We start from the raw sequence: 41335 nt of genomic DNA, 5'->3' as shown, positions 1-41335 counted from the left end.
GGGCGTGGGTGGAGCGGGGTGCGGGCGGCTGGGGCCGGTCGCTCGGACGGGATCGGCGGTTCGGCTCGGGAGCGAGGCGACCGCGGATCGTCGTGCGGTCTCGGGCTGAGAGCAGGTGCGGTGGACGGGTTCCGAGGCGCGCAGGAGGGGCGGCGGCTGGGAAGGTGCGGCGAGCGGACGAGGGGTCCCGCGGCGCGCGTACGATGGGGCGCGTGCCAGCAGTGAATCTGGGTCTTCCCAAGGTCCCCATGACCCTCGCCCCCCGCCGCAAGTCCCGCCAGATCAAGGTGGGCAAGGTGCTCGTGGGCGGTGACGCGCAGGTCAGCGTCCAGTCGATGTGCACCACACCGACGACGAACATCAACGCGACCCTCCAGCAGATCGCCGAGCTCACCGCGTCCGGCTGCGACATCGTCCGCGTCGCGGTGCCGAGCCGCGACGACGCGGAGGCGCTGCCGATCATCGCCAAGAAGAGCCAGATCCCGGTCATCGCCGACATCCACTTCCAGCCGAACTACGTCTACGCCGCGATCGACGCCGGCTGCGCCGCGGTCCGCGTGAACCCCGGCAACATCCGCAAGTTCGACGACCAGGTCGGCAAGATCGCCGCCGCCGCGAAGGCCGCCGGCGTCTCGATCCGCATCGGCGTCAACGCCGGCTCGCTCGAGCCGAGCATCCTGCAGAAGTACGGCAAGCCCACCCCCGAGGCCCTCGTCGAGAGCGCCGTCTGGGAGGCCAGCCTCTTCGAGGAGCACGACTTCCACGATTTCAAGATCTCGGTCAAGCACAACGACCCCGTCGTCATGGTGAAGGCCTACCGCCAGCTCGCCGAGCGCGGCGACTGGCCCCTCCACCTCGGCGTCACCGAGGCCGGCCCCGAGTTCCAGGGGACGATCAAGTCCGCCACCGCCTTCGGCATCCTCCTCGGCGAGGGCATCGGCGACACCATCCGCGTGTCCCTCTCGGCCCCGCCCGCGCAGGAGGTCAAGGTCGGCCTGCAGATCCTCCAGTCGCTGAACCTCCGCGAGCGCAAGCTCGAGATCGTCTCCTGCCCCAGCTGCGGCCGCGCGCAGGTCGACGTCTACACGCTCGCCAACGACGTCACCGCCGGCCTCGAGGGCATGAGCGTCCCGCTGCGCGTCGCCGTCATGGGCTGCGTCGTCAACGGACCCGGCGAGGCCCGCGAGGCCGACCTGGGCGTCGCCTCCGGCAACGGCAAGGGCCAGATCTTCGTCAAGGGCGAGGTCATCAAGACCGTCCCCGAGGCCGAGATCGTCCAGACCCTCATCGAGGAGGCCAACCGCCTGGCCGCCGAGATGCCGGCCGACGACACCTCGACCGGAGCCCCGGTCGTCACCGTCGGCGCGAACTGACGGCGCGGGGCGGATCGACGTGGTCCGCCCCGCACTGCGCCTCGCGCTCGTGGTCGTCGCCGCCGCGCTCCTCGCCTCCGGTGTCGCCGCGCTCCGCAGCGGCCCGTCCTCCGAGGCCGGCGAATGCATCGACAGCCGCAGCCCGCAGGACCCCTTCGGCTGCGACCGCTGGGTGCTGACCGCGGCCGAGGGGGAGACCCCGTACACGGCCTGGGTCGAGGACGCCCGCGTCCGCCTCCGCTCCGAGAGCGTCGGGGGTGCGCCGACCCTGGTCGTCGGCACCGGCTGCCTCGTGGTCAGCGCCGCCTACCGGATCGCCGACGGCGTGCTGATCCCCGGCGACGAGGTGACCGGCTCCGACACCTGCTCCGACACGCCGAGCCCCGAGGCCATCCGGCTCCGGGCGCTCCTCTCCGGCCCGATGACGATCGGCGGCACCCCCGACGACGTGCTGCTGGACGGCACGGGCGGAGCGGTCGTCTTCTCGCGGATCCCCGACTGAGGCTCCCGGCGCCCTCGCGAGCCGGGGGAGCGCAGCGGATAGGATCGTCCCTCGTGGTCACCCGTCTCTCGCATCTGTTCGTCCGCACGCTCCGGGAGGATCCCGCCGACGCCGAGGTCGCGGGCCACCGCCTCCTCGTCCGCGCGGGCTACATCCGCCGTCAGGCGCCCGGCGTCTTCGCCTGGCTGCCGCTGGGACTGCGCGTCAAGCGCCGCATCGAGCGGATCATCCACGAGGAGATGGAGGCCGCCGGCGCCCAGGAGGTGCACTTCCCCGCGCTCCTGCCCCGCGAGCCCTACGAGCTCTCGGGCCGCTGGACCGAGTACGGCGACGGCGTGTTCCGCCTGAAGGACCGCAAGGACGCCGACTACATGCTGGCTCCCACGCACGAGGAGTTCTTCACGCTGCTCGTGAAGGACCTCTACTCCTCCTACAAGGACCTGCCCCTGTCGATCTACCAGATCCAGGACAAGTACCGGGACGAGGCGCGGCCCCGCGCGGGCCTCCTGCGCGGCCGCGAGTTCACGATGAAGGACGCGTACTCCTTCGACTACACCGACGCCGGCCTCGACGCGAGCTACCAGCGCCAGCGCGACGCCTACGAGCGGATCTTCGCCCGTCTGGGCCTGGAGTACGTGATCGTGCAGGCCGACGCCGGAGCGATGGGCGGCTCCCGGAGCGAGGAGTTCCTGCACCCCACCCCCGTCGGCGAGGACACCTTCGTCCGGTCGGCGGGAGGGTACGCGGCGAACGTCGAGGCGTACCGCACGCCCGTTCCCGCGGCGCTGCCCGTCGAGGGCCTGCCCGAGGCGCGCGTCTTCGACTCGCCCGACACCCCGACCATCCAGACCCTCGTCGACCTGGCGAACGCGACGCAGCCCCGCCCCGACGGCCGCGCCTGGACCGCCGCCGACACCCTGAAGAACGTCGTCCTCGCGCTCACCGCGCTCGACGGCACCCGCGAGCTCGTGATCGTCGGCCTGCCCGGCGACCGCGACGTCGACCTCAAGCGCGCCGAGGTGGCCTTCGCCCCGGCCGAGGTCGAGGCCGCCACCGCGGAGGACTTCGCGAAGCACCCCGGACTGGTCAAGGGCTACATCGGACCCTGGTCGGCCGAGGGAGCCGTCCTGGGCGAGGAGTCGGCGACCGGCGTCCGCTACCTGCTCGACCCGCGCGTGGTCGACGGCACCGCCTGGATCACCGGGGCCAACGTCTCCGGGCAGCACGTCCTCGACCTGGTCGCCGGCCGCGACTTCCACGGCGACGCCACCGTCGAGGTCGCGGACGTCCGCACCGGCGACGAGGCGCCCGACGGCTCGGGCCCGATCGAGACCGCCCGCGGCATGGAGATCGGCCACGTCTTCCAGCTCGGCCGCAAGTACGCCGACGTCCTCGGGCTGAAGGTGCTCGACGAGAACGGGAAGCTCGTCACCGTCACGATGGGCTCCTACGGCATCGGCGTGACCCGCATCCTCGCCATCATCGCCGAGGCCACCCACGACGACCGAGGACTGCTCTGGCCCGCGAACGTCGCGCCGTTCGACGTGCACGTCATCGCGACCGGCAAGGACGCGGCGGCTCTCGAGCTCGCCGAGTCGGTCGGCGCCTCCCTCGAGGCCGCCGGCCGCGACGTGCTGATCGACGACCGCCCGAAGGTCTCGCCCGGCGTCAAGTTCGGCGACGCCGAGCTGATCGGGGTGCCCGTGATCGTCATCGCGGGCCGAGGAGCGGCCGACGGGATCGTCGAGCTGTGGGACCGCCGGTCCGGCGAGCGCGAGCAGCTCCCGGTCGCCGAGGCGCTCGCCCGGCTGGGCGCCTAGACCCGACACGCCGAGGGCCCCGCCACCGCTTCCCGTGGCAGGCGGGGCCCTCCGTGCGTCGGCAGGATCCGCGGGTGGAACCCCGGGCCGCGTCGGGTACCCTTGAGGGCTGATCCGGGTGAGAGCCCGGCAGGCGAACGACCGCGGTCACCACCGCGGCATCCAAGTGAATAGAGAGAAAGGCCCGCCCGTGGACATCGACCTGAGCGTTCTGCGACTCATGGAGCGCGAGCGCGAGATCCCCTTCGAGGAACTCGTGCAGATCATCGAGCAGGCGATCCTGACCGCCTACCTCAAGCACATCGGCCAGGCCGACGATGCCGACAAGGCCACCGCCGTCGACGCGCGAGTGCACCTCGACCGCAAGACCGGTCACGTCTCGGTCTTCGTGCCCGAGCTCGACGAGGAGGGCGCCGTCGTGGGCGAGGCCGAGGACTCCCCGCGCGACTTCGGCCGCATCGCCGCCTTCGCCGCGAAGCAGGTCATCAACCAGCGCCTGCGCGACATCGCCGACGAGCACGTGCTCGGCGAGTTCAAGGGCCGCGAGGGCGACATCGTCGCCGGCGTCATCCAGCAGGGCCCCAACCCGCGGATGATCCACGTCGACCTCGGCTCCATCGAGGCGATCCTCTCGCCCGAGGAGCAGGTGCCCGGCGAGGACTACAGCCACGGACGCCGCATCCGCGTCTACGTCACGAGCGTCGGCCGCGGACCCAAGGGCCCGTCGGTCCAGGTGTCCCGCACCCACCCGTCGCTGGTGCGCAAGCTGTTCGCCCTCGAGGTCCCCGAGATCGCGTCCGGCGTGGTGGAGATCGTCTCCCTCGCCCGCGAGGCCGGCCACCGCACCAAGATCGCGGTGCGCGCGACCGAGCCCGGCGTGAACGCCAAGGGCGCCTGCATCGGCGAGCTCGGCCAGCGCGTGCGCGCGGTGACCGCCGAGCTCAACAACGAGAAGATCGACATCGTCGACTACTCCTCCGACCTGCCGACCTTCGTCGCCAGCGCGCTCTCGCCCGCCAAGGTGACCAGCGCGTTCGTGATCGACCAGAGCCTCAAGGCCGTCCGCGCGCTCGTCCCCGACTACCAGCTCTCGCTCGCCATCGGCAAGGAGGGCCAGAACGCCCGCCTCGCCGCCAAGCTGACCGGCGCGAAGATCGACATCCAGCCCGATTCGGTGATGGACGGGGAGTGATGCCCGAGCATCGGCCGTGCGGGGGAGCGGTCCCGGAGGGGAGGGAGTAGAGTGGAAGCCGTCAGAACGTGCGTCGGCTGCCGTCTGCGCGCCCCCCGGGCCTCTCTTCTGAGGCTGGTCCTCCACTCGAACGTCCTCGCGGTAGACCCGCGTGCCGTCCGTCCTGGTCGGGGAGCGTGGCTCCACGACACAGCCGACTGCTACGAGCTCGCGGTCAAGCGCCGCGCGTTCGGAAGAGCGTTCCGGACACGCGAGAGCGTGGACGCGAGCGAGCTGGAGCAGTACATCGCACGATCCGACCGGCTCGGCCCCTCGACCGGAGGGGCCGGAGCAGCGCACGATCACACCATAGAGAACAGGCAGAACGGCCCGTGAACTGATCATGAGCGAAGACTGATGAGCGGCTCGAAATGAGACCCGTCCGTTCGTGACGCCTGCCCCCGTCTTGGGTGCAGGCCCAAGACAGGAGAGAAGTGGCAAAACCACGCGTACACGAGATCGCATCCGAACTGGGTGTCGATAGCAAGGTCGCACTTGCGAAGTTGAAGGAGCTCGGCGAGTTCGTCAAGGGCCCGTCCTCGAGCATCGAACCCCCGGTGGCGCGCAAGCTCCGCCAGGCCCTCCAGGGCCAGGGCGGTTCCTCCGCGGGAGCGTCGGCGACCCCGGCCGCCCCCGCCGCCGGCGCCCGTCCCGGGGCCCCGCGCCCCTCCGGCGCGCGTCCGTCCGCGCCCACGCCCGGACCGGCCAAGCCGCCCGCTCCGGCGCCGGCACCGCCGATGTCGGTCGCCGAGCGCCAGGCCCAGGCTCAGGCCGCCCAGGAGGCCGCGGCCGCTCAGCGCGCTCAGGCAGCCAAGGACGCGCCCGCCGAGGCCGCCGCTCCGGCTCCGACCGAGGCCCCCGCGGCTCCGGCCGCCGCCGAGAAGCCGGCGTCCGGCGCGACCCCCGGCGGACCCAAGCCCGTGACCCCGCGTCCGGCTCCCGCCGCGAACACCCCGCGCCCCGGCGGCGCCTCGGGCGGCTCCAACCGCCCCGGCGGCACTCCGCGCCCGGGCAACAACCCGTTCGCCAGCAACCAGGGCATGGGACAGCGTCCCGCCGCCCCGCGCCCCGGCAACAACCCCTTCGCCAGCTCGCAGGGCATGGGATCGCGTCCGACCCCGGGTAACATCCCCCGCCCCGCTGCTCCGCGCCCCGGCGCGCCCCGACCCGGCGGACCCGGCATGGGCCAGCGCCCCGCCGGCTTCGGCCAGCGTCCCGGCGGACCCGGCGGCGGAGCAGGACGTCCCGGCGGTGCCGGTCGTCCGGCCGGCGGCGGCTTCCAGCGCCCCGGCGGCGCTCCCGGTGCCGGTGGCGGCTTCGCCCCGCGTCCCGGTGGCGGCGGTCGCGGTCGCGGCCCCGGCGGTGGAACCGCAGGAGCCTTCGGTCGCGGTGGCGGCAAGAGCAAGGCCCGGAAGTCCAAGCGCACGAAGCGTCAGGAGTTCGAGCTCAGGGAGGCCCCGTCGCTCGGCGGCGTCAGCGTCCCCCGCGGCGACGGCAGGACGGTCATCCGTCTGCGCCGCGGCGCGTCGATCTCGGACTTCGCCGACAAGATCGAGGCCATGACCGGCGTGCCGGTGCCCCCCGGCAACCTGGTCACCGTCCTCTTCGCCCTCGGCGAGATGGCGACGGCCACCGAGTCGCTCGACGAGGCCACCTTCGAGGTGCTCGGCTCCGAGCTCGGCTTCAAGATCCAGGTCGTCTCGCCCGAGGACGAGGACAAGGAGCTCCTCGAGGGCTTCGGTCTCGACCTCGAGCAGGAGCTCGACGACGAGACGGACGAGGACCTCGAGATCCGTCCGCCGGTCGTCACCGTCATGGGTCACGTCGACCACGGAAAGACGCGCCTGCTCGACGCGATCCGCAACGCCAACGTCGTCGCCGGCGAGGCGGGCGGCATCACGCAGCACATCGGTGCGTACCAGGTCGTCGCGGAGCACGAGGGCATCGAGCGCCCGATCACCTTCATCGACACCCCGGGTCACGAGGCGTTCACCGCCATGCGAGCCCGCGGTGCCCAGGTCACGGACATCGCGATCCTCGTGGTCGCGGCGGACGACGGCATCATGCCGCAGACCATCGAGGCGCTGAACCACGCCCAGGCGGCCAACGTGCCGATCGTGGTCGCGGTGAACAAGGTGGACAAGCCCGACGCCAACCCGGCCAAGGTGCGCCAGCAGCTCACCGAGTTCGGGCTCGTCGCCGAGGAGTACGGCGGAGACGTCATGTTCGTCGACGTGTCGGCTCGCGCGGGCACCGGCATCCAGGACCTCCTGGACGCCGTGCTGCTCACCGCGGACGCCGGTCTCGACCTGCGCGCCAACCCCAACAAGGAGGCGCGCGGAGTCGCGATCGAGGCGAAGCTCGACAAGGGACGCGGTGCGGTCGCGACCGTGCTCATCCAGTCGGGAACGCTGCGCGTCGGAGACGCGATCGTCGCCGGAACGGCCTACGGCCGCGTCCGTGCGATGGCGGACGAGAACGGCAACGCCGTCCTCGAAGCCGTGCCGTCGCGTCCGGTGCAGGTGCAGGGACTCTCGTCCGTGCCCCGCGCCGGCGACACCTTCCTCGTCACCGAGGAGGACCGCACGGCCCGTCAGATCGCCGAGAAGCGCGAAGCCGCTCAGCGCAACGCCCTGCTGGCCAAGGCCCGCAAGCGCATCTCGCTCGAGGACTTCACCCGTGCTCTCGAGGAGGGCAAGGTCGAGTCGCTCAACCTCATCATCAAGGGCGACGTGTCCGGTGCCGTCGAGGCGCTGGAGGAGTCGCTCGTCAAGATCGAGGTCGACGACTCGGTGCAGCTGCGCATCATCCACCGCGGCGTCGGTGCGATCACGGAGTCGGACGTCAACCTCGCGACGATCGACAACGCGATCATCGTGGGCTTCAACGTCCGCCCCGACCCGAAGGCCCGCGAGCGCGCTGCTCGAGAAGGAGTGGACATCCGCTTCTACTCGGTCATCTACAACGCGATCGAAGAGGTCGAGAACTCGCTCACGGGCATGCTCAAGCCCGAGTTCGAGGAGGTCCAGTCCGGTGTAGCCGAGATCCGCGAGGTGTTCCGCTCCTCCAAGTTCGGCAACATCGCGGGTGTCATCGTCCGCTCCGGCACGATCACCCGCAACTCGAAGGCGCGCGTCATCCGTGACGGCGTTGTGGTCGGGGACAACCTGGCCATCGAGTCGCTGCGTCGCTTCAAGGACGACGTCACGGAGGTCCGTACGGACTACGAGGCCGGTATCGGTCTCGGAAAGTACAACGACATCCAGATCGGCGACGAGATCGAGACGATCGAGATGAAGGAGAAGCCGCGAGGCTGATCCGTTCCACTGGAAGGCCCGGGTCCGCCCGGGCCTTCCGGCGTCTCACGGCGCTGTTCGTGCGGGATCGGGAGGGGACTCTCGTCCTCTCGCGCCCTGCGGAAGGAATCGGGGGCCGCCGGTGTCCCGGAGGTGCGGACCCTCCAGCGGGCGCTTCCGCACCCCCGGGTGCGGGAGACCGACCCCGATCAGGCGCTCCTGTCTCGGTGGGTGCGCCCGCTGAACGAGCAGCTCGCGAGCAGCGCGCCTGCGGGCGACGTCCGGCTCCCGATCCAGCACCTGAGCCTTCCCACCCCGGTCCCCGAGGATCCGGGGGGCGGACCCGCACTCCCTCCGATCGCGGGCACGGGTGGGGTGCCTCCTCGCGGCTCCTGGCCGGGCCTGGCGGGCGGGCCGCAGGCCCGCGGGAGGGAGCCGCGAGGAGGCACCCCACCCGCGCCGTCGCAGACGCGCGGTCGAGGGGCATCACGCCCTAGAAGCAAGGCCCCCTCGGACGCGACCGGTCGTCCGGGCGGAGAGTGGTTGAATGGCGAGCTGAACGGTTCGCCGAGAGAGATGTGAGGACCAGCCATGGCAGATCCGGCCCGGGCGAGGAAGCTCGCCGAACGTATCCAGGTGATCGTCGCGAAGCGGCTCGAGCGCGGTCTCCGCGACCCGCGCCTCGGCTTCGTCACCATCACCGATGTCCAGGTGACCGGCGACCTGCAGCGCGCCTCGGTGTTCTACACGGTCTACGGCACCGATGAGGAGCGCGCCGATTCGGCCGCGGCCCTCAAGGCCGCCACCGGCATGCTCCGCACCGAGGTGGGCAGGAACATCACGTCCCGGCTCACGCCGTCGCTCGAGTTCATCCTCGACGCGGTGCCCGAGAACGCGAAGCACATCGAGGATCTGCTCGCCGCCGCGCGCAGCCAGGATTCGCAGGTGCAGTCGCTCGCCGCTCAGGCGGACTACGCCGGCGACGCCGACCCCTATGTGAAGCCCCCCGAGGACGACGAGGACTAGGCGCCGAGCCCGAACACCGCGGAGCCCGTGGCGACGTCGACCGATTCCAGGACGACGACGACACGGGCTCCCGGCGTGAGCGGGGCCGGGAGGTCGACGGTGATCTCCGGGTCGAGCAGCTGCACCGAGGAGCGGGTGCGCGCCGAGGAGACGACGATCCCGCTGAAGGAGGCTCCTTCGCGGCCGCGGAGGACGGCGGCCTCGACGATCGCGGTCGCCGCACGGGAGGCGGCTCCGGCCCGGCGGTCGCTCGCGACGAGGAGCGGCGGGAGCAGGGGCAGCGCCTCGCGCAGCTGCGACGGGATCGTTCCGCCCCGGGACACCGCGAGGCAGACGGCGAGGCCGAACCGGTCGACCAGGCGCCGCAGCGGCGCGGTGACGTGCGCGTACGGCGCGGCGAGGGCCGCCTGCGCGGGATGCTCCGGCGGGGCGCCGTCGAAGGCGGTGTAGCCGGCGCCGCGGAACAGGCTCGCCGCGGCGTACATGATGGCGAGCTGGGCGGGGTCGGCGGTGTCGAGGCGGCGCAGGTAGGCGCCGTAGGCCTCCTCCTCGGGCCACGGGACGCCGAGCGCCGCGGCTCGGGAGCGGAAGGCCGCGACGGTGGCGGGGTCGGCCTCGGGCATGGTCCGGAGGATGCCCACCCCCGCGTCGAGCATCATCGTCGCCGCCGCCATGCCGGTCAGCAGCGAGACCTGGGCGTTCCAGCCCTCGACGACCAGGGGAGCGCGGCGCTCGACCCGGTAGCCGCCGTCGGCGGCGACGATCTCCTCCTCGGGCAGCGTCAGGCTCGCTCCTCCGCGCTCGGCCTCGCGCGCCAGGCGCTCGCGTCCGAACCAGGGGAGGAGGGCGAGGGAGGGGTGCGGATCGCCCGCGTCGACGCTGCGCTGCACGCCCTCGTAGTCGAGCCGGGCCACGCTGCGCACGAGCGCCCGCTCGAGGTGCACCGAGCGCGGCTCCGCCCGCTCGTCGAGGGTCAGCGTCCAGACCAGCGCTCGGCGCGTCTCGTCCGGCAGGAGCGACGCGGTCCCCTCGGAGAGGACCGCGGGGTGCAGCGGGACGCGGCCGTCCGGGAGGTAGTAGGTCTGGCCGCGGCGGCGCGTCTCGGCGTCGAGCGCTCCGCCGGTGCGGACGACCGCGGGCACGTCCGCGATGGCGTAGCGGAGGACGACGCCCTCCGACGTGCGCTCCAGGTGGAGGGCCTGGTCCAGGTCGAGCGAGCCGGGCGGGTCGATCGTCACGAAGGGGAGGTCCGTCCGGTCGACGCGGTCCTCGTCGTCCGCTCCGGCGTCCGCGTGCTCGGCCTCGGCCAGCGCGGCCGGCGGGAACGGGCCGGGCAGGTCGTTCTCGACGCGGACCGCGGCGAGGGCGCGCTGGACGTCCTGGGCGAGGTCGACGTCGAGGGCGCGCTCGACGGCGGCGTCGGGGCGGGGGAGGCGGAGGCGGCGACCGGTCACGGCGCCGACCCTACCCGCCTCCTCCGACGCGGACGGCGGTCGACGGGCCCTCAGGAGCCGGGGAGGAGGTAGCCGTCCTCCGGGCCGCCCGTCGCCAGGCCGTCGGCGAGGAGCCCGGCCAGGGCGCGACCGCGCTGGTCGGCGTCCGGCCAGAGAGACTCCACCTCGGCCGCGGTGACCGGGCCGTGCGCGGCGCGGAGCTCGGCGAGGATGAGGCCGCGGACCTGGCGGTCCGAGCCCTCGAACCGCTTCTGCTTCGCCTTCACGGGCCCGGTGTGCTCGGGGTACCCCTCCGCCCGCCAGCGGCAGAGGTCGCGGATCGGGCACTCGTCGCAGCGCGGAGCGCGGGCGGTGCAGACGATCGCCCCCAGCTCCATCGCGCCCGCGTTGAAGGCCGCCGCCTCGGAGAGCGACTCGGGCAGCAGCGCCGACATCGCAGCGAGGTCGGCCCTCGCGCGGGGCGGGCCGGGCTCCGCCGCTCCGTCGACCGCGCGCGCGCGGACCCGGCGGACGTTGGTGTCGACCACGGGGTGCCGCCTCCCGTAGGCGAACACGGCGATGGCGCGGGCGGTGTAGTCGCCGATGCCGGGCAGCGCGAGGAGGGTCTCGACGTCGTCGGGGACCACGTCGCCGTGCTCCTCGGCGATCGCCACGGCACAGGCGTGCAGGCGCAGGGCCCGCCGCGGATAGCCCAGGGACTGCCAGGCGCGCACCGCCTCGCCGGGAGGGACGGCGGCGAGAGCGGAGGGTGTCGGCCAGCGCTCCAGCCACTCCGCCAGACGCGGGACGACGCGGACCACCGGGGTCTGCTGCAGCATGAACTCGCTGACGAGCGTGCCCCAGGCGGGGAAGCCCTCGCGGCGCCACGGCAGGTCGCGGGCGCTCGTGCGGAACCAGGCGGTGATCGCGTCGGCGAGAGGGTCGGAGGGCATCAGCCCACACTAGGCGGCGGCGCGTATCGTGGGCGGATGACCAGGTGGGCTCCGCAGAAGGCCGATGTGCTCGACGCTCTCGCGGCGGAGGTGCTGCACAACTACGGGCGCGGACGGGTCAAGGTCGGGATCGACGGCGACGACCCCGCGGTGAGCGCGGCGTTCGCGCTCGACCTCGCGGCGGCGCTCCGCCGGGCCGGCAAGGACGCGATCGTCGCGCACCTCGCCGACTTCCGACGTCCCCGCGCCGATCGGGACGACCCCGCCGTGCCCGACGAGCTGCGCTCCTACGCGGCCGGGTACGACTACGAGCTCCTGCGCCGCGTGCTGCTCGATCCGTTCACCCTCGGCGGCAGCACCGGGTTCGTGCTCGCGGGCTTCGACGCGGTGCGCGACGAGGCGCGGCAGGCGCGCTGGCGGACCGCCGGCCGCGACGCGGTGCTGCTTGTCGACGGCGAGTTCGCCCTCCGGCCGGAGCTGCGCGGCGCGTGGAGCACCAGCATCCGCCTCGACACGCAGGAGCCGCCGGTGGACGCGGCGTACCGCGCCACGACGGACCCGCGCCGGCTGGCGGGGATCCTCGTCGACATCCGCGATCCGGAGCAGCCCCGGCGCCTCTTCGCCGACTCCTGCTGAGCCTCGGGACGGAGGCCGCCGCCGCGGGCGGCGTCCGTCCGACAGGGCCGCGGGCTCAGACCAGGGCGGCGCGGCGCACGACCTCCGCCGGCGGCACGAAGGCGCCCGCCCGCTCGACCTCGTGCACCAGGTCGACCAGCAGCTGGTTGACCGGTGCCTCGCGCCCGCCGCGGTGAGCGGTGCGGACCACGGCCCCGGCCAGGTGGTCGATCTCGCTCGGCACTCGGCGGCGGACGCTCTGCAGCGTCGACCCGGGGTTCGGCACCTCGCCCATCCGCGCGGCCATCCGGCGGGGGAGCAGCTCGACCAGGGGCAGGGGAGCGGCGGCCAGGGCGCGGACGGACGTGTTCGAGAGTCCCTGCAGCGAGCCGAAGCGGACGCCCGACGCGAGGCCCGTCCGGGCGGCCTCGCGCATCGACCGGGCGAGGACGCGCCGCAGCCCCGGATCGTCGATCGTCTCCTGGACCGAGAGCCCGGTGATCGCGGGCAGGGCGTTGACCTCGTTGATCAGCAGCTTCGTCCACTGCGCTCCGGTGAAGTCGTCGGTGACGGCGGTGGGGACCGCCTCGCCGAGCACGGCGGCGGCCCGTCGCACGTCGTCGTCGGCCGGGCGGCCGGGGACGCCGAGCGTGGTCGTGGCAGGAGCCGTGACGGTGACGCGGCCGGGTTCGAGGTGGCTCGCGGCGAAGAGGGCGAGAGCACCCACGAGCCGGGCGTCGCGCACCTGCCGGGCCGCCGCGGTGAGTCCGTCCAGTCCGTTCTGGACGACGACGACGAGGGTGCCGTCGACCGTGCGGCGGTTGGTGCGCAGCGCGTCCTCGGCGTCCTGCGCTTTCGTGCAGACGAAGGCGAGATCGGGCACCAGATCGAGGGACTCGCCGCAGCGGACCCAGGCGGTGTGCTCGCCCCACGCCCCGTCGAGCCGGATCCCCGACCGGCGGATCGCGGTGAGGTGGTCGCCTCGGGCGGTGACCTCGACGTCGTGCCCGGCGCGGTCGAGAAGGGCGGCGATGGTGCCGCCGACGGCGCCTGCTCCGAGTACTGCGATCCTCATCCGGACAGCCTAGGACGGGCGGGGGAGGGCTCCGGCTCCACCCCGGGAGTACTCCCGATCCGTCCGTGTATCCTCGCACCCGTGCTCGAGACCCCCGCCCCGGCTCCGAACGGGATCCTCCTGCTGGACAAGCCCGGCGGCATCACCAGCCACGACCTCGTCTCGCGGACCCGCCGTCGCGCGGGGACCCGCAAGGTCGGCCACGCGGGGACGCTCGATCCGATGGCGACCGGGCTGATGATCCTCGGTCTCGGCCCCTCGACGCGCCTGCTCACCTACCTCGTCGGCCTCGACAAGCAGTACGAGGCGACTATCCGGCTGGGCTCCTCCACCACCACCGACGACCAGGAGGGCGAGGTGCTCGCCTCGGCGGAGCCCGCCCTCGTCGCGGCCCTCGCCCCGGAGTCGGTGTCCGACGCGATCGCGGCCCTCACCGGAGCGATCGAGCAGGTCCCGAGCACGGTCAGCGCGATCAAGGTCGACGGCCGCCGCGCCTACGCCCGCGCCCGCGACGGCGAGGAGGTCGTGCTCGCCTCCCGCCCCGTGACCGTCTCGGAGTTCGCCGTCCTGGCGAGCCGCCCGGTCGAGGGGTTCCTCGACCTGGACGTGCGCGTCACCTGCTCCTCCGGCACCTACATCCGCGCGCTCGCCCGCGACCTGGGCGCGTCCCTCGGAGTCGGCGGCCACCTGACCGCGCTGCGGCGCACCGCGGTCGGCCCCTTCTCCGTGGCGCAGGCCGGCGAGATCGACGAGCTCGACGTCCCCGCCGCGCTCCTGCCGCCGACGCTCGTGGCGGGCGAGCTGTTCCCCCTGCTGCGCCTCGACGCCCAGGAGGCGGGCGATCTCGCGAACGGCAAGCGCATCCCGGCCCCGGAGGCGGTGGCGGGAGCGAAGGGCCTCCTCGCCGCGGTCGGCCCGGGGGAGCGGCTGATCGGCCTCGCCGAGCGGCGCGGCACCCAGCTCAAGAGCGTCGTCAACTTCCCGACCGAGGACCTGCGGACGGCCGCCTCGTGATCGAGTGGTTCACGATCCTCCAGGTGGGGATCGCCGTCGCGGCCGGCCTGCTCTGCCTCGTGCTCGGGCTGCTCGCCCGCCGTCCCTCGGACGTCTCGGTCGGCGCGACGGCGATCGTCGAGCTGCTGCTGATCGTCCAGCTGGCGGTCGCGATCGTGTCGCCGCTGGTCGGCAACCGACCGTCGGGGAGCCTGCCGGAGTACTACATCTACCTGATCTCGGCGCTGCTCCTGCCGCTCGCGGCCGGGTTCTGGGCGCTCATCGAGCGGAGCCGCTGGAGCACCGTGATCCTGGGCGTCGCCTGCCTCTCGATCGCGGTCATGGTCTACCGGATGCACCAGATCTGGTTCTTCCAGAGCGCCTGATCGGGCCCGCCACCGGGCCCGGCCCGGCGAGCGCCTAGCATGGACGTGCGATGTCGAAACCAGCCAGCGATGCGTCCGGACGGGCCGCTCACGACCCCTCAGTCCCCTCGGCCCCCGGGAGTGGAGAGCCGACCCGTTCCGCCCGCTCGCGCGGGATCGGCAGCCTCCTGGTCGTGGTCTACGGGATCCTCGCGCTCGCCGCGACGGGGCGCTCCGTCTTCCAGATCATCGACCGGTTCGACGAGGCGCCGCTGGCGTTCTCGCTCTCCGCGCTCTCGGCCGTCGTGTACATCGTCGCGACGGTCGCCCTGATCGTCCCGGGCCGCGCCTGGCAGCGCGTCGCGTGGGTGACGATCACCTTCGAGCTGGTGGGCGTGCTCGTGGTCGGTGCGCTCAGCCTCCTCGCTCCGCGGCTCCTCGGGCTCGCGAGCGCCGACCCGTTCGGGCGCCAGTCGACGGTGTGGGCGGCCTTCGGCGCCGGCTACCTGCTCATCCCGCTCGTCCTGCCCGTGCTCGGCCTCTGGTGGCTCCGCGTGCAGGGGCGGCGCACGCCCCGGGCGGCCGCCTGATGCGCGTCGAGACCCGCCCCGGCGACCTGGCCGGGATCGGACCCTCCGCCGTCACGATCGGCAAGTTCGACGGCGTCCACTCCGGGCACCGGGCCGTCATCGGCCGGCTGCACGAGCGGGCCCGCGAGCAGGGGCTCGCCGCCGTCGTCGTCACCTTCGACCGCAATCCGCTCAGCGTGATCGCGCCGGAGAAGTGCCCGCCCGTCCTGGTCGGCAACGAGCAGAAGCTCGAGCTCCTCGCCGGGACCGGCGTGGACGCGACGCTGCTGCTCACCTTCGACGAGGCGTTCCGGGCGCTCTCGCCCGAGCAGTTCGTCGAGCAGGTGCTGGTGGAGGCGCTCGAGGCCCGCGTGGTCCTCGTCGGCTCCGACTTCCGCTTCGGCGCCCGGGGAGCGGGCGACGTCGACCTGCTGCGCGTGCTCGGCGGGCAGCACGGATTCGAGGTGGAGCTGATCGACGACGTGCGGCCCGAGGACGGGCGCCGCGTCTCCTCCACCTGGATCCGCGAGCTGCTGGCCGAGGGCGACGTGGAGCACGCGACGCGCCTGCTCGGGCACGAGCCCGTCGTCCGCGGCGTGGTCGTGCACGGAGCGAAGCGCGGCCGCGAGCTGGGCTTCCCGACCGCGAACCTCTCGCCGGAGTCGCAGGGCCTGATCCCGGCCGACGGCGTCTACGCGGGCCGGCTCACCACCGACGGCGTCACGCATCCCGCCGCGATCTCGGTCGGCAGCAACCCGACCTTCGTCGGAGTGCCGCCCAAGCAGGTCGAGGCGTACGTGCTCGATCAGACGCTCGACACCCTCGACCTCTACGACCGCGTGGTCGACGTGGCGTTCGTCGGCCGGATCCGCGGCCAGGTCGCCTACGAGGGCGTCGAGCCCCTCATCCGCCAGATGAACCACGACGTGGTGCAGGTCCGCGAGGTCCTCGGCATCGACTGAGCGGGATGCCGGCCGCCGCCTAGCAGGGGCCGCGGGCCCGCACCAGCGGGAGAGGTCCCGGGGCCATCGGCGTACCGTGGCCGCATGAGCGAAACCCCCTCCGACTCGGCGCGCCCCCTCGCGCTCGTCACCGGCGCGACCGGCTACATCGGCGGCCGGCTGACGCCGCGCCTCCTCGAGGCGGGCTTCCGGGTGCGCGTCCTGGTGCGCGACCCGCGCAAGCTGGTCGACGTGCCGTGGGCGGAGGAGGTCGAGGTCGCCCAGGGCGATCTCGGCGATCCGGAGTCGCTGGAGGCCGCGGTCGAGGGCGTCGACGTCCTCTACTACCTCGTCCACTCGATGGGCTCGGGCAACGACCACGCCCACTTCGAGGAGGTCGAGAGCCGCGCCGCGCAGAACGTCGCCACGGCAGCGAGGTCGGCCGGCGTCGGCCGCATCGTCTACCTCGGCGGCCTGCACCCCGAGGGCCAGGAGCTCTCGAAGCACCTCCGCTCGCGCGCTGAGGTGGGCCGGATCCTGATGGAGTCGGGAGTGCCGACGATCGCCCTGCAGGCGGGCGTGATCATCGGCTCCGGGTCGACCTCGTTCGAGATGGTGCGCCACCTCACCGACGTGCTGCCGTACATGCCCGCGCCGCAGTGGGTGCGCAACTTCATCCAGCCGATCGCCGTGCGCGACGTGCTGCACTACCTGATCGGCTCCGCGTCGCTCGAGGACGCCACGCTCAACCGCACCTTCGACATCGGCGGGCCCGACGTGCTCCGCTACGGCCAGATGATGAACGGCTACGCGGTCGAGGCCGGGCTCCCGCAGCGGCCGATCGCGTCCCTGCCGGTGTTCACCCCGTGGCTGGCCTCGCAGTGGGTCAACCTGGTCACGCCGATCCCGCGCTCGCTCGCGGTGCCCATCATCGCCTCGCTGCAGTACGACTGCGTCGTGCACGAGCAGGACATCCGCGCGCTCATCCCCGACCCCGAGGGCGGGCTGACCTCCTACCGCCGCGCCGTCCGGCTCGCGCTGGGAAAGATGCAGGCGGGCGAGATCGAGACGAGCTGGCAGAACGCGGAGGTCGTCGGCGCTCCCAGCGATCCGCTGCCGAGCGACCCGGAGTGGGCCGGCCACACGGTCTACGTGGACCTCAAGGAGCGCCGCACCCAGGCCGACCCGGCCAAGCTCTGGCGCGTCATCGAGGGCATCGGCGGCACCAACGGCTGGTACTCCTTCCCGCTCGCATGGGTGATCCGCGGCTGGATGGACCGCCTCGTCGGGGGAGTGGGCCTGCAGCGCGGGCGCCGCGACTCCGCGCGCCTGCACGCCGGCGACGCCCTCGACTTCTGGCGCGTCGAGGAGATCGAGCGGCCGAAGCTCCTGCGCCTGCGCGCCGAGATGAAGGTGCCCGGCGGGGCCTGGCTCGAGATGCGCGCCGAGCCCTCCGGAGACGGCGGCTCGGTCTACACGCAGCGCGCGGTCTTCTTCCCGCAGGGCCTCGCGGGCAGGCTCTACTGGTTCGCGATCCTGCCCTTCCACGGCATCATCTTCAACGGCATGGCCAACCGCATCACGGCCACCGCGGCCGACCTGCCGGACTCCGGCGACGAGCGCTCCCCTGGCGGGCGCCGGGTGCAGCGGTGACAATGGAGGGGTCCGGCGGCGGCGAGGCCGCCCGGGACGCCGACGAGAGGAGCACGATGAGCGAACGGTCGAGTACGGACGCGGGGCGCGGACTCCAGCTGGGGAAGGTCCTCTTCATCGGGGACAGCATCATCCAGGCGGGAGCCTGGGGCGAGTGGCTGACGGAGTCGACGGTCGTCGACGAGGGAGTCGGAGGGGCCACCACGGCGGACGTCGTCGCGCGGCTCGCCGAGCTGGTCGCGCAGGAGCCGGACACGGTGGTGCTGCTGATCGGCACCAACGACCTCGCCTGGCACCGCACGACGGAGCACGTCGTGCGCAACATCGAGACGATCGTCGCGACGTTCCGGCGCGACCTCCCGGACGTGCGCATCCTGGTGACCTCGGTCCTGCCGCGCGGACACGAGTTCGCGCCGCAGATCCGTGAGATCAACCGCCACCTGTGGCAGTTCGCGCCCACGGCGCACGCGGGCTACCTCGACCTGTGGCCGGTGCTCGCGGGCGAGGACGGCGGACTGCTCGAGCAGTACTCGCCGGACGGCCTGCACCTCAACGAGGACGGCTACCGCGCGTGGCGCGAGGCACTGGGCCCGGCGCTCGAGGCGGTCGTGCGGATGCCTCCGCGGACCCGCCCGATCACGCTGCCCTACGACGAGTTCGCGCGGCCGAAGACGGCCTAGCGCAGCACAGTGGAGGGGGAGTCGACCGCAGGGTCGGCTCCCCCTCCGTCATTCCGCGGCCAGGGCGGCCTCGAAGGCCGCGAGGGCGTCCGCGGAGAAGAGGACGAACCGGACCTCGTCGAGTGCGCCGTCCGCGGTCGCCTCGCGGACCGTCTCCACCGCGATGCGCGCCGCGTCGTCCATCGGCCAGCCGTAGACGCCTGCCGAGACGGCCGGGAAGGCGAGCGTCCGCGCGCCGAGGCCGACAGCGGTGCGCACCGACTCGCGGTAGGCCGAGGCGAGGACGGCGCTGCGGTCCTCCGACCACGAGTGGACGGGACCGACGGTGTGCACGACCCAGCGGGCGGGGAGGCGGCCGGCGGTCGTGGCGACCGCGGAGCCGGCGGGCAGGCCGTCCGGCAGCTCGGCCCTGCGGAGCCGGCGGCACTCGGCGAGGATCTCCGGCCCGCCCGCGCGGTGGATCGCGCCGTCGACGCCGCCGCCGCCGAGGAGCGACGAGTTCGCCGCGTTCACGATCGCGTCGACGTGCTCGCGGGTGAGGTCGCCGCGCACGGCTCTCAGGGTGGTCACGACTCCTCCTCCAGGCTTCGTCCGAGGGCAGCGATCGCCGCAGGTCCCACGCGGCAGCAGCCGCCGATCAGATCCGCTCCCGCCGCGCGCCAGGAGGCGACCAGCGCGGGGTCGAAGGCCGCGTCGCCTGCCCAGCGACGCTCGACGGCGTCCCACTCCTCGCCGCTGTTCGGGTACACGACGACCAGCTTGCCGGTGACGGAGCGGGCGATGCGGACCGCCTCGGCGACGTCGCCGGGCGGGCAGCAGTTCACTCCCACGCCGACGACCTCCTCGGAGGCGGCGGCGACGGCGAGCGCCTCGGCCAGGGGCTCGCCGGACGCGGTGCGGCCCGAACGGCCGCTCACGCAGATCCAGGCGGGGACCGAGGAGCCCGCGAGGGCCTTCACGACGGCCCGCACCTCCCGCACCGACGGGATGGTCTCGACAGCGAGCAGGTCGGGCCCGGCCGCGGCCAGGGTCTCCAGGCGCGGGCGGTGCCAGGCGGCGAGCTCGCCGACGGTGAGGCCGTCGTCGCCGCGGTACTCGGAGCCGTCGCCGAGGCTCGCGCCGTAAGGGCCGACGGAGGCGGCGACCCAGCCGCTCTGCGCGCGCCGGGCCAGGTCGACGCTCTCCTGGAGGGCGCGCTCCGCGAGGCCCGGGGCCAGGCCCGCGGCCGCGAATCCGCTCGCGGACACCTGGTAGCTCGCGGTCACCGCGATCCGGGCGCCCGCCTCGGCGAAGGCGCGGTGCGCGGCGACGACCCGGCCGGGCTCCTCCAGCAGGACCCGGGCGCTCCAGAGCGAGGAGTCCACCGCGGCGCCCTGCGCCTCCAGCTCCGTGCCCAGGCCCCCGTCGAGCAGCAGCGGGCGCACCCGCGCCGCGGCGACGAGGCCTGCGGTCACGAGCGGTTGTTGGAGAGCTCGAAGATCTTCACGAGCTCGGCGATCGCCGCCTCGCGGGCGTCTCCGCCCTCCTCGAACATCGCGGTGATGTGCGTGCGGAGGTGGTTCTCGACGATGAGCTTGTTGAGCGAGCCGAGCGACTTCTGGATCGCGAGGGACTGCGTGACGATGTCGACGCAGTAGTCCTCGTTCTCGATCATCCGCTCGAGGCCGCGCATCTGGCCGCCCAGGATCCGGGCACGGTGCAGCGAGCGCTTCTTGAGGTCCTCGATCACTCCTCCAGCCTACGCGCCGCAGGCGGTACCCGGGCGGGGTATGCGCGCCTACGATCGAGGGGTGAGCACCCGCAAGCCGTCCCGCGCGACCGCCGCCCGCTACCCCTCGCGCGACCGCGCCCGCATGGCGCTCGCGCCCGGGATCCTCGGCGCGATCGTGCTGCTGGCAGGGCTCGCCCTCGTCGGCTCCGACGCCTACGACTTCATCCGCTACCCGGTCGCGATCCTCGCGGCGGTCATCGGCTGGTTCGCGATCCAGGCGCGCGCACTCCTCTGGCTGATCGGGCTCGTCCCGGTGCTCGTGCTGTGGAACCCGGTGCTGCCGTTCGCCTTCCCGGACGCGATCTGGTCCTCGCTGAGCCTCGCCGCGGTCGGCGTCTTCGTGGCGGCGGGCCTCGTCATCCGCGTCCCGACCCCGGAATGACGACGAGCGCGACCGTCCGCGCGGCGGAGCGCCGACCGGACCGCCCCGAGGAGTAGACTGGAGGCGCACCCGCACGCCGGGGATGCTGCGACCGGGTCCCAGACCCGTTGCTCGGAGCTCCCGACGGCCACCGGATGCACCGACGCCCGACGCCTCTCCGGAGGCGATCCGGCGGATGCACGGCGACGGCAGCGCGCGGGAACCCCTCCTCCGCCCCCGTCACACATCGAGGAGGAGCATGGCTCGCAGCGGCCAGCGTCAGTCCGGTCAGACGCGACGAGCGTCGAACGCCGCCGGGAGCCGACCCCGATCGCGCTCGCGCGGCGTGGACAACGCGGGGATCATCCCGATCCTCGCCCGCCGCGTCCGCGAGGTGGAGGCGAAGGCCCAGACCGGCAAGGTCGGACCGACCAACCGGACGAAGTTCCTGGTGATCGCCCTCCTGATGCGCGAGGAGCGCAAGCGGGTCAAGGTCGATCCCTCGCTCAGCGACGCGCAGCGCGCCGAGGAGATGAAGCGCCTCGACGGCATCGCCACGATCCTGGCCAAGACGGCCGCCCGCGACACCAGCCTGATCGCGCTGCTCGAATCGGAGGCCGGCGTCACGGCGGCCGCGCAGAAGCTCCGCCGCGACTGGCTGCTCGAGGCGGGCGCGGAGCTCAGCCCCGACGAGCTGCTCATCGTGACCGAGCCGGAGCCCAAGCCCGAGGTGCCGGTCAACCAGGTCGTGCCGCAGTCGGTGCGCGCCCGGCAGCTGGCGAACCCCTTCCTCCCGCCGGACTTCTCGATCGCCGAGGCCTCGGCCCCGGCGCCGCGCCGCCGGCTCGACGACTGGGAGCTGCTCGGGCCGCTCTTCAAGGCGTTCGAGTACGGAGCGGGCGGACGGGCCGCGAGCATGGAGCTCCCGGAGCCGCCGAAGCTCGACCGGGTCTCGCCGCGCGGCCGCGAGCTGATGCCGCACCAGGCGCGCTTCATCGAGAGCGCCCGCGAGGGGCACCGCAGCTTCCTGCTCGCCGACGAGCCGGGCCTGGGCAAGACCGCGCAGAGCCTCCTCGCCGCCTCGGTGGTCGGGGCGTACCCGCTGCTCGCGGTGGTGCCGAACGTGGTCAAGATGAACTGGGCGCGCGAGGTCGAGCACTGGACCCCGCAGCGGCGCGCCACGGTCATCCACGGAGACGGCGGCACGCTCGACGCGTTCGCCGACGTGGTCATCGTCAACTACGACATCCTCGACCGGCACATCGGCTGGCTCGGGAGCCTGGGCTTCCGCGGCATGGTCGTCGACGAGGCGCACTTCATCAAGAACCTCCGCTCGCAGCGCTCGCAGAGCGTGCTCGCGCTGGCGTCGAGGATCCGTGAGACCACTCCGGGGCACGATCCGCTGATGATCGCGCTGACCGGCACCCCGCTGATCAACGACGTCGACGACTTCCGCGCCATCTGGCGCTTCCTCGGCTGGATCGACGAGACCAAGCCGGGACCGGAGCTGATGGGCCGCCTCGAGGAGACCGGCCTCACCCCCGCCGACACGGGCTTCTACCCGGAGGCGCGCGAGGCCGTGATCGACCTCGGCATCGTCCGGCGCAAGAAGATCGACGTCGCCGCCGACCTGCCGTCGAAGCGGATCGTCGATCTGCCCGTCGAGCTGGACGACGACCTCGGCCGCTCCATCCAGAAGGCCGAGCGCGAGCTCGGCGCCCGCATGCTGCAGCGCTTCAGGGCGGTCACCTCCTCGATCACGCACGAGCTCGACGACGACGAGCGCGAGCGGTTCATCCGCATCGTGGCGCAGAGCGAGCTCGAGGAGTCGAAGTCGGCCAAGACCGGCGAGAACGTCTTCACCATGGTGCGCCGGATCGGCCAGGCCAAGGCGGCGCTGGCCGCCGACTACGCCTCGCAGCTGGCCCGCTCGGTGGGCAAGGTCGTCTTCTTCGCGAAGCACATCGACGTGATGGACCAGGCGGAGGACACCTTCGAGAAGCGCGAGCTGACGTCCGTCTCCATCCGCGGCGACCAGACCGCGGCGTTCCGCCAGACGCAGATCGACGCCTTCAACGAGGACCCGGACGTCTCTGTCGCCGTCTGCTCGCTCACCGCGGCGGGAGTCGGCGTGAACCTGCAGGCGTCCTCCAACGTGGTGCTCGCCGAGCTGTCGTGGACCTCGGCCGAGCAGACGCAGGCGATCGACCGCGTGCACCGCATCGGCCAGGAGGAGCCGGTGACGGCGTGGAGGATCATCGCGGCGCACACGATCGACGCGAAGATCGCGGAGCTCATCGACGCCAAGGCCGGTCTCGCCGCCCGGGCGCTCGACGGCGCGGACGCCGAGACGGCCTCGGCCGACACGGTGCAGCTGGACGCCCTCATGCACGTCCTGCGCGAGGCGATCGGCTGAGCGCACCCGGCCGGGCCGGCTGAGAGCTCAGCCGGTCCGGGCGAGCGGTGCGGCGAAGAAGTCCTTCTCGAACGAACTCGACCGCAGGAACGCGTCCCTCATCGCGGCGCGCTCCCTCGGTGAGGCGTCGCGGGCGGCCTGCTCCGTGAACTCGATCGCCCGCTCGGTGGCCGTCGCGAAGACCGGGTCGCCGTAGGTGAGCAGCCAGTCCGCGTAGGGGTGCTCGGGGTGCCCGGAGGCGGCGAGGCGCGACCCGACGTCGGCGTAGAGCCAGAAGCAGGGGAGCAGGGCGGCGACGATCTCGCCGTAGCCGCCGCCCGCGGCGACCGCGAGCAGGTGGTCGGTGTAGCCGCGGGTCGCGGGCGCGGGAGCCGCGTCCCTGGTCCCGAGCCGGTCGCGGTGCAGCTGCGCCTCCGCCGCGAGGGCGGACGCCGAGCCCTCGGCCCAGAAGACCTGCTCGGCGGTGGTCGGCGCGCGCTGCGCCGCCACGGCCAGGACGCGGGCGTACTCGGTGAGGTAGAGAGCGTCCTGCTCGAGGTACCACTCGAAGTCCTCCCGCCCGAGGGAGCCGTCGCCGAGGGCCCGCACGAACGGGAGCGCGTCGATCTCGTCGCGGAGGGTCCGCGTCCGCTCCCAGACGTCCGCGCAGAACGCCGGAGGACGTTGCCGGTGGAAGTGGTCGATCGGGCCGTTGCCGGAGCCGACCTCGAGAGCGTCGGCGGCGCGCAGGGCGCCGGTCAGCCACTCCTTGGCCTCCGTCAGCGCCTCGACCAGGGCGTCGGAGGAGGTGTCGCGCCCGGCCAGGAGCGTCGCCATCGCGGACGAGAGCGAGCACCCGGTGCCGTGCGTGTTCGAGGTGGCAACACGCTCGCCGGGGACCTCGCGCACGAGGCCGTCGGGGGTGACGATCGCGTCCGGGGTGGCGGGGCCGTCGAGGTGGCCGCCCTTCACCAGCACGGCGGCGTCGAGGGCGCGGGCGAGCATCGCCCCCTGCGCGAGCGCGGCCGGCCAGTCGGAGGCGGTCGGCTCTCCGGCGAGCACGCCCAGCTCGGGGAGGTTCGGCGTCACCAGGTCGGCGCGGAGGAGCAGGTCGCGCACGGCGTCCTCGGCTTCGGGAGCGAGCAGCCGGTGACCGCTGGTCGCGACCATCACCGGATCCACGACCACGACGGGCGGGCGGACCTCGTCGAGCCACTCGGCGACGACTCCGGCGTACTCGGCCGTGGCGAGCATCCCGATCTTCACCGCGTCGATCGTGACGTCGTCGCTCACCGCGTCGAGCTGCTCGCGGAGGAACACGGCGGGTGGCAGGTGCACGGAGCGGACCCCGTGCGTGTTCTGCGCGACGAGCGCGGTGACGACCGCCATGCCGTAGCCGCCGAGCGCGCCGATCGACTTGAGGTCGGCCTGTACGCCGGCACCGCCGGTCGGATCGGTGCCGGCGATGCTGAGGACACGGGGGACGCGGGCGCCGGCGGTCATCGGTCCCACTCCGCTCGGATCAGGCGGGCGGCCGCCGCGGGGTCGGCGGCCGTGCAGAGCGCCGACACGACCGCGAGCCCGGCCGCACCGGCGAGGCGGAGTGGCCCCGCGTCCGCGGCTCCGACTCCGCCGATGGCGACGCAGGGCAGCGCCGCGGCCGCGGCGAGGGCGGCGAACCCGTCGACACCGAGGGGAGCGGGGTGGTCGGGCTTGGTCGCGGTGGGCCGGATGACGCCGACGCCGAGGTAGTCGACCGTCCCCGCGGGCAGGGCGCGGACGGCGGCGAGGTGCTCGGGGGTGTTCGCGGTGAGCCCGATCACCGCGTCGGGACCGAGCAGCGAGCGGGCGGCGGTGACGGGGAGGTCGGACTGCCCGAGGTGGACGCCGTGGACGCGGGCGCCCGCGAGGCGGGCGGCGAGGGCGACGTCGACGCGGTCGTCGACCAGCAGGGTCGTGCGCTCGTCGAGGACGGCGGCGACGGCCCGGGTCAGGGCGACGAGCTCGGCGGCGGAGGCGTCGTGATCGCGGATCTGCACGGTCGTGACTCCGCCTCGGACGGCGGCAGCGGCCACGGCGGGCACGCCGCGCGGGCCGCACTGGGCGGTGTCCGTGACGAGGTAGAGCGAGAGGTCGAGGCTCATGCGATCCGCGCCCCGGCCTCGGCGTCGGCCGGCTGGAGGGCAGCGAGGCCGTCGAGGAGGCCGACGGCGAAGGACCCGGGACCGCTGCTCGCGGCGGCGGCCCGCTCGGCGGCGAGGCCCCAGACCGCGGAGGCGCTGACGGCCGCGTCGAGCGGGCGGGCGCCCGCGCCGAGGAACGCCGCCATCACGGCGCCGAGCGCGCAGCCGCCGCCGGTCACGCGGGTCAGCAGCGGGTGGCCCCCCGTGACCCGGACGATCCGCTCGCCGTCGGTGACGAGGTCGACCGCTCCCGAGACGGCGACCACGCCGCCGGTGCGGCGGGCGAGGACGCGGGCGGAGTCGAGCGCCTGCTCGGCGGTGTCGACGGCGTCCACACCGCGGCCGCCCGCACCGGCTCCCGCGAGGGCGAGGATCTCGGAGGCGTTGCCGCGGATGATCGCCGGCCGCGCCTCGAGCAGGTCCACCGCCAGAGCGGTGCGGACGGGCAGAGGGCCGACGGCGACCGGATCGAGCACCCAGGGGGTGCCGGCGCGTCCGGCCGCGGCGACCGCCTCGCGAGCACCCTCGCGCTGCTCCGCTCCGGGCGTGCCGAGGTTGACGAGCACCGCGGAGGCGAGGCCCGCGAAGACGCCCGCCTCGCCGGGCAGGTCGCACATCGCCGGGCTGGCGCCGAGGGCCAGAAGGCTGTTGGCGGTGAAGCCGGTGACGACCGCGTTCGTGATGCACTGCACCAGGGGTCCGGCGGCGCGGAGCTCGGCGAGATCGCGACCCACGGAGGCCGGGTCGGGCGCCGTGTCGGCGGGGAGGATCGGGTGGACAGGCGTGCGAATGCTCATTCGCGACATCCCTTCGCTAGTACGAACTAGATCAGGTTCAACGGGTCTTCTCTCAGCCCTGGCGGGCACCCCGTGTCACTGCGCACGACCCTAGCAGCGGGCGCGGGCGCGCTCGCTGCTGCAGTGCGAGAGGAGGGAGCGGGCCGTCGTCGCCCCTTCGCCCGGGAGCGGCCGCTCAGCCGGTGAGGATCGTCGAGTCGCCGCGCGGCCCCACCGCGACGCGGAGGCCGATCGGCAGCCGCTCGCGCATCGCGTCGACGTGGCTGATCAGGCCGATCGTCCGACCGCCCGACCGCAGCTCGTCGAGCGTGCTGAGCGCCGTCTCGAGCGTCTCGGCATCGAGCGAGCCGAAGCCCTCGTCGATGAACATGGTCTCGAGCGAGATGCCGCCGGACTGCGCCGTCACCACGTCGGCGAGGCCGAGGGCGAGGGCGAGCGAGGCGAGGAACGTCTCGCCGCCGGAGAGCGAGGCGGGCTGCCGGCGGACGCCGGTGAAGGCGTCGAGCACGTCGATCCCGAGGCCGGAGGCGGCGCCGCGGTAGGCGAGCGAGTCGTCGTGGGCGAGGGCGTAGCGGCCGCTGGTCATCGCGTCGAGGCGGAGGTTCGCCGCGGTCACGATCTCCTCCAGGCGTCCGGCGAGGGCGAAGGCCTCGAGGTCCATCCGGCGCGTGTTCTGCCCCCGGCCGGAGACGGTCTCGGCCAGCGCGCGCAGCTCCTCGTGGCGGCGGAGGCGCTCACCCAGCACGGCGAGGCGGCCCGCGGCCGTCGCGGCGAGCTCGGCCAGGCGCTCCGAGCGGTGCTCGAGCACGGAGAGGCCGGCTCGCGCCTCGTCGCGACGGGCGGAGGCCTCGCGCGAGCGCTCCTCGGCGAAGGCGAGGTCGACGGCCGTGCCCGGCAGTCCGCGGAGCTCCGGGTCGGCGAGCACCGCCTCCGTCGCGCTCCGCCGTCGCTCGTGCTCGGCGACGACGGCCTCGGCCCGCGCCCGGTCCCCGCTGGCCAGCGCGGCCGACTCGGCCTCCTCGGCGGTCGTGAAGCCGCGCTCGGCGAGGACCTCGGCGAGCTCCTCCCGGGCGGCGGCGGCGGCCTCGGACCGCGAGACGGCCGCCTCCTCGGCCTCGACCAGGGCGACGGCACGACGGCGCTGGGCGTTCAGCTGCTCGACGCGCGAGGCGACGCTCGTCGCGCCGTCGCGGAAGGCCTCGACGCGCTCCCGCAGCAGCCGCAGCGCTTCAGCGGCAAGGGCGGACTCGTCGGCGAGGGCGCGGTGCTCCTCGCGAGCGGCGTCCCGCCCGGTCGTGAGAGCGTCGATCCGGGTGCGCAGCCGGATGCGCTCGCGCCGCAGCTCCTCCATGCGGGCGGCGGCGCGGCGCGCCGAGGCGAGCCGCTCCTCGTGCGCCGGGCGGAGCGACTCCGGATCCGCGTCCTCGCCCACGCGCTCCTCGAGCGCCGCGAGAGCCCGAGCCGCGGCTCCCTCGCGCTCGCGGGCGCCGTCGAGGGCGGCGGCGGCGCGCTCCACCGCGACGCGGGCCCGGTCGAGGTCGTCGGTGCCGACCGTCGTCGGGCCGTCGTGCTCGGCCGGGCGGGGGTGCTCGCACGAGCCGCAGACGGGGCAGGGCTCGCCCGGCTCCAGCCGCTCGGCGAGCTCCCCGGCGAAACCGGCGAACCGGCGCGCGATCAGGGCGGCCTGCTCCGCGGCGCGCTCGCCGTGGACGCGCGCCGCGTCGGCGTAGGCCGTGCGGAGCCGCTGCAGGCCCGCCGCAGTGAGATCGCGCTCGAGGGCCGCGGCGATCCTCCGCTCGAGCGCGGCGAGCTCGTCGACGCGCGCGGGGACGGCGGCGGCCTCCCCGGCCAGGGACTCCTCCTCGCCGGCGAGCGCGTCGACGCGGGCGGGCAGCTCGCGCAGCTCCGCCTCGATCCCGGCGAGCGCGGTCGCCGCCGCCTGCTCGGCGCGCGCGGACCGCTCGGCGACGCGCTCCGCGTCGGGGAGCCGGCGCTCCTCGGCCAGCGCCTCGGTGAGGGCGCCGAGGACAGCGGCGAGCCGTTCGGCCGTCTCGGCGGCCGGGCCCCCGGACGCGTCCCCATAGGCGTCGGCCGCGAGGTCGCGCTGCTGCCGGGCGGCCCGCTCCTTCTCGGCGGCTGCCCGGGCGGAGCGGAGCAGCGGCAGCACGCCGTCGGCCCGGCGCGCGCGCTCGATCGCGGCCCGCTGCTGCTCGACGTGCGCCTCGGCGACCACGAGCTCCTCCGCCTCGATGAGGGCGCGCCGGCGCCGCTCCTGGCCCCGGGCGGTGCGCCGGGCCTCGTCGAGAGCGGCGCCCGCGGCCTCGTGCGCCGCGTCGGCCGCGGCGGAGCCGGCCCGGGCCGCCTCGAGCGGAGCGGCGAGCCGCGCCGGCAGGCCGGCGAACCAGGCGGCGTCCGGCAGAGGCGGCTCGGCTCCGTCATCGAGGAGCCGGACGGCCTCGTCCGCGAGCGCCGTCACGGCCGCGCGCTCCTCCTCGAGCCCGACGGCGCTCGCGTCGCGCTGCTCGAGCAGGCGGCGGCGGAGCAGATCGAAGCGCTCGGTCGCGAAGAGCGTGCGCAGGAGCCGCTGCCGGTCGTCGTTCTTCGCGAGCAGGAACTCGTGGAAGCGGTTCTGCGCCAGCAGGATCACCTGGAGGAACTGGTCCTTCGTCAGGCCGACGATCCGGCCGATGTCGGCGCCCACCTCCTTCGCGCTCGACGAGAGCCCGACCCAGGTGCCGTCGACCTGCTCCAGCAGCTCGACCTTCGCCGGCTGGGTCGTGGTGCCGGTGCCGCGCCGTTTCGGCCGCTCGTACTCGGGCGAGCGCCGGACGCGGTAGACGCGCCCCGCCGCCTCGAACTCGAGCTCGGCGAAGGTCTCGTCCTCGGGGCCGCTGTGGTCGCTCCGGAGGCGCGAGGCGGTGCCGTCGAAGCGGGGGACCGAGCCGTAGAGTGCGAACGCGATCGCGTCGAGGATCGTCGACTTGCCCGCTCCGGTGCGCCCGGCGATGAGGTACACGCCCACGTCCTCGAGCCGGTCGAAGTCGACGCACTGCTCGGCGCGGAACGGTCCGAGTCCGGCGAAGGCGAGTCGGCGGATCCTCACCGCAGAGCCTCGGCCTCGATGGCCGCGAGCGCGTCGAGGGTGAGGGCGCGCTCGGTCTCCGTGGCGCCGTGACCGCCGCGGACGTGGGCGAGGAAGTCGTCGACGACCTCCACGTCGCTCCGCCCGCGGATCCGCTCGGCGTACGCGCGCGGCTCGGCCGCGGCGTGCGGGGGCCGGTGCTCGAGCGTGGCGCAGCCGGGGAAGCGCGACTGCAGGCGCGCCATCGCGTCGAGCGGGCGCACGGGATCGGTGAGCACCGCCGAGACCCAGTCGCCCTCCACCTCGGCCAGGGAGGGATCGCGCAGCAGCTGCTGGAGCTCGCCCTCGATCACGCTGAGCCTCCTCGGCACGGGGAGCGGCGACCACTCGACGCCCTCGAGCCCCTCGGGCCCGATCGTCACCAGCCAGGCGCCGCGCGGCTTCGACGCCTCGCCGAACGCGTAGTGCAGCGGCGCTCCGGAGTAGCGCACTCCCGGCAGCAGCTCGGCGCGTCCGTGGATGTGCCCGAGCGCCGCGTAGTCGGCCGCGGCGAAGTGCTCGACCGAGACGTAGTCGAGCCCGCCCGCCGTGATGTCGCGCTCGAGGACCGCGGCCGGGGCTCCGACCGCGAAGCAGTGCGCGAGCACGACCCAGGGACGGCCCGCCGCCTCGGCGGCGGCGCGCACCCGCGCCATCGCGAAGGCGAGCACGTCCTCGTGGCGGCGCAGCTGCTCCTCCGGGTGCCGGTGGCGGTAGAGGGCGGGCTCGAGGAAGGGGATGCCGTGGACGCCGACCTCGAGGCCGGACGCGTCGCGCAGCACGACCGGCTCGGCGTACGCCTCGGGGTCGGTGAGGACGTGGACGCCCGCTCCGCGCAGGAGCCCGGCCTGGAAGCCGAGCCGGGCGGGGGAGTCGTGGTTGCCGCTGGTGAGGACGACCTCGGCGCCGGCCGCGCGGATCGCCTCGAGCGTGCGGGTGAGGAGGGTGTAGTGCTCTGCGGCGGGCACGGCGGAGTCGAAGACGTCGCCGGCGATCAGCACCGCGTCCACGCGCTCGGCCCGCACCGTCTCGACCAGGGCCTCGAGCACGGTCGCGAGCGCCGCCGTCGTGGAGTGCCCGTGGAAGGTGCGGCCGATGTGCCAGTCCGAGGTGTGCAGCAGCTTCACGGTCGTCCTTCCTCTGCGTCGTCCGGGGGAGCGACTCCAGGCTAGTGAGGCCCTCCGACACCGGCGGCGCAACGGACACCTCCCGTTCACCGGGAGGTGCACAATAGGGCGTCGGTCGAGCAGAGGAGATGGTCGTGAAGCTGCCCCGCGTCCCCGCGACGATCCTGGGTCTGGGCTCGCGCACCCGCGCCGCCGCCGAGGACACCGCTCCCATCCAGCGTCTGCGCCCGGACGACGAGCCGGCCCGCACCAGCACGGTCGACAACGCGATCTACCAGGACGGCCGCCGGGTCGTCTCTCCCGGCAGCATCCCGGAGGCGCTCGCCGCCCTGCAGAAGCTGCCCGACGCGATGGCGTGGATCGGGCTGTACCGGCCGAACGCGGCCGAGCTCGCCGCGCTCGAGGACGAGTTCTCGATGCACCCGCTCGCCCTCGAGGACGCGATCAGCGCGCACCAGAGGCCCAAGCTCGAGCGGTACGGCAGCGACATGTTCGTGGTGCTGCGCGCCGCCAGCTACTCCGACCAGCGCGAGGAGGTCGATTTCGGCGAGCTCCACCTGTTCGTGGGGTCGAACTTCGTCGTCACGGTCCGCCACTCCGAGAAGCCCGACCTCTCGCTGGTGCGGCGGCGGATGGAGGCCGATCCGGAGCTGCTGCGCGTCGGCCCGGTCGCCGTGCTGTACGCGATCCTCGACGCCGTCGTGGATCAGTACTCGCCCGTCGTCGCCGGTCTCGAGAACGACATCGACGAGATCGAGGCGCAGGTCTTCGAGGGCGACCCGGCGGTGTCCCGCCGCATCTACGAGCTCAGCCAGGAGGTGCTGGACTTCCAGCGTGCGGTCGCTCCGCTGACCGGCATGCTCGGGCGGCTCGTCACCGACTTCGAGGTGTTCCAGTCGGATGTGGAGCTGCGCCGCTACATCCGCGACGTCGCCGACCACGTCGCGCTCGTCACCGAGCGGGTCGACGGCTTCCGCACCACGCTGCGGGAGATCCTGGCGGTGAACGCGACCCTCGTCGCCCAGCGCCAGAACGAGGACATGAAGAAGCTCGCGGAGGTGGGCAACCAGCAGAACGACGAGGTCAAGCGGATCTCCGCCTGGGCGGCCATCTTCTTCGCGCCGACCATGATCTCGAGCATCTACGGCATGAACTTCGACGTGATGCCCGAGCTGCACGTGGCATGGGGGTACCCGGCGGCGCTCGCGGCGATGCTCGCCTCGAGCGTGGTGCTGCACCGGCTCTTCAAGCGGTGGGGCTGGCTCTGAGCCCGCGTCCCGCGACGTGTCAACACCGTGACGGTGCCGGAGGCTCCGCGTAGCGTCGCTCGCGGGCCGTCCGGCCCCTGAACGGAGGGACTCCCGATGACTCCGGAGGACACGACCACGACGGCCCCGCGGCCCCGCTCCCTCTGGCGGGCGGGCGCGGCTCCGATCCCCTCCGACGAGTTCGTGCCGGGCGCGCACTACGACGACGTCGTGGTCGGCGCCGGACTTACCGGGCTGGTCACCGCGCTCCTCCTGCAGCGGACCGGCCGGCGCGTGCTGGTGCTGGAGGCGCGGGAGGTCGGCGCGGTCACGACCGGGAACACGACGGCGAAGCTCAGCCTCCTGCAGGGAGCGCACCTCTCCCGGATCGCGGAGCGCAACATCCCCGCGGTGACCGAGGCCTACGTCGCGGCGAACCTCGCGGGCTTCCGCTGGCTGCTCGACTACTGCGAGGGCGCGGGCGTGCCGGTGCAGAGGCGCACCGCCTACAGCTACGCGCAGACGCCCGAGGGCGTGGACGCCGTCCTGAAGGAGCACGCGACCGCGCGCCGCTTCGGCCTCGCGACCCGCCTCGTCGGCGAGCTCGACGTGCCCTTCCCCAGCACGGCGGCCGTGGCCCTCGACGACCAGGCCCAGTTCGACCCGATGGACGTCCTCACGGCGCTCGCCGCCGACTTCCGCGCCGCCGGGGGCACCCTGGTGCAGGGCGTCCGGGCCCTCGGTATGCGAGCGACCGCTCCCGTCCGGGTCCGCACCAGCGCGGGCCCGGTGACCGGGGACCGGGCCTACCTGCTCACGGGGGCGCCGATCCTCGACCGCGGCCTGTACTTCGCCAAGATCGCCGCGCTGCGCTCGTACGCGGTCGCGTTCCGCACCGACGCGCCGATCCCCGACGGCATGTACCTCTCGGTCGACGAGCCGTCCCGCTCGGTGCGCGACGCCGAGCGCGACGGCGAGCGGCTCCTCCTGATCGGCGGCAACGGCCACCCCGTGGGGCGCAGGCCCGTCACCTCGGAGGCGGTGGACGACCTGGTCGCCTGGACGCGGCGGTCCTTCCCGGGGGCGGAGCCGGTCGCGAAGTGGAGCGCCCAGGACTACGAGCCGTTCCACCGTGTGCCGTTCGTGGGCTGGCTGCCGCGGGGCCGCGGACGGATCTTCCTGGCGACCGGCTACGACAAGTGGGGGATGACCAACGCGGTGCAGGCCGCGCTGACGCTCGTCGCCGACCTCGAGGGCGGGACGCCGGCCTGGGCGAGGACGCTGCACCGCCGGCCCACGCTGCCGCGGGTGATGGCGGAGGGGCTCGGCGCCGGGCTGGCGGTGGGCGCCTGGTACGCCCGCGGGTGGTCGGCAGCGCTCCGCGCGCCCCGCTCGGCCGGGGTGGTGCCGGCGGAAGGCCAGGGCTCGCTCGCCCGCGACGGCCTGCAGCCCGTCGCGGTCTCCACCGTGGAGGGGCGGCGCTGCGCGGTGTCGGCGGTGTGCCCGCACCTGGGCGGGATCGTCACCTGGAACGACTCGGAGCGCAGCTGGGACTGCCCGCTGCACGGCTCCCGCTTCGCAGCCGACGGGACGGTGCTGGAGGGGCCGGCGGTCGAGCCGCTCGCCCCGCTGGGCTAGGACGGCCGCCGGCTCAGCGGAGCCGACGGCCGAGGCAGGCCCCGCGGAGCAGGCGGCTCAGTCCTCGTCCGCTCCGGGCTCCGCGATCTCGTCGCCGTCCGCGCCCGAGGCGTCGCCGGTCGTGTGCAGATCGGTGTCGCCCGGGATGCTGAAGTCGCTCAGCGGGTCCAGGGGCTTCTTGTCGTCGGTGTCGTCGCTCATGCCTGCCACCCTACGAGCGCCCGGCGAGGCGCTGCACCGCGGCGACCGGGATCGACAGCCACTCCGGCCGGTTGCGCGCCTCGTAGATCGCCTCGTAGACGGCCTTGTCGAGTTCGAACGCGTCGAGCACCGCCCGGTGCGCGGTGACCGCGTCGCCCGCCCGCTCGGTGTAGCCCTCGAGGAACGCGGCCCGGCTCGCCGCCGCCCAGGCCGCCCTCGAGGCGCCCGGCTCGGCCTGCTCGTGCGCACCCGCCGCGTAGTCGAAGGAGCGCAGCATCCCCGCCACGTCGCGAAGGGCCACGTCGGGAAGACGGCGCTCGTGCATGGGCCGCAGCGGCTCGCCCTCGAAGTCGAGGAGCACCCAGCCGCGACCGGGCACGGACAGGACCTGCCCGAGGTGGTAGTCGCCGTGGATGCGCTGGAGCCTCGGCCACGGCGCGGTCTCGGCGGCGCGGAACACGGCCTCGATCGCCTCCGAGTCCTCGGCGATCACGGGGACCTCGGCCGAGGCGATGCGCAGGCGACGGCGCATGGCCGCGACCATCCGGTCGACGACCTCGGACGTGGTGTCCTCGGTCGGCATGACCTCCGCCAGCGTCGCGTGCACCTCGGCGGTGGCGCGGCCCAGCTCGCGGGCGGGTCCGGTGAAGTCGGAGTCGGCGGCGACCGCCTCGAGGGCGACGCGCCACGCGTCCTGGACCCCGGGGAGGAACTCCTGCGCGAAGGCGAGGTGCCCGAAGGCGCGGCCCGTCTCCTCGCCCTCGTCGTCCCACTCGCCGGTCACGTTGCCGATCACGGGCGGGACGAGGGCGCTCCCGGCGGCGTTGAGCGCCGACTGCACCGTCACGTCCGGGTTGTCGCCGTGGTGGAGGGCGCGGAAGACCTTGACGATCACCGGGGTCGCGTCGGATCCGTCGTCGGCGGTGGTGCGGACGATCACCGAGGTGTTCGACTGCTCGCCGCTGAGCACCTTCGAGGACGCGAACGCCCCGATCGCGGCACCCGGCTGCCGGTGGCCCTCGGCGCGGGCGCCGCCCTGGGCGCCGTCCTCGTCGGAGCGGCCGCCGTCGGCGATCATGCCGAGCAGGGCGCGGGCGAACACCGGGTCGCGCGGAGCGTCGTACACGTAGTGCGCGTCGTCGGAGTAGACGAGGGCGTCCTCGAGCCCGGGCACCGGAGCCGCGTGGACGGTCACCGGCACCTGGTACAGCACCGGGCTCGTGCCTGCCCGGTCGATGAAGAGGTGGTCCACCACCTCCGCCTCGCCGGGGTGCAGCGACCAGGCGCCGCGGACCTCCAGCTCGGGGCGCCGCCCCTTGCTCGCGTACCACCTCTGGTCCGCCACCCATGCGGCGATGCGGTCGATCGACAGGCCTGCGCTCATGCTCTTCCCTCCGTCGGCACCCCGAACCCTACTGGCCGCGGACGACGGGCGGAGGGGCTTGCGGCGGGGCGCTCAGGCCAGCTCGAGCACGTCCAGCGTCCAGGCGTACTCGAACGCGATCTCGCGCCAGCGCTCGTAGCGTCCGCTCACTCCGCCGTGTCCCGCTGTCATCTCGGTGCGCAGCAGCGCGGGAGCGCCGACCTCGCGGAGCCTGGCCACCCACTTCGCCGGCTCCACGTACAGCACCCGGGTGTCGTTGAGGCTCGTCGTCGCGAGGATCCGGGGGTACTGCACGCCCTCGCGGACGTTCTCGTAGGGCGAGTACGACTTCATGTAGGCGTAGACCTCGGCGTCGTGCAGCGGGTCGCCCCACTCGTCCCACTCGATCACCGTGAGCGGGAGCGACGGGTCGAGGATCGAGGTGAGCGCGTCGACGAACGGGACCTGCGCGAGGACGCCGGCGAACGCCTCCGGGGCGAGGTTCGCGACCGCGCCCATCAGCAGGCCGCCGGCCGACCCTCCCTGCGCGACCAGGCGGTCCGGAGTGGTGAAGCCCGCGTCGACCAGGTGCCGCGCCGCGGAGACGAAGTCGGTGAAGGTCGTCCGCTTCGCCAGCGTCTTCCCGTTCTCGTACCAGGAGCGGCCCATCTCCCCGCCGCCGCGGACGTGCGCGACGGCGAAGACGACGCCGCGGTCGAGCAGCGAGAGGCGCGCGATCGAGAAGCCCGGGTCGATGCTCGCCTCGTACGAGCCGTAGCCGTAGAGGAGGAGCGGCGCGGGGGCCGAGTCCGGATCGGCGGCGTCGCGGCGCCAGACGAGCGAGAGCGGCACCCGCGTGCCGTCCTCCGCCACGGCCCACTCCCTCCTCTGCACGTAGAGCGCGGGGTCGTAGTCGCCGAGCACCGGCTGCTGCTTGAGCACCGTGCGCTCGCCCGTCGCGATGTCGAGCGCGAGCACGGTCGAGGGGGTGACGAACGAGGTGTAGGCGAGGCGGAGGGAGGGCTGCTCCCACTCCGGGTTCCCCGCCAGGCCCGCGTCGTAGAGCGGCTCGTCGAAGACGATCTCCTCGAGCCGCGCTCCGGTGCCGTCCTCGCGGAGCAGCCCGAGCCGGGTGGCTCCGTCGGCGCGGTACGAGACCACGACGTGCCCGGCGAAGGCGTCGACGCCCTCGATCCGGCGGCCCTCGCGGTGCGGCACCACCACGCGGCGCTCGCGGGCCCGGGCGTCGGCGTCGCGCGACAGGTCGGCCGGCTCCTCGACGATCTCGAAGTCGAGGGCGCCGTCGTTGTGCACGATCAGCAGGCGGTCGCGTCCGTCGACGACGGCGTGCTCGACCTCGTACTCCACGCCCTCGCGTCGCGGCCACACCGAGCGGAAGGAGCCGGTCGGGTCGGACGCGTCCAGCAGCAGGCACTCGCTCGTGATCTTGCTGCCGATCTCGATGACGAGGAAGCGGCGGCTGCGGGTGAGGCCCACGCCGATCCAGTAGCGCTCGTCGGGCTCGGCGAAGACGACCTCGTCCGGGGTCCCGGCGCCGACCTCGTGCCGCCAGATCGTGTCGGGGCGCCAGGACTCGTCGACGGTCGGGTAGAAGACGAAGCGCGCGTCGGCGCCGAAGGTCGCTCCGCCGCCGGTGCCCTCGATGACATCCGGCAGGTCCTCGCCGGTCTCGAGGTCGCGGATGCGGAGGGTGTAGCGCTCGTCGCCCTCGACGTCGGTGCCGAAGAGCAGCCGTCGGCCGTCGGCCGAGACGTCGAAGCTGCCGAGCGAGAAGAAGTCGTGCCCCTCCGCCTCCGCGTTGCCGTCCAGGACGACCTGCTCGCCCTCGAGCGGACCGCCCTCGGCGATCGACGGCGGCGTCCAGTCGTCCGGCCCGCTGATCGGCGCTCGGCAGTGCACGGCGTACTGGCGGCCCTCGTAGGAGCGCGAGAAGTACCACCAGGAGCCCTCCCGGACGGGGACCGAGAGGTCGGTCTCCTTCGTCCGCGAGCGGATCTCCTCGAACAGGCGCTCGCGCAGCGGAGCGAGAGGAGCCAGCACCGCCTCGGTGTACGCGTTCTCGGCCTCGAGGTGCGCGATCACCTCGGGGCTCTCCTTCTCGCGCAGCCACTCGTAGCGGTCGACCACCACGTCGCCGTGGTGGCGGCGCTCGAGGGGGACGCGGCGGGCGACGGGCGGAACGGGCGCGGTCATCGCTCCAGCCTAGGGCGAGGGCGCCCCTGGCCGCCCGGGGTGCCGCAGCGGCGCCGGGCGTGATCACAATGGAGCATGGCCAGCGGTGCGGAGAACGAGTCGGCGACGTCCCGGGCGGGCGGTGCGCGGAGAGTGCAGACCGAGGTCGAGCGCAAGTACGACGTCGACGCGGGCACCCGGCTGCCCGACCTGACCGGCACCGGGAGCGTCGCGAGCGTCCGCACCGAGGAGCCGGTGACCCTCCGCGCCGAGTACTTCGACACCGCCGAGCGCGCTCTGTCCCGGGGGCGCATCACGCTGCGCCGCCGCGAGGGCGGATCCGACCAGGGCTGGCACGTCAAGCTGCCCGGCTCCTCCGGCCGCACCGAGATCCACGCGGAGCTCACGGCCTCGCGCACGGTCCCGTCCGCCGTCCGCGAGCCGGTGCTCGGGCAGGTGGGGCGCGCGCCGCTCGAGCCGCTGGCAATGCTCGAGACGGTCCGCTCGATCACCCGCGCCCTCGACTCCCACGGGCGGGAGCTCGCCGAGATCGCCGACGACCTGGTGACCGCGCGCGACCAGCGCACCGGCCGCGAGCGGCGCTGGAGGGAGTGGGAGGTCGAGCTCGTCGACGTCCCGGGCGACGAGGGCGAGCGGGTCCTCGACGCGATCGAGCAGCGCCTCCTCGCCGCGGGCGCCCGCCCGGCCGCCAGCGCCTCCAAGCTCGCCCGGGCCACCGGCGGCCCGATCGAGGAGACGGTCCCGGATCCGCGGAACGGCGGGGAGGCGGCGCTCGCCGCGGTCCGCTCGCTCCTGCGAGAGCTGCGCGCCGTCGACCCGCGGGTGCGCCTCGAGGCCGACGACGCCCTGCACCGGATGCGCGTGCTCGCGCGCCGGCTCCGGTCCGTCCTCGCCGCCTCCCGCTCCGTGCTCGACCGTGCGGCGACCGACCCCGTGCGGGACGAGCTGCGCTGGCTGGGAGGGGTCCTCGGCGCGGCCCGCGACCAGGAGGTGCTCGCCGAGCGGTTCCGCACCTCCCTGGCGGCCGTCGAGGGCGCCCCGAGCACCCCCACCGCCCTGCTGGAGGAGATCGAGCACCGGCACGCCTCGGCGCTGCGCCGCGTCGACCGCACTCTGCGCGGCGGCCGCTACCTCGCGCTCCTCGCCTCGCTCGACGCCCTGCTCGCGGATCCGCCCCGCACCGCGCGGGCCAGCTCGAGCGCGACGGCGCTGGTGCGCCGCTCCGTCGCGAAGGACCTCGCGCGCATCTCCGCGGCGGGGTCCGCGGCGGCCGGCGGCTCGCTCGAGGCTCGTCACGACCTGCGGAAGGCGGCGAAGCGGCTCCGCTACACCGTGGAGGCGTGGCGGGCGGTCGTCCCCGAGGCCGTCGGCGCCCGGCGCCGCTCGCTCGCCGAGGCGGGCGAGGACCTCGCCGACGCCCTGGGGGAGGAGCGCGACGCGCTCGCCGCCCGTGCGCTGATCCTGGAGGAGGCCGATCGCAGCGGGGAGGGAGCCTTCGCGCTGGGGGTCGTCGCCGCCGAGGAGCGGCACCGCGCCAGGCGGGCCGCGAAGGCCGCGGAGAAGGCGGGGGACCGTCTGGGGTCGCTCTCGCGCTGACCGTGCGGCCCCGCGGTCGCTGTCAAGCCGACGGCCCGGTCACACGGACGAAATCCACGGCGGATAATGTGAATCATGCCTTCCGTCCGTGCTCTTCCGTCACCGCTCCTGCGCCCGCGCCACTTCGACCGCGACGACGTCGTGGTCCATGCCGGCCTGTTCTCGCTGGTGAACTCGAGTACGACGCCCCGCGCGGCCTGGACCGAGGACCTGATCGCCATCGGCGAGGTCCTCGACGCCGCCGAATTCCCCTACCGCCTCATCCGCGGCACCGACGGCTCGCCCTTCCTCGCGGTGGACCGCGTGCTCGGCGCCGAGCTGGCGACGCTGCTGGCGCGCGCCTTCGCGACCGAGCCCTTCTACGCCAAGACGGTCGACAAGCGGGGCACCCCGCCGCAGCTCCTGGCCGAGGGCGTGCTCGCGCCGTACCCGCGCGCCTCCGTCTTCAAGCTCTTCCGCCCGCGCGTCTCCTCGACGGGATCGCTGCGCTACGGCGCCCGCAGCGGCGTCCGCCTCGAGCTGTGGAAGGTGGGCGAGGAGGAGATCATCACTCCCGCCGAGAACGCGCTCATGCGCAACAGCCTCCCCGTCGCCGAAGCCATCGACGCCCACGTCGAGGCCTACGGCCGCACCTGGCCGACGTTCGAGGGCATGTTCGAGCCGCTCGTCAGCGACATCCGCTTCGAGGTGGACATCGTCTTCTCGTGGGTCGACGGCACCGACCTGGAGTTCCAGCGCGCCCGTGCGGCCCGCATGGCGAGCTACGTGGTGGGGGAGGGCGACGACGCTCCGGCGCGCTTCCGTCAGATCGACGAGCTCAAGTACGCCCTGCGCAGCGTCTACATGTACGCGCCGTGGATCCGGCACATCTACATCGTCACCGACTCCCCGCGCCCGCGCTGGCTGGACGAGCACCCGGACGTCACCCTCGTGCGCAGCGAGGACCACTTCCGCGACCTCTCGGTGCTGCCGACGCACAACTCCCACGCGGTCGAGAGCCAGCTGCACCGCATCCCGGGGCTGGCGGAGCACTTCCTCTACTCCAACGACGACATGTTCTTCGGGCGCCCGGTCGACCCGTCGATCTTCTTCTCGCCCGGGGGCATCACGAAGTTCATCGAGGCGACGACGCGCATCGGCATGGGCGACTCCAACGCCTCCCGCAGCGGCTTCGAGAACGCGGCCCGCGTCAACCGGCGCCTGCTCCGCGAGCGCTTCGGCGCGATGACGACCCGTCACCTCGAGCACGCCGCCACGCCGCTCCGCAAGACCGTGATGGCCGAGCTCGAGGCCGAGTTCGAGCCGGAGTTCACCGCGACCGCCGCGAGCCGCTTCCGCTCCGCGAGCGACGTCTCCGTCACCAACTCGCTCTACCACTACTACGCGCTGATGACCGGGCGCGCGGTCGTGCAGGAGAACGCCTCGGTGAAGTACGTCGACACGACGATGCACCAGGGGCTGAAGGACATGCGCAAGCTCCTCAAGAACCGCGGAGTCGACTTCTTCTGCCTCAACGACGGCAGCTTCCCCGAGATCTCGGCGGAGGCGCGCACCAAGGCCGTCATCGGGTTCCTCGAGGAGTACTACCCGATCCCGGCTCCGTGGGAGCGCGAGGACTGACCGTGGGCTGGGCCGTCGGGGGAGCGGTGGCCGGGCTGCTGCTCGGCCTGGCGAGCTCGCTCGTGTTCCCGGGCATCGGAGTGGGAGCGGGCGTTGGCGTGGGCGTCGCGCTGGCCGCGGCGCTGGCGTTCGCCGGGTGGCTGTTCGCACGGGACCGCGCCGGCGGGCGCTGACACCGCCGGCCGTGTCCGAGGACGCGGTCGACGCGGCGCCCGGAGGCGTCGGGGCGACCCCGACGCCCCGCCGCGCCGCTACGCGCTGACGCCCACCGGCTCCACGAGCGGCGGGTACAGCGCCTCGTCGCGGGCGACGGGGGCCGCCGTCGCCGCGGCGATCTCGACGCCGTGGTCCGCGAGGATCCGCTGCGTCTCGTTCGCCGAGACGTAGGACACCTCGGTCGAGGCGCCGATCGGCACCACCGAGTGCAGCACCGTGCCGTCGTAGACGTGGATCAGGTTGAACGCCTGGGCGCCGTTGCGGGCGCGGGTCGCTCCCACCGGCACGTTGAGGTCCTGGGTGTAGCAGGTGGCCGACGCGACCGAGACCGGGATGCCGGCGAACATCGCCGTCGACGAGTAGTGCAGGTGGCCCGCGATGATGCTGCGGACGTCGGAGCCCTCGAGCACCTCCGCGAGGGCGGGCTGGTCGCGCAGCTCCACGAGGACCGACAGGTCGAGCACGCTCGGCACCGGCGGGTGGTGCAGCGCGAGGATCGTGCCGTGCGGGGCCGGGCTGGAGAGCTCCTCCGCCAGCCAGTCGAGCTGCGCGTCCGAGATCTCGCCGTAGTGGGCGCCGGGCACGGTGGAGTCCAGCGCGATGATCCGGAGCCCGTTGACGTCGTGCACGCGGTCGATCGGCTGCGTGGTCGGGAGCTGGTCGAGCAGCCCCGAGCGGAACGCGCCGCGGTCGTCGTGGTTGCCCATCACCCAGATCACCTCGGCGCCGAGGCGTGCGGCCGCGGGCTCGACGACGGCGCGCAGCTTCGCGTACGCCTCCGGCTCGCCCTTGTCGGCGAGATCACCCGTGATGACGACGGCCTCCGGACGTCCGCCGGACGCCTCCAGCTCGTCGAACAGGAGCCGCAGCTGGGCCTCGCTGTCGACGTCGGAGCCGTACAGGCCGCCGTCTCCGGCGATGAAGTGGGTGTCGCTCAGGTGAAGGATGAAGTGGTTGGGC

The 41335-nt window shown here is 73.9% G+C and carries 36 protein-coding genes and 1 riboswitch (1 of these 37 only partly in view); of the genes, 21 read left to right on the top strand and 15 right to left on the bottom strand.

The genetic code is table 11. From position 1 onward, the window contains the following. Window positions 1-212: 212 nt before the first annotated feature. The 7 genes from ispG to rbfA all read left to right on the top strand — a co-directional run bounded on the left by ispG (window position 213) and on the right by rbfA (window position 9248). Window positions 213-1373, top strand: coding sequence for a flavodoxin-dependent (E)-4-hydroxy-3-methylbut-2-enyl-diphosphate synthase (gene ispG / locus C5C55_RS09940; RefSeq protein WP_173244694.1), 1161 nt, complete (start codon window positions 213-215; stop codon window positions 1371-1373). A gap of 19 nt (window positions 1374-1392) precedes the next feature. Then, window positions 1393-1875: a hypothetical protein gene (locus C5C55_RS09935; protein WP_104233797.1), complete on the top strand. Its 483-nt coding sequence runs from the start codon at window positions 1393-1395 to the stop codon at window positions 1873-1875. A gap of 53 nt (window positions 1876-1928) precedes the next feature. Continuing rightward, window positions 1929-3695: a proline--tRNA ligase gene (locus C5C55_RS09930; protein ID WP_104225179.1), complete on the top strand. Its 1767-nt coding sequence runs from the start codon at window positions 1929-1931 to the stop codon at window positions 3693-3695. 190 nt (window positions 3696-3885) lie between these two features. Beyond that, complete coding sequence (gene nusA / locus C5C55_RS09925) at window positions 3886-4887, top strand: transcription termination factor NusA (RefSeq protein ID WP_104225180.1); 1002 nt, start codon at window positions 3886-3888, stop codon at window positions 4885-4887. Between the two features lie 51 nt (window positions 4888-4938). After that, complete coding sequence (locus C5C55_RS09920) at window positions 4939-5262, top strand: YlxR family protein (protein ID WP_104225593.1); 324 nt, start codon at window positions 4939-4941, stop codon at window positions 5260-5262. Between the two features lie 98 nt (window positions 5263-5360). Next, window positions 5361-8243, top strand: coding sequence for a translation initiation factor IF-2 (gene infB / locus C5C55_RS09915; RefSeq protein WP_104233796.1), 2883 nt, complete (start codon window positions 5361-5363; stop codon window positions 8241-8243). Window positions 8244-8813: 570 nt separating this feature from the next. After that, a complete protein-coding gene (gene rbfA, locus C5C55_RS09910; RefSeq protein ID WP_104233795.1) occupies window positions 8814-9248 on the top strand; it encodes a 30S ribosome-binding factor RbfA in 435 nt (144 codons plus the stop codon). Here rbfA and C5C55_RS09905 read toward each other — a convergent pair. Both C5C55_RS09905 and C5C55_RS09900 read right to left on the bottom strand, forming a co-directional pair. Further along, a complete protein-coding gene (locus C5C55_RS09905) occupies window positions 9245-10702 on the bottom strand; it encodes a ribonuclease catalytic domain-containing protein (protein WP_104233794.1) in 1458 nt (485 codons plus the stop codon). The genes rbfA and C5C55_RS09905 overlap by 4 nt on opposite strands. A gap of 50 nt (window positions 10703-10752) precedes the next feature. Then, window positions 10753-11634 carry an A/G-specific adenine glycosylase gene (locus tag C5C55_RS09900; RefSeq protein WP_104233793.1) on the bottom strand — a complete coding sequence of 294 codons (882 nt, stop codon included), beginning with the start codon at window positions 11632-11634 and terminating at the stop codon, window positions 10753-10755. A gap of 36 nt (window positions 11635-11670) precedes the next feature. On the opposite strand from C5C55_RS09900, the gene C5C55_RS09895 reads away from it, so the two are divergent. Further along, on the top strand, window positions 11671-12270 hold the full coding sequence (locus C5C55_RS09895; RefSeq protein ID WP_146080927.1) for a hypothetical protein: 600 nt from the start codon (window positions 11671-11673) through the stop codon (window positions 12268-12270). Window positions 12271-12325: 55 nt separating this feature from the next. Here C5C55_RS09895 and C5C55_RS09890 read toward each other — a convergent pair whose 3' ends face one another. Continuing rightward, window positions 12326-13324, bottom strand: a complete 999-nt coding sequence (locus tag C5C55_RS09890) for a ketopantoate reductase family protein (protein ID WP_104233791.1) — start codon at window positions 13322-13324, stop codon at window positions 12326-12328. 81 nt (window positions 13325-13405) lie between these two features. Between C5C55_RS09890 and truB the strand changes: the two genes are divergently transcribed. From truB to C5C55_RS09860, 6 genes are all read left to right on the top strand, one after another. After that, the gene (gene truB / locus C5C55_RS09885) at window positions 13406-14338 is read left to right on the top strand and encodes a tRNA pseudouridine(55) synthase TruB (protein ID WP_104223057.1); all 933 of its coding nucleotides are present in this window, start codon (window positions 13406-13408) and stop codon (window positions 14336-14338) included. Next, window positions 14335-14703 carry a hypothetical protein gene (locus C5C55_RS09880; RefSeq protein WP_104223058.1) on the top strand — a complete coding sequence of 123 codons (369 nt, stop codon included), beginning with the start codon at window positions 14335-14337 and terminating at the stop codon, window positions 14701-14703. The genes truB and C5C55_RS09880 overlap by 4 nt, the downstream gene beginning before the upstream one ends. Before the next feature lie 50 nt (window positions 14704-14753). Next, window positions 14754-15272, top strand: coding sequence for a hypothetical protein (locus C5C55_RS09875; protein ID WP_258060346.1), 519 nt, complete (start codon window positions 14754-14756; stop codon window positions 15270-15272). After that, complete coding sequence (locus C5C55_RS09870; RefSeq protein WP_104233805.1) at window positions 15272-16213, top strand: bifunctional riboflavin kinase/FAD synthetase; 942 nt, start codon at window positions 15272-15274, stop codon at window positions 16211-16213. Before C5C55_RS09875 ends, C5C55_RS09870 begins: the two co-directional genes overlap by 1 nt. 84 nt (window positions 16214-16297) lie before the next feature. Further along, window positions 16298-17845 carry an SDR family oxidoreductase gene (locus tag C5C55_RS09865; RefSeq protein ID WP_104233790.1) on the top strand — a complete coding sequence of 516 codons (1548 nt, stop codon included), beginning with the start codon at window positions 16298-16300 and terminating at the stop codon, window positions 17843-17845. A 56-nt stretch (window positions 17846-17901) separates the two neighbouring features. Continuing rightward, window positions 17902-18525, top strand: coding sequence for a GDSL-type esterase/lipase family protein (locus tag C5C55_RS09860; RefSeq protein ID WP_104225671.1), 624 nt, complete (start codon window positions 17902-17904; stop codon window positions 18523-18525). Between the two features lie 48 nt (window positions 18526-18573). On the opposite strand, the gene C5C55_RS09855 is transcribed toward C5C55_RS09860, so the two are convergent. The 3 genes from C5C55_RS09855 to C5C55_RS09845 are packed head-to-tail and all read right to left on the bottom strand — an operon-like array spanning window position 18574 to window position 20254. After that, entirely contained in the window at window positions 18574-19095 is a 522-nt protein-coding gene (locus C5C55_RS09855; RefSeq protein WP_104233789.1) for an O-acetyl-ADP-ribose deacetylase, read from the bottom strand. Further along, on the bottom strand, window positions 19092-19979 hold the full coding sequence (gene mmuM, locus C5C55_RS09850) for a homocysteine S-methyltransferase (protein WP_104233788.1): 888 nt from the start codon (window positions 19977-19979) through the stop codon (window positions 19092-19094). The genes C5C55_RS09855 and mmuM overlap by 4 nt, the downstream gene beginning before the upstream one ends. Beyond that, window positions 19976-20254: a metal-sensitive transcriptional regulator gene (locus C5C55_RS09845; protein WP_104223062.1), complete on the bottom strand. Its 279-nt coding sequence runs from the start codon at window positions 20252-20254 to the stop codon at window positions 19976-19978. The genes mmuM and C5C55_RS09845 overlap by 4 nt, the downstream gene beginning before the upstream one ends. A gap of 61 nt (window positions 20255-20315) precedes the next feature. Here C5C55_RS09845 and C5C55_RS09840 point away from each other — a divergent pair, with 61 nt between their 5' ends. Further along, window positions 20316-20678 (top strand): DUF6804 family protein, encoded by a 363-nt coding sequence (locus C5C55_RS09840; RefSeq protein WP_244229446.1) that lies wholly within the window; start codon window positions 20316-20318, stop codon window positions 20676-20678. Between the two features lie 238 nt (window positions 20679-20916). Next, on the top strand, window positions 20917-23073 hold the full coding sequence (locus tag C5C55_RS09835; protein WP_104225603.1) for a DEAD/DEAH box helicase: 2157 nt from the start codon (window positions 20917-20919) through the stop codon (window positions 23071-23073). Window positions 23074-23100: 27 nt separating this feature from the next. On the opposite strand, the gene thiD is transcribed toward C5C55_RS09835, so the two are convergent. From thiD to C5C55_RS09810, 5 genes are all read right to left on the bottom strand, one after another. Continuing rightward, on the bottom strand, window positions 23101-24555 hold the full coding sequence (gene thiD, locus C5C55_RS09830; RefSeq protein ID WP_104233787.1) for a bifunctional hydroxymethylpyrimidine kinase/phosphomethylpyrimidine kinase: 1455 nt from the start codon (window positions 24553-24555) through the stop codon (window positions 23101-23103). Continuing rightward, entirely contained in the window at window positions 24552-25196 is a 645-nt protein-coding gene (gene thiE / locus C5C55_RS09825; RefSeq protein ID WP_104233786.1) for a thiamine phosphate synthase, read from the bottom strand. Before thiE ends, thiD begins: the two co-directional genes overlap by 4 nt. Then, on the bottom strand, window positions 25193-26032 hold the full coding sequence (thiM, locus tag C5C55_RS09820) for a hydroxyethylthiazole kinase (protein WP_104233785.1): 840 nt from the start codon (window positions 26030-26032) through the stop codon (window positions 25193-25195). The genes thiE and thiM overlap by 4 nt, the downstream gene beginning before the upstream one ends. Beyond that, window positions 26024-26115, bottom strand: a riboswitch (TPP riboswitch). (Overlaps the previous gene by 9 nt.) Window positions 26116-26207: 92 nt before the next feature. Then, window positions 26208-29135 (bottom strand): AAA family ATPase, encoded by a 2928-nt coding sequence (locus C5C55_RS09815; RefSeq protein WP_104233784.1) that lies wholly within the window; start codon window positions 29133-29135, stop codon window positions 26208-26210. Further along, a complete protein-coding gene (locus C5C55_RS09810) occupies window positions 29132-30280 on the bottom strand; it encodes an exonuclease SbcCD subunit D (protein ID WP_104233783.1) in 1149 nt (382 codons plus the stop codon). The genes C5C55_RS09815 and C5C55_RS09810 overlap by 4 nt, the downstream gene beginning before the upstream one ends. A gap of 128 nt (window positions 30281-30408) precedes the next feature. On the opposite strand from C5C55_RS09810, the gene C5C55_RS09805 reads away from it, so the two are divergent. Beyond that, window positions 30409-31548: a magnesium and cobalt transport protein CorA gene (locus tag C5C55_RS09805; RefSeq protein WP_104223070.1), complete on the top strand. Its 1140-nt coding sequence runs from the start codon at window positions 30409-30411 to the stop codon at window positions 31546-31548. 96 nt (window positions 31549-31644) lie between these two features. Then, window positions 31645-33165, top strand: coding sequence for an FAD-dependent oxidoreductase (locus C5C55_RS09800; RefSeq protein ID WP_104233782.1), 1521 nt, complete (start codon window positions 31645-31647; stop codon window positions 33163-33165). A 57-nt stretch (window positions 33166-33222) separates the two neighbouring features. Here the strand turns inward: C5C55_RS09800 and C5C55_RS16595 are convergent, their stop codons facing one another. The 3 genes from C5C55_RS16595 to C5C55_RS09790 all read right to left on the bottom strand — a co-directional run bounded on the left by C5C55_RS16595 (window position 33223) and on the right by C5C55_RS09790 (window position 36943). Beyond that, complete coding sequence (locus C5C55_RS16595) at window positions 33223-33366, bottom strand: hypothetical protein (RefSeq protein ID WP_181067829.1); 144 nt, start codon at window positions 33364-33366, stop codon at window positions 33223-33225. 10 nt (window positions 33367-33376) lie between these two features. Beyond that, window positions 33377-34750 (bottom strand): phosphotransferase, encoded by a 1374-nt coding sequence (locus tag C5C55_RS09795; RefSeq protein WP_104233781.1) that lies wholly within the window; start codon window positions 34748-34750, stop codon window positions 33377-33379. A gap of 72 nt (window positions 34751-34822) precedes the next feature. Beyond that, on the bottom strand, window positions 34823-36943 hold the full coding sequence (locus C5C55_RS09790) for a S9 family peptidase (protein ID WP_104233780.1): 2121 nt from the start codon (window positions 36941-36943) through the stop codon (window positions 34823-34825). Window positions 36944-37018: 75 nt separating this feature from the next. Here C5C55_RS09790 and C5C55_RS09785 point away from each other — a divergent pair, with 75 nt between their 5' ends. The 3 genes from C5C55_RS09785 to C5C55_RS16590 all read left to right on the top strand — a co-directional run bounded on the left by C5C55_RS09785 (window position 37019) and on the right by C5C55_RS16590 (window position 40332). After that, the gene (locus tag C5C55_RS09785; RefSeq protein ID WP_104233779.1) at window positions 37019-38539 is read left to right on the top strand and encodes a CYTH and CHAD domain-containing protein; all 1521 of its coding nucleotides are present in this window, start codon (window positions 37019-37021) and stop codon (window positions 38537-38539) included. Window positions 38540-38614: 75 nt separating this feature from the next. Continuing rightward, complete coding sequence (locus C5C55_RS09780; RefSeq protein ID WP_104233778.1) at window positions 38615-40159, top strand: stealth family protein; 1545 nt, start codon at window positions 38615-38617, stop codon at window positions 40157-40159. A 2-nt stretch (window positions 40160-40161) separates the two neighbouring features. Continuing rightward, window positions 40162-40332 carry a hypothetical protein gene (locus tag C5C55_RS16590; protein ID WP_159939285.1) on the top strand — a complete coding sequence of 57 codons (171 nt, stop codon included), beginning with the start codon at window positions 40162-40164 and terminating at the stop codon, window positions 40330-40332. Between the two features lie 78 nt (window positions 40333-40410). Here C5C55_RS16590 and C5C55_RS09775 read toward each other — a convergent pair whose 3' ends face one another. Continuing rightward, window positions 40411-41335 carry the 3' portion of a phosphodiesterase gene (locus C5C55_RS09775; RefSeq protein ID WP_104233777.1) on the bottom strand. It continues 29 nt past the right edge of the window, so 925 of the gene's 954 nt are visible here — the last part of the coding sequence; its start codon lies beyond the right edge, outside the window — the gene reads right to left on this strand; it ends in the stop codon at window positions 40411-40413.

The organism is Rathayibacter sp. AY1C2 (assembly GCF_002931195.1).
GTDB lineage: Bacteria > Actinomycetota > Actinomycetes > Actinomycetales > Microbacteriaceae > Rathayibacter.
The sequence above is the reverse complement of the archived record's forward strand: the minus strand, read 5'-3'. Positions and strand labels throughout refer to the sequence as shown.

Bases quoted from the DNA above. Each gene is read 5' to 3' on its own strand.
- C5C55_RS09780 (WP_104233778.1), top strand. From the start codon at position 38,615: ATGCCTTCCGTCCGTGCTCTTCCGTCACCGCTCCTGCGCCCGCGCCAC.
- thiE (WP_104233786.1), bottom strand. From the start codon at position 25,196: ATGAGCCTCGACCTCTCGCTCTACCTCGTCACGGACACCGCCCAGTGC.
- C5C55_RS16595 (WP_181067829.1), bottom strand. From the start codon at position 33,366: ATGAGCGACGACACCGACGACAAGAAGCCCCTGGACCCGCTGAGCGAC.
- C5C55_RS09805 (WP_104223070.1), top strand. From the start codon at position 30,409: ATGGTCGTGAAGCTGCCCCGCGTCCCCGCGACGATCCTGGGTCTGGGC.
- C5C55_RS09785 (WP_104233779.1), top strand. From the start codon at position 37,019: ATGGCCAGCGGTGCGGAGAACGAGTCGGCGACGTCCCGGGCGGGCGGT.
- C5C55_RS09865 (WP_104233790.1), top strand. From the start codon at position 16,298: ATGAGCGAAACCCCCTCCGACTCGGCGCGCCCCCTCGCGCTCGTCACC.
- C5C55_RS09860 (WP_104225671.1), top strand. From the start codon at position 17,902: ATGAGCGAACGGTCGAGTACGGACGCGGGGCGCGGACTCCAGCTGGGG.
- C5C55_RS09890 (WP_104233791.1), bottom strand. From the start codon at position 13,324: ATGAGGATCGCAGTACTCGGAGCAGGCGCCGTCGGCGGCACCATCGCC.
- C5C55_RS09895 (WP_146080927.1), top strand. From the start codon at position 11,671: ATGACCAGGTGGGCTCCGCAGAAGGCCGATGTGCTCGACGCTCTCGCG.
- C5C55_RS09795 (WP_104233781.1), bottom strand. From the start codon at position 34,750: ATGAGCGCAGGCCTGTCGATCGACCGCATCGCCGCATGGGTGGCGGAC.
- rbfA (WP_104233795.1), top strand. From the start codon at position 8,814: ATGGCAGATCCGGCCCGGGCGAGGAAGCTCGCCGAACGTATCCAGGTG.
- C5C55_RS09835 (WP_104225603.1), top strand. From the start codon at position 20,917: ATGGCTCGCAGCGGCCAGCGTCAGTCCGGTCAGACGCGACGAGCGTCG.
- C5C55_RS09875 (WP_258060346.1), top strand. From the start codon at position 14,754: ATGTCGAAACCAGCCAGCGATGCGTCCGGACGGGCCGCTCACGACCCC.
- C5C55_RS09800 (WP_104233782.1), top strand. From the start codon at position 31,645: ATGACTCCGGAGGACACGACCACGACGGCCCCGCGGCCCCGCTCCCTC.
- C5C55_RS09790 (WP_104233780.1), bottom strand. From the start codon at position 36,943: ATGACCGCGCCCGTTCCGCCCGTCGCCCGCCGCGTCCCCCTCGAGCGC.
- thiD (WP_104233787.1), bottom strand. From the start codon at position 24,555: ATGACCGCCGGCGCCCGCGTCCCCCGTGTCCTCAGCATCGCCGGCACC.
- C5C55_RS09870 (WP_104233805.1), top strand. From the start codon at position 15,272: ATGCGCGTCGAGACCCGCCCCGGCGACCTGGCCGGGATCGGACCCTCC.
- thiM (WP_104233785.1), bottom strand. From the start codon at position 26,032: ATGAGCATTCGCACGCCTGTCCACCCGATCCTCCCCGCCGACACGGCG.
- C5C55_RS09900 (WP_104233793.1), bottom strand. From the start codon at position 11,634: ATGCCCTCCGACCCTCTCGCCGACGCGATCACCGCCTGGTTCCGCACG.